Annotated in this window: 52 protein-coding genes and 2 pseudogenes (1 of these 54 running past the window's edge); 23 read left to right on the top strand and 31 right to left on the bottom strand. The window is 60.4% G+C overall.

From position 1 onward, the window contains the following. The 4 genes in view from Q7W83_RS23070 to Q7W83_RS23055 are tightly spaced (at most 9 nt apart) and all read right to left on the bottom strand, a layout consistent with a single transcriptional unit that may run on beyond the window. A protein-coding gene (locus Q7W83_RS23070) for a heavy metal sensor histidine kinase (protein WP_150633447.1) crosses the window boundary here: on the bottom strand, window positions 1-897 show its 5' portion. Its footprint begins 468 nt before the window's first position; 897 of the gene's 1,365 nt are visible here — the first part of the coding sequence; it begins with the start codon at window positions 895-897; its stop codon lies off the left edge, out of view. Next, window positions 887-1,564, bottom strand: a complete 678-nt coding sequence (locus Q7W83_RS23065; protein WP_007916978.1) for a heavy metal response regulator transcription factor — start codon at window positions 1,562-1,564, stop codon at window positions 887-889. Before Q7W83_RS23065 ends, Q7W83_RS23070 begins: the two co-directional genes overlap by 11 nt. Before the next feature lie 9 nt (window positions 1,565-1,573). Then, window positions 1,574-4,675, bottom strand: coding sequence for a multidrug efflux RND transporter permease subunit (locus Q7W83_RS23060; protein ID WP_150639644.1), 3,102 nt, complete (start codon window positions 4,673-4,675; stop codon window positions 1,574-1,576). After that, a complete protein-coding gene (locus Q7W83_RS23055) occupies window positions 4,672-5,832 on the bottom strand; it encodes an efflux RND transporter periplasmic adaptor subunit (protein WP_473657154.1) in 1,161 nt (386 codons plus the stop codon). The genes Q7W83_RS23060 and Q7W83_RS23055 overlap by 4 nt, the downstream gene beginning before the upstream one ends. A 235-nt stretch (window positions 5,833-6,067) precedes the next feature. Here Q7W83_RS23055 and Q7W83_RS23050 point away from each other — a divergent pair, with 235 nt between their 5' ends. The 3 genes and pseudogenes from Q7W83_RS23050 to Q7W83_RS23040 all read left to right on the top strand — a co-directional run bounded on the left by Q7W83_RS23050 (window position 6,068) and on the right by Q7W83_RS23040 (window position 8,061). Further along, window positions 6,068-6,325 carry a hypothetical protein gene (locus Q7W83_RS23050; protein WP_150633444.1) on the top strand — a complete coding sequence of 86 codons (258 nt, stop codon included), beginning with the start codon at window positions 6,068-6,070 and terminating at the stop codon, window positions 6,323-6,325. Window positions 6,326-6,477: 152 nt separating this feature from the next. Continuing rightward, window positions 6,478-6,759, top strand: a pseudogene (locus Q7W83_RS23045) (PAS domain-containing protein); the annotation flags it as partial. A 258-nt stretch (window positions 6,760-7,017) separates the two neighbouring features. After that, window positions 7,018-8,061 (top strand): methyl-accepting chemotaxis protein, encoded by a 1,044-nt coding sequence (locus Q7W83_RS23040; protein WP_412071064.1) that lies wholly within the window; start codon window positions 7,018-7,020, stop codon window positions 8,059-8,061. On the opposite strand, the gene Q7W83_RS23035 is transcribed toward Q7W83_RS23040, so the two are convergent. The 5 genes from Q7W83_RS23035 to norR form a co-directional block, all read right to left on the bottom strand. Beyond that, entirely contained in the window at window positions 8,058-8,807 is a 750-nt protein-coding gene (locus Q7W83_RS23035) for a YkgJ family cysteine cluster protein (RefSeq protein ID WP_150639646.1), read from the bottom strand. The two genes, Q7W83_RS23040 and Q7W83_RS23035, sit on opposite strands and share 4 nt — an antisense overlap. A gap of 83 nt (window positions 8,808-8,890) precedes the next feature. Further along, the gene (locus Q7W83_RS23030; RefSeq protein WP_150639647.1) at window positions 8,891-9,217 is read right to left on the bottom strand and encodes a hypothetical protein; all 327 of its coding nucleotides are present in this window, start codon (window positions 9,215-9,217) and stop codon (window positions 8,891-8,893) included. Window positions 9,218-9,385: 168 nt separating this feature from the next. Then, on the bottom strand, window positions 9,386-9,844 hold the full coding sequence (locus Q7W83_RS23025; protein WP_150633470.1) for a GNAT family N-acetyltransferase: 459 nt from the start codon (window positions 9,842-9,844) through the stop codon (window positions 9,386-9,388). Window positions 9,845-9,870: 26 nt separating this feature from the next. After that, window positions 9,871-10,773 (bottom strand): chemotaxis protein CheV, encoded by a 903-nt coding sequence (locus Q7W83_RS23020; protein WP_150633440.1) that lies wholly within the window; start codon window positions 10,771-10,773, stop codon window positions 9,871-9,873. 198 nt (window positions 10,774-10,971) lie between these two features. After that, the gene (gene norR, locus Q7W83_RS23015) at window positions 10,972-12,522 is read right to left on the bottom strand and encodes a nitric oxide reductase transcriptional regulator NorR (protein WP_150633439.1); all 1,551 of its coding nucleotides are present in this window, start codon (window positions 12,520-12,522) and stop codon (window positions 10,972-10,974) included. Window positions 12,523-12,678: 156 nt separating this feature from the next. Between norR and hmpA the strand changes: the two genes are divergently transcribed. Then, the gene (gene hmpA / locus Q7W83_RS23010) at window positions 12,679-13,860 is read left to right on the top strand and encodes an NO-inducible flavohemoprotein (protein WP_150639648.1); all 1,182 of its coding nucleotides are present in this window, start codon (window positions 12,679-12,681) and stop codon (window positions 13,858-13,860) included. Between the two features lie 74 nt (window positions 13,861-13,934). On the opposite strand, the gene Q7W83_RS23005 is transcribed toward hmpA, so the two are convergent. The 5 genes from Q7W83_RS23005 to Q7W83_RS22985 form a co-directional block, all read right to left on the bottom strand. Next, window positions 13,935-14,561 carry a helix-turn-helix transcriptional regulator gene (locus tag Q7W83_RS23005; protein ID WP_150633437.1) on the bottom strand — a complete coding sequence of 209 codons (627 nt, stop codon included), beginning with the start codon at window positions 14,559-14,561 and terminating at the stop codon, window positions 13,935-13,937. Between the two features lie 90 nt (window positions 14,562-14,651). Beyond that, the gene (locus Q7W83_RS23000) at window positions 14,652-15,779 is read right to left on the bottom strand and encodes an NAD(P)/FAD-dependent oxidoreductase (protein ID WP_150633436.1); all 1,128 of its coding nucleotides are present in this window, start codon (window positions 15,777-15,779) and stop codon (window positions 14,652-14,654) included. A gap of 147 nt (window positions 15,780-15,926) precedes the next feature. Further along, window positions 15,927-16,874, bottom strand: a complete 948-nt coding sequence (locus tag Q7W83_RS22995) for an ornithine cyclodeaminase family protein (protein WP_150633435.1) — start codon at window positions 16,872-16,874, stop codon at window positions 15,927-15,929. A gap of 127 nt (window positions 16,875-17,001) precedes the next feature. After that, window positions 17,002-18,489, bottom strand: coding sequence for an ATP-dependent RNA helicase RhlB (gene rhlB / locus Q7W83_RS22990; protein WP_150633434.1), 1,488 nt, complete (start codon window positions 18,487-18,489; stop codon window positions 17,002-17,004). 97 nt (window positions 18,490-18,586) lie between these two features. Then, window positions 18,587-19,243, bottom strand: coding sequence for an alpha/beta hydrolase (locus tag Q7W83_RS22985; protein ID WP_150633433.1), 657 nt, complete (start codon window positions 19,241-19,243; stop codon window positions 18,587-18,589). Between the two features lie 467 nt (window positions 19,244-19,710). On the opposite strand from Q7W83_RS22985, the gene Q7W83_RS22980 reads away from it, so the two are divergent. The 6 genes from Q7W83_RS22980 (at window position 19,711) to Q7W83_RS22955 (ending at window position 25,973) form a co-directional block, all read left to right on the top strand. Beyond that, on the top strand, window positions 19,711-20,742 hold the full coding sequence (locus Q7W83_RS22980) for an amino acid ABC transporter substrate-binding protein (protein ID WP_017340659.1): 1,032 nt from the start codon (window positions 19,711-19,713) through the stop codon (window positions 20,740-20,742). A gap of 65 nt (window positions 20,743-20,807) precedes the next feature. Further along, on the top strand, window positions 20,808-21,989 hold the full coding sequence (locus tag Q7W83_RS22975) for an amino acid ABC transporter permease (RefSeq protein WP_458377059.1): 1,182 nt from the start codon (window positions 20,808-20,810) through the stop codon (window positions 21,987-21,989). Between the two features lie 10 nt (window positions 21,990-21,999). After that, window positions 22,000-23,097 carry an amino acid ABC transporter permease gene (locus Q7W83_RS22970; protein ID WP_473657147.1) on the top strand — a complete coding sequence of 366 codons (1,098 nt, stop codon included), beginning with the start codon at window positions 22,000-22,002 and terminating at the stop codon, window positions 23,095-23,097. A 10-nt stretch (window positions 23,098-23,107) separates the two neighbouring features. Continuing rightward, window positions 23,108-23,872: an amino acid ABC transporter ATP-binding protein gene (locus Q7W83_RS22965; protein ID WP_150639652.1), complete on the top strand. Its 765-nt coding sequence runs from the start codon at window positions 23,108-23,110 to the stop codon at window positions 23,870-23,872. A 144-nt stretch (window positions 23,873-24,016) separates the two neighbouring features. Next, complete coding sequence (locus tag Q7W83_RS22960; RefSeq protein ID WP_150633430.1) at window positions 24,017-24,676, top strand: FadR/GntR family transcriptional regulator; 660 nt, start codon at window positions 24,017-24,019, stop codon at window positions 24,674-24,676. After that, a complete protein-coding gene (locus Q7W83_RS22955; RefSeq protein WP_150633429.1) occupies window positions 24,666-25,973 on the top strand; it encodes a CynX/NimT family MFS transporter in 1,308 nt (435 codons plus the stop codon). Before Q7W83_RS22960 ends, Q7W83_RS22955 begins: the two co-directional genes overlap by 11 nt. On the opposite strand, the gene Q7W83_RS22950 is transcribed toward Q7W83_RS22955, so the two are convergent. The 10 genes from Q7W83_RS22950 to Q7W83_RS22905 form a co-directional block, all read right to left on the bottom strand. Then, window positions 25,974-26,624: a DUF1120 domain-containing protein gene (locus Q7W83_RS22950; protein ID WP_150633428.1), complete on the bottom strand. Its 651-nt coding sequence runs from the start codon at window positions 26,622-26,624 to the stop codon at window positions 25,974-25,976. Window positions 26,625-26,732: 108 nt separating this feature from the next. Continuing rightward, entirely contained in the window at window positions 26,733-27,353 is a 621-nt protein-coding gene (locus Q7W83_RS22945) for a DUF1120 domain-containing protein (protein WP_473657145.1), read from the bottom strand. Window positions 27,354-27,432: 79 nt separating this feature from the next. Beyond that, window positions 27,433-28,050, bottom strand: coding sequence for a DUF1120 domain-containing protein (locus tag Q7W83_RS22940; RefSeq protein ID WP_473657143.1), 618 nt, complete (start codon window positions 28,048-28,050; stop codon window positions 27,433-27,435). Between the two features lie 79 nt (window positions 28,051-28,129). Beyond that, the gene (locus Q7W83_RS22935; RefSeq protein ID WP_473657140.1) at window positions 28,130-28,753 is read right to left on the bottom strand and encodes a DUF1120 domain-containing protein; all 624 of its coding nucleotides are present in this window, start codon (window positions 28,751-28,753) and stop codon (window positions 28,130-28,132) included. An 82-nt stretch (window positions 28,754-28,835) separates the two neighbouring features. Then, on the bottom strand, window positions 28,836-29,978 hold the full coding sequence (locus tag Q7W83_RS22930; protein WP_473657138.1) for a DUF1120 domain-containing protein: 1,143 nt from the start codon (window positions 29,976-29,978) through the stop codon (window positions 28,836-28,838). A 10-nt stretch (window positions 29,979-29,988) separates the two neighbouring features. After that, on the bottom strand, window positions 29,989-32,457 hold the full coding sequence (locus Q7W83_RS22925) for a fimbria/pilus outer membrane usher protein (protein ID WP_473657136.1): 2,469 nt from the start codon (window positions 32,455-32,457) through the stop codon (window positions 29,989-29,991). Window positions 32,458-32,574: 117 nt separating this feature from the next. Next, window positions 32,575-33,291, bottom strand: a complete 717-nt coding sequence (locus Q7W83_RS22920) for a fimbria/pilus chaperone family protein (protein WP_150639660.1) — start codon at window positions 33,289-33,291, stop codon at window positions 32,575-32,577. 51 nt (window positions 33,292-33,342) lie between these two features. Then, window positions 33,343-33,963, bottom strand: a complete 621-nt coding sequence (locus tag Q7W83_RS22915; RefSeq protein WP_150639661.1) for a DUF1120 domain-containing protein — start codon at window positions 33,961-33,963, stop codon at window positions 33,343-33,345. 66 nt (window positions 33,964-34,029) lie between these two features. Further along, window positions 34,030-34,659, bottom strand: a complete 630-nt coding sequence (locus tag Q7W83_RS22910; protein ID WP_458377064.1) for a DUF1120 domain-containing protein — start codon at window positions 34,657-34,659, stop codon at window positions 34,030-34,032. Between the two features lie 328 nt (window positions 34,660-34,987). After that, on the bottom strand, window positions 34,988-35,626 hold the full coding sequence (locus Q7W83_RS22905; RefSeq protein ID WP_150639663.1) for a DUF1120 domain-containing protein: 639 nt from the start codon (window positions 35,624-35,626) through the stop codon (window positions 34,988-34,990). Window positions 35,627-35,977: 351 nt separating this feature from the next. On the opposite strand from Q7W83_RS22905, the pseudogene Q7W83_RS22900 reads away from it, so the two are divergent. From Q7W83_RS22900 to Q7W83_RS22885, 4 genes and pseudogenes are all read left to right on the top strand, one after another. Next, window positions 35,978-36,612, top strand: a pseudogene (locus Q7W83_RS22900) (response regulator). Between the two features lie 114 nt (window positions 36,613-36,726). Further along, entirely contained in the window at window positions 36,727-37,197 is a 471-nt protein-coding gene (locus Q7W83_RS22895) for a nuclear transport factor 2 family protein (RefSeq protein ID WP_473657132.1), read from the top strand. Window positions 37,198-37,237: 40 nt separating this feature from the next. Then, the gene (locus Q7W83_RS22890) at window positions 37,238-37,567 is read left to right on the top strand and encodes a GIY-YIG nuclease family protein (protein ID WP_473657130.1); all 330 of its coding nucleotides are present in this window, start codon (window positions 37,238-37,240) and stop codon (window positions 37,565-37,567) included. Window positions 37,568-37,655: 88 nt separating this feature from the next. Then, entirely contained in the window at window positions 37,656-38,591 is a 936-nt protein-coding gene (locus tag Q7W83_RS22885; protein ID WP_150639667.1) for a glutathione S-transferase family protein, read from the top strand. A gap of 78 nt (window positions 38,592-38,669) precedes the next feature. On the opposite strand, the gene Q7W83_RS22880 is transcribed toward Q7W83_RS22885, so the two are convergent. Both Q7W83_RS22880 and yejK read right to left on the bottom strand, forming a co-directional pair. Then, a complete protein-coding gene (locus Q7W83_RS22880; protein WP_150639668.1) occupies window positions 38,670-39,020 on the bottom strand; it encodes a glutaredoxin family protein in 351 nt (116 codons plus the stop codon). Then, a complete protein-coding gene (yejK, locus tag Q7W83_RS22875) occupies window positions 39,020-40,024 on the bottom strand; it encodes a nucleoid-associated protein YejK (protein ID WP_473657127.1) in 1,005 nt (334 codons plus the stop codon). Before yejK ends, Q7W83_RS22880 begins: the two co-directional genes overlap by 1 nt. Before the next feature lie 406 nt (window positions 40,025-40,430). Here yejK and Q7W83_RS22870 point away from each other — a divergent pair, with 406 nt between their 5' ends. Next, window positions 40,431-40,712: an HU family DNA-binding protein gene (locus Q7W83_RS22870; RefSeq protein WP_007905514.1), complete on the top strand. Its 282-nt coding sequence runs from the start codon at window positions 40,431-40,433 to the stop codon at window positions 40,710-40,712. A gap of 213 nt (window positions 40,713-40,925) precedes the next feature. Here Q7W83_RS22870 and rlmF read toward each other — a convergent pair whose 3' ends face one another. The 5 genes from rlmF to Q7W83_RS22845 all read right to left on the bottom strand — a co-directional run bounded on the left by rlmF (window position 40,926) and on the right by Q7W83_RS22845 (window position 47,662). Then, window positions 40,926-41,948, bottom strand: a complete 1,023-nt coding sequence (gene rlmF / locus Q7W83_RS22865; RefSeq protein WP_150631256.1) for a 23S rRNA (adenine(1618)-N(6))-methyltransferase RlmF — start codon at window positions 41,946-41,948, stop codon at window positions 40,926-40,928. A 269-nt stretch (window positions 41,949-42,217) separates the two neighbouring features. Next, window positions 42,218-45,064 (bottom strand): valine--tRNA ligase, encoded by a 2,847-nt coding sequence (locus Q7W83_RS22860; protein ID WP_150631255.1) that lies wholly within the window; start codon window positions 45,062-45,064, stop codon window positions 42,218-42,220. Window positions 45,065-45,287: 223 nt separating this feature from the next. After that, a complete protein-coding gene (locus Q7W83_RS22855) occupies window positions 45,288-45,674 on the bottom strand; it encodes a DNA polymerase III subunit chi (RefSeq protein WP_150631254.1) in 387 nt (128 codons plus the stop codon). A gap of 8 nt (window positions 45,675-45,682) precedes the next feature. After that, the gene (locus tag Q7W83_RS22850; RefSeq protein WP_150631253.1) at window positions 45,683-46,111 is read right to left on the bottom strand and encodes a DNA polymerase III subunit chi; all 429 of its coding nucleotides are present in this window, start codon (window positions 46,109-46,111) and stop codon (window positions 45,683-45,685) included. A 60-nt stretch (window positions 46,112-46,171) separates the two neighbouring features. After that, window positions 46,172-47,662 carry a leucyl aminopeptidase gene (locus tag Q7W83_RS22845; RefSeq protein WP_150631252.1) on the bottom strand — a complete coding sequence of 497 codons (1,491 nt, stop codon included), beginning with the start codon at window positions 47,660-47,662 and terminating at the stop codon, window positions 46,172-46,174. A gap of 311 nt (window positions 47,663-47,973) precedes the next feature. Between Q7W83_RS22845 and lptF the strand changes: the two genes are divergently transcribed. From lptF to pdxJ, 8 genes are all read left to right on the top strand, one after another. Then, window positions 47,974-49,092, top strand: a complete 1,119-nt coding sequence (lptF, locus tag Q7W83_RS22840; RefSeq protein WP_150631251.1) for an LPS export ABC transporter permease LptF — start codon at window positions 47,974-47,976, stop codon at window positions 49,090-49,092. Next, window positions 49,085-50,146: an LPS export ABC transporter permease LptG gene (gene lptG / locus Q7W83_RS22835; RefSeq protein WP_473657119.1), complete on the top strand. Its 1,062-nt coding sequence runs from the start codon at window positions 49,085-49,087 to the stop codon at window positions 50,144-50,146. The genes lptF and lptG overlap by 8 nt, the downstream gene beginning before the upstream one ends. Window positions 50,147-50,318: 172 nt before the next feature. Next, a complete protein-coding gene (gene lepA / locus Q7W83_RS22830; protein ID WP_150631249.1) occupies window positions 50,319-52,118 on the top strand; it encodes a translation elongation factor 4 in 1,800 nt (599 codons plus the stop codon). A 5-nt stretch (window positions 52,119-52,123) separates the two neighbouring features. Then, window positions 52,124-52,978, top strand: a complete 855-nt coding sequence (lepB, locus tag Q7W83_RS22825; protein WP_150631248.1) for a signal peptidase I — start codon at window positions 52,124-52,126, stop codon at window positions 52,976-52,978. 184 nt (window positions 52,979-53,162) lie between these two features. Next, window positions 53,163-53,852, top strand: a complete 690-nt coding sequence (gene rnc, locus Q7W83_RS22820; RefSeq protein ID WP_010463056.1) for a ribonuclease III — start codon at window positions 53,163-53,165, stop codon at window positions 53,850-53,852. Continuing rightward, window positions 53,845-54,747, top strand: coding sequence for a GTPase Era (gene era, locus Q7W83_RS22815; protein WP_150631247.1), 903 nt, complete (start codon window positions 53,845-53,847; stop codon window positions 54,745-54,747). The genes rnc and era overlap by 8 nt, the downstream gene beginning before the upstream one ends. 162 nt (window positions 54,748-54,909) lie before the next feature. Next, window positions 54,910-55,593 (top strand): DNA repair protein RecO, encoded by a 684-nt coding sequence (recO, locus tag Q7W83_RS22810; protein WP_150631246.1) that lies wholly within the window; start codon window positions 54,910-54,912, stop codon window positions 55,591-55,593. A 49-nt stretch (window positions 55,594-55,642) separates the two neighbouring features. Beyond that, window positions 55,643-56,386, top strand: a complete 744-nt coding sequence (gene pdxJ / locus Q7W83_RS22805; protein ID WP_150631245.1) for a pyridoxine 5'-phosphate synthase — start codon at window positions 55,643-55,645, stop codon at window positions 56,384-56,386. Window positions 56,387-56,539 lie beyond the last annotated feature (153 nt).

Here is a 56,539-nt window from a genome sequence, read left to right as displayed (position 1 = left end):
CGCGCTGGCGAGGAACAGCATGTCATTGATGATCGAACGCAGTCGCTCAAGCTCCTCAAGGTTCGATTGCAGCACCTCGAAATAGTGTTCCGCCGAGCGTCCACGCGTCAGCGCAACCTGGGTCTGACCAATCAGATTGGTCAACGGTGAGCGCAGTTCGTGAGCAACGTCGGCATTGAACGACTCAAGCCGCGAGTAAGCCTGTTCGACCCGTTCCAGCGTGGAGTTGAACGAGTTGACGAACTGATTGAGCTCCGGCGGCAACGACGATAAACGCAAGCGCCCGGAACGCAACGGCGGCGCTAGTCGTTGGGCCTCCTGGGACAACTTGATCAACGGCTTGAGGCCGATCCGTGCCACCCAATAACCGAGGGCCGAGGCCAGCAGCACGCCGACAATCGCCAGGCTGATCAGGGCAATCAGCAGATGGTGTTGTGTTTGAAAAAACGTCTCGGTGTCGATGCCGATCATGAAGCGCAGCGGCGGGCGTTGATCCTTGGCCGGGAACTGGCTGACCAGCACTTTCATTGGATAAGGCTGGTCCGGCAGCTGCAAGTCACGCATGCCCAGGGGGCCTTCGGCGAAGGCGCGGATCTGCGGCGTCGGGTTGCCATATTCGTAGTGCGGATCGGTGCTGATGATCCAGAAACTGATGCGTTTGTCTTCTTCGCCGAGCAGCTTGAGCTTGTTGTTGATCTTCACCCAATGCTCGGGCGTGCCGTAACGACCGACGGTGGATTCGAGCACGCTGTAACGCGCGTCCAGCTCGGCTTCGGGCAGCAGACCCAGGCCTTTGTCGACCTGTTGATACAGCGCCCAGCCAATCAACAGGAACACCAGTAGCGCCACCAGCGTGAACATTCCACTGAGGCGCAGGGCAATCGAATTACTGGACACCACGGCTCTCCAGCACATAACCCATGCCACGGATCGTGTGCAGCAGTTTCTCGTCGAACGGCCCGTCGAGTTTGGCGCGCAGGCGTTTGATCGCGACTTCGACGACGTTGGCGTCGCTGTCGAAATTGATGTCCCAGACCATTTCCGCAATCGCCGTTTTCGACAGGATTTCACCTTGCCGGCGGGCCAGTACGCTGAGCAGCGAGAACTCCTTGGCGGTCAGGTCCAGGCGCGTGCCGGCGCGGGTCGCCTTGCGGCTGATCAAATCTATCCACAAGTCGGCGATGCTCACTTGCACCGGTTCATGGCCGCCGCTGCGCCGAGTCAGGGCTTGCAGACGCGCCACCAGTTCGAGAAAGGAAAACGGTTTGCCGAGGTAATCGTCGGCGCCGTCGCGCAGGCCTTTGATCCGGTCTTCGACACGTTCGCGGGCGGTGAGCATGATCACCGGGGTTTGCTTGCGCGCACGCAAGGCGCGCAGTACGCCGAAGCCATCGAGGCCCGGCAACATCACGTCGAGGACGATCACCGCGTAATCGCTTTCCAGCGCCAGGTGCAGGCCTTCGACGCCGTCCCGCGCCAGGTCCACGGTGTAACCCTGTTCCGTCAGGCCGCGGTGCAGATAGTCCGCGGTTTTTTCTTCGTCTTCGATAATCAGAACGCGCATGGCCCCGCCTCAGTCTGTGGTCGCCAGCGCCGTCAAGGGTGCTGGTTCTGGCCGATGGAAAAGCCGCTCCAGCCACAAGTATATGACCGGAGTGGTAAACAGCGTCAGCGCCTGGCTCACCAGCAAGCCGCCGACCACCGCTATACCCAATGGCTGGCGCAGTTCGGCGCCGGTGCCGTAGCCGAGCATCAGCGGCAGCGCACCGAGCAGGGCGGCGAGGGTGGTCATGATGATCGGGCGGAACCGCGTGATGCAGGCCTGGAAAATCGCTTCTTCCGGTGGCAAGCCTCGGTTGCGTTGGGCGTCGAGCGCGAAGTCGATCATCAGGATGCCGTTCTTCTTCACGATGCCGATCAGCAGCACCAGCCCGATCAGCGCCATGATCGAAAAGTCCTGGCCGAAGATCCACAGCATGATCACCGCCCCGAGTCCCGCCGAAGGCAGGGTGGAGATGATGGTCAACGGGTGCACAAAGCTCTCGTAGAGCACGCCAAGGATGATGTACACCGCCACCAGTGCCGCCAGAATCAGCCACGGCTGGCTGGCCAGCGAACTCTGAAACGCCTGGGCCGCGCCCTGGAAATTGCCGCTCATGGCCGCCGGCATGCCGATCTCGGCCTTGGCCTGGTTGAGCATGATCACCGCATCGCCCAACGCGACGCCGGGCGCCAGGTTGAACGACAGGTTGGCGGCCGGGAACATGCCGTCGTGGGCGATCGACAACGGACCCACCGTCGGCGCATCGAATTTCGCCAGCGCCGATAACGGCACCATTTCCCCACTGAGCGGCGAGCGCAGGTAGAAGTAGTTGAGGCTTTCGGCCTTGCCGCGTTGCTTGGTGTCCAGCTCCAGGATCACGTTGTACTGGTTGACCTGGGTCTGGAATTCGTTGATCTGCCGCTGACCGAACGCGTCGTACAGCGCTTCATCGACATCGCTGGCGGTCAGGCCGAAACGTGCGGCAGCGCTGCGGTCGATGCTGATGTGGGTGATGCTGCCACCCAGTTGCAGGTCATTGGAAATGTCGCGGAACGCCGGGTTGGCGCGCAGTTTTTCCGTCAGGCGCTGGGTCCAGGTGCTGAGGGTCGCGCCGTCGTTGCTCTTGAGCACGTATTGATACTGCGCGCGACTCGGGCCGGAACTGAGATTGATGTCCTGGCCTGCGCGCAGATACAGCACGATGCCCGGGACCTTCATCAGTTGTGGACGGATCCGGTCGATGAACTGGCTGGCCGAGACGTCGCGCTCGCTGCGTTTTTTCAGGGAGATCCAGAAGCGGCCGTTGGCGATGGTCTGGTTACTGCCGGAGACACCGACGGAGTGGGAAAACGCCGCGACGGCCGGATCTGCCGCGACGATTTCCGCCATCGCCAGGTGCTTTTTCACCATGTCGCCGTAGGAAATATCGGCGGCGGCTTCGGTGGTGCCGAGGACAAAACCGGTGTCCTGCACCGGGAAGAAGCCTTTGGGAATGAAGATGTAACCGGCGATGGCCAGCGCCAGAGACAAGCCGAATACCCCGATCATCAATTTCTGATGGGCGAGGGCGCGGCGCAGGCCTTTTTCGTACCATGCCAGCAAGCGTTCGCCGAACGTGGGTTTGCTGTGGGCGTGATGCACCGGTGCTCGCATGAACAGCGCCGCAAGCGTCGGCGCCAAGGTCAGCGACACCACCACGGAAATCATGATGGTAGACGTGGCCGTCAGGGCGAACTCCTTGAACAGCCGCCCGACCACGCCACCCATGAACAGCAGCGGAATGAACGCCGCCACCAGCGAAAAACTGATCGAGACCACGGTAAAACCAATCTCGCCCGCGCCTTTGATCGCCGCCTCGCGCATGCCGTCACCGGCCTCCAGGTGCCTGTGAATGTTCTCCACCACGACAATCGCATCGTCGACCACAAACCCCACGGCCACCACGATCGCCACCAGTGTCAGGTTGTTCAGGCTGAAACCCATGATGTACATCAGGGCAAAACTGGCGACCAGCGAAACACCCAGCACCGCCGACACAATCAGCGTCGCCGACCACTGACGAAGAAACAGCGCCATCACCGCCACCACCAGCATGATCGCGATCAGCAGGGTGATTTCCACTTCATGCAACGAGGCGCGGATGGTCTGGGTCCGGTCCACCAGCACTTTGACCTCCACCGATGCCGGCAGCATCGCTTCGAGGCCGGGCAGCGCCGCTTGAATGCGATCCACGGTCTCGACAATGTTGGCGCCCGGTTGCCGGGAAATCACCAGGTTCACCCCGGGCTTGTCTCCGGCCCAGGCTTGCACATAGGCATCTTCCGAACCGTAGACGACCTTGGCGACATCCTTCAGGTGAACGGGCGCACCGTCCTTGTAGGAAACGATGAGCTGGCTGTATTCCTCGGGATGAAACAACTGATCGTTGGTCGATAGCGTCGAGATACTTGATTCGCCGTACAGCGCGCCTTTGGCCAGGTTGAGGCTGGTTTGCTGGATCGCCAGACGAATATCCGCCAGCGTCAGGCCGATGGCCGCGAGTTTGTCGGCCGAGGCTTGAACGCGAATCGCCGGTCGTTGCTGACCGGTGATGTTGATTTGGCCTACGCCGTCGATCTGGCTGATCTGACGGGACAGCAACGTTTCCACCAGATCGCTGAGTTCGGGGCCGGACATCAGGGTCGAATTGATGCTGAGAATCAGCACCGGGCTATCGGCCGGGTTGACCTTGCGCCAGGTCGGCAGGTTCGGCATGTCCTTGGGCAGTTTGCCGGCAGCGGTGTTGATCGCGGCCTGCACTTCCTGAGCGGCGGTGTCGATGCTTTTGTCGAGGGTGAATTGCAGGGTCAGGTTGGTCGAGCCGAGGGCGCTGCTCGAGGTCATCTGAGTCACGCCGGGGATGGCGCTGAATTGCACTTCAAGCGGCGTGGCCACCGAGGAGGCCATGGTTTCCGGGCTGGCGCCGGGCAGTTGCGCGGCCACCTGAATGGTCGGAAATTCAGCGGCCGGCAGCGGCGCGATGGGCAGCCGTGGGAACGCAATGACGCCGAGCAGTACCAGGGCGAACGTCAGCAGGATTGTCGCCACCGGATGATCGATGCACCACGCGGAAACCGAGCCGTGGCCCTTCATGGTTTCGCCTCCGTTTGCACCACTTGCGGTGGTTCGGTCAGTACCTGCACGGTCGAGCCGGGCTTGAGCCGCGATTGGCCGTCGCTGACCAGCACGTCGCCGGGGTTCACGCCTTTGATGATGTCCTGGCCGCTGCCTTGGTAAACCATTTGTACGGTGACGGTTTCGACCTTGTCGCCCTTGACCCGGTACACGAAATGTTGATCGAGACCGCGCTGTACGACGGTGGGCGGGACCACCAGCGCATCTTTATCCAAAGCTGTCTGAATTTTTACCGTTACCAGAAGGCCCGGCCAAAGTTTCTGCCCGGCATTATTGAATTCAGCCTTGGCGCGGATGGTCCCGGTGTTGGCGTTGATCTGGTTGTCGATCAGGGTCAGGTGACCCTCGCCCAGCAGGTTGCCGGTTTCGCCGTCGGTGTCGGCACCGATGTAGGCCTTCACTTGAGCGTGCTCCGGGTCGTTGATCAGGCCTTGCAAGGTCGGCAGCATTTGCTGCGGCAGGGAAAACTCCACGGCGATCGGGTCGATCTGGGTCACCGTGAACAAGCCTTGGGTGTCGGTCATGCGCAGGAAGTTGCCTTCGTCCACCGTGCGAATCCCGACGCGACCGGTGACCGGGGAGCGAATCTGTGTGTAGGAAAGCTGCACCTGAGCGGCGTCAATCGAAGCCTGATTGCCTTGAGCCGTGGCTTTCAGTTGGTTGACCAGCGCTTGTTGCTGGTCGTAAGTCTGCTTGGACACGCCGTCGTCGACGCTCAGCAGTTTGTAACGCTTGAGGTTGACCAACGCCACTTGCAACTGCGCCTGGCTTTCGCCCAGTTGCGCGCGGGTCTGGTCGAGGTTGGCGCGGATCGAACGGTCGTCGATGGTGGCCAGCAGGTCACCCTTGTTCACCAACTGACCTTCCTTGACCAGAATCCTGGTGAGGATGCCGTCGACCTGCGGACGGACCACCACGCTGTGCAGTGACAGTACCGAGCCGATGCCGCTGACATAACGCGGAACGTCTTTTTCGCTGACGTTGACCACTCGAACCGGGATCGCCGTGGGTGCGGCGAGTTTGGCCGTGGCGGGTTCGGTGGCGTACCACACGCCCAGCGCTGCCAGGACAATCAGAAAGGCGGCGAGCAGGGCGGTTTTTTTCTGAATTCGCATGCGAGTGGGACGCCGGGGCTGGGTGGACGGAGTTTGGTCAGGGTTATACCTCCCTTTATAAACCTGTTCGCCGGTCAGGAAGGTGACTGCTAACTGACGGCGCTGTCAGTTTGGCGTCAGGCCTGTCACCACAAAACCCGACGGACTCGCGTGCTGCAATCGCCGACACAGGTATACTGCCGTCTTTCGCGGCTCGCTGACCGGGCCCGACACTTTTGCATCACCCGGAGCTTTCATGACTTCCCCGACACAACCGCCGGTTGCCGACGCTTTGAGCGACGACCAGGCAGACCTGCCAGACAGCGTCGACTCCAGCGCAGACAGCGAAACCAAAGCCGCGATCCCGGCGTTCAAGTTCCCGTTCAAACCGGGTGAACTGGCCGCGGCAAAGTCTGCCAGCCAGCCCTGGTACAAGAATGGCGCCAAGAACGGCCACACCAAGACTCCCGGCGCAGCGCCGCCCGGCACCCGTCGTTCGATGGGCAAACGCTGAGTCCCATCCTGCCACCCTCGGCCATCGGCTGCGGTTTTCAACCGCGGTGATGGCTAAGTGCTCATATCCTGAGCCAGATCAACGTTTGTGGAATCAGTGCGCTTAGAGTCAGCAGCCCTGCCGACTCTTTCCATCCAACGAGCGCGCTTTCCATGAAGATCAACCTCCCGGTGACCGGCCGTAATGTCGACGTTGCGGCTGATGCGAACATCCTCTCGACCACTGATCTGACCAGCGCGATTACCTACGCCAACGACGATTTCATCAACATCTGCGGTTACAGCCGTGAGGAGTTACTGGGCTCGCCGCACAACTTGCTGCGTCATCCGGACATGCCGGCGGCGGCTTTCGCGCACATGTGGCAGACCCTCAAAAGCGGCCGTTCGTGGATGGGACTGGTCAAAAATCGCTGCAAGAATGGCGATCATTATTGGGTCAGCGCGTATGCCACGCCGGTGACGCAGAACGGTAAAACCGTGGAGTATCAGTCGGTCCGGACCAAGCCCTCGGCACGGCAGATCGAAGCCGCGGATAAAGCCTACACACAGCTTCGCAGTGATCGCACATCGCTGTGGCAGCGGTGGCCCGTGCTCGGTCCGGGTTTCAAGATGATGGCACTGTTCAGCGCAACATTGGCCTGTGTGGTGGGCATCGAAGCGTGGTTGAACCCTTCGTCAGCGGTTTTCGGCGCACTGGCGTTTGTCGTGGGCAGTGGTTTGGCGGCGCTCGGAACAGCATTGATGTTGCGCCCGCTGAAGGCGTTGACCGAGCGCGCCCGGCAGATTGCCGATAATCCGTTGAGTCAGGTTGTCTACACCGGTCGTCGCGATCAGTTCGGCCAGATCGAGTTTGCCTTGCAGATGCTCGAAGCGCAGGTCGGCGCGGTGGTGGGACGCATCGGCGATGCATCGCAGCGCCTGGCCGGGCATGCGGCGGAACTGGTCGAGCACCTGCAAGGCAGCCACAACAGTACGCTGGCCCAACAGGCTGAAACCGATCAGGTGGCGGCGGCGATTAATCAGATGTCTGCCAGCGTGGCCGAGGTTGCCGGCCATGCGCAGCAGGCGTCTCAGGCGGCCGACCTGGCCGGCAGCGAAACCCGTGAAGGTCATCGGTTGGTGAGTGAGAGTCGCCATGCGGTGCTGCGTCTGGCCGAGGAACTGGCCAGCGCCACTGAGGTGATTCATCAACTGGAGGGGCACAGCAGCGAGATTACTGGCGTGCTGGACGTGATTCGCAGCATCGCCGAACAAACCAATCTGCTGGCCCTTAACGCGGCCATTGAAGCGGCGCGTGCCGGGGATGCCGGGCGCGGTTTTGCGGTGGTGGCCGATGAAGTCCGTGGCCTGGCCCAGCGCACTCAGCAGTCGACCAACGAGATTCAGCGCATGATCAGCACCCTGCAAAACAGCACGCGCGACGCGGTGGTGGTGATGCAACAAAGCAGTGAACAGGTGGACAACAGCGTCGAGCAGGCCCGACGTGCCGCCGACGCGCTGGAAGCGATCAGTCGGCGGGTCAATCAGATCACGCAAATGAGCCTGCAAATCGCTTCGGCGGTGGAAGAGCAGAGCACGGTCAGCGAAGACATCAACCGCAATATCATCGGCATCCGCTCAGCCTGCGAGGTCACGGTCAGTGAAGGGCAGCAAAGCCAGGCGAATTCCACCGATGTGGCGGGGCTGGCGGGGGACTTGCGGTTGTTGGCGCAAGAGTTCTGGCGAACACGTCGCTAAGCCGCCCGCAGCGAAATGAACGCATAGTTGAGCGGCGCCTCGGTGGCCACTTGCGCACCGGCCGCCAGCACTTGCCCGGCGATATCGTCACCCGAAACGTGGAACTGCCAGGCACTGCCCGGTCCAGGCAGCTGTTGTTGCGTCACCTGATCGATGGCCGTGGCGAACGCGCTCATGTCCGGCAGGTAGGCGGTGAATCCATCGCCCTTCAGGGCTGTGACGCGAATCCCCAGTGACGCACAAATCGCATCTTTGCTGCGGATATCATCGCGATCCGCCTGACGGGAGCGCTGGATAAGTCCTGCGAGCTGCTGATCGACCAGTTCACCGCCAATGATCAGGTCGGGGCCTTTTTCCCAGGATTCGGGCGGGCATTCCTTGATCGCCGGATTGAGGGGAATGTGCGGATTGATTTCCATCGGATAGATGCGACAAACCAGCGGCCGGCGTTCGTAGATGCGGCAGAGGTTGTCTTCGTCAAGATTACGGCAGGGGCCGACGTTGTAAGCCGCAAACGTGATGGCCACGTGCGCCTCGCAGGTGCCGCTTTGAACCGCTACCGAACGCCGTTCGGCATGTTCGCGTTGCTGCACCGGCAGGCCGAGGCCATTGCCGAGGAAACCTTCCACCAGCACGATCACCTGACCGCCGTCGGCCGCCCACATCCGCGCTTCCGCCAGGGTCAGGGGGACGTGATGGTCATTGCAGCATTTGCCACAACCTACGCAGGAAAACGGTGTATTCATCGAAGGATCAGTCGCCTATCAGGGCCGGATATGGCGACAGAATGCCACCGCGAAGGTCTGCTCTGAAGCAAGTTATGCGCCATTCATTTGGATTTGGCCGGTGTGCGGATGGAGTCCCATTCGGTCACGTAGGCGGTTTTGCTTTTTTTGTTGTAGAGGCACAGCTCGGTGCCTTGCTGGCCTTTCATGTGTTTTTGCGGGTAGCGGCCTTGCAGCAGAATGGCTGTGTATTCGACCCGGTCATCGAACTGCGCGGCTTTGCCTACGGGGAAGGCGTCCGTCAGGCCGCTGGCCTTGGTGCAACTGGCGAGCACGGCTTTGTCGAAGGCGGCCCAGGCGTCAGGGCTGGAGGCTTGGGCTTGAGAAGCGAGGGCGGTGAGGCAGAGGAAGGTGAGGGTGGTGGCTTTCATTGATCAGGCATCCTTGGGCGTATGTGGGCCGAGTATGCCTGATGGTAGGAGGTGGAATGTGTCGACCTCTTCGCGGGCAAGCCCGCTCCCACCGGTTGTGTGTCGTATTCGTCTTTTGCGAACGACACACATCCTGTGGGAGCGTGGCTTGCCCGCGATGGCGGTGTATCAGGCTGGAACCGGCTCGCGGCGGACCACCGTCATCCCGCAACTTTCATACAACCGCTGTGCCCGAAGGTTGTCTTCCAATACCTTCAAATCCACAAAACCTTCGCGACGCTGCTGAAACACTTTGAATGCATTCAACAACAACGCCCGGCCCAAACCCCGACCCTGAGCTCGCGGGTGCACCACCAGATTCTTGATGTAGGCGCTGGTCCAGCACTGGCACACGCCAACGATACCGTCGGCATCCTGCGCGATGAAGCACAGGGAGGGATCGTATTCAGGGTCGGTCTCGAACCGCTGTTGCCAGACATCCAGCGTCGGCACGCGACCGCCCCCCTCCAGATACCCCAGTTCCATCAAACGATGAACGGCTTCTGCCCATTCTTGCCGGTATTCGTGCAGGACAATTCCCGGAGGCCAAGTGATAGCGGGCACAACCTCCGCCAGGTTGCGCCGCATCAGCAAGCAGAATGCTTCGTCCACACTCAGTGACCTTGTTCGGCGACCGCTTTGGCCGCTTCGATCAGGCACTTGGTCAGCTCCGGTGAAGAGAACTTGGTCAGTACCGCGTTGGCGCCGGCCAGACGCGCTTTTTCGCTGTTCATCGCGCTGTCCAGCGAGGTGTGCAGCAGCACGTACAGGTGCGAAAAATCCGGGGTTTCGCGCAGGGTGCGGGTGAAGGCGTAGCCGTCCATCTCCGACATTTCGATGTCCGAAACAATCAGGTTGATCTGCTGGGCGGTGCCTTGCAGGTCCAGCAGGCAATCAATGGCTTCCTTGGCGCTGCGTGCGGTATGGCATTGCAGGCCGAGGTTGCGCAGGGTGTGCACCGATTGCTGCAGGGCCACCTGGCTGTCGTCGACCACCAGGATGCGCGCGTTACCGAGTACTTCGGCGTCTTCCATGCTCAGTTCGGTCGGGGCCGTTTCGATCTGCGCCGGGGCGATCCCGTGGATGACCTTTTCGATGTCCAGCACCTGCACCAGCGTGCCGTCCACCGAGGTCACGCCGGTGATGTAGGAACGCACACCGCCGGAGCCGAAGGGCGGCGGACGGATGTCGGTGGTCAGGCAATGGACGATCTTGCTCACGGCCTGAACGTGCAGGCCCTGTTTGGAGCGGCTGACGTCGGTGACGATCAGGCAGCCACCGTTCGGGTCTTCCAGCGGCCGCTCGCCGATCGCTCGGCTGAGGTCGATCACCGACAACGACGCGCCGCGCAGGGTGGCGATGCCTTTGACGTGAGGGTGCGACTCCGGCAGCTTGGTCAGCGGCGGGCAGGGGATGATTTCACTGACTTTGAGCAGGTTGATCGCCATCAGCTTGCCGCTGCGCAAGGTAAACAGCAGAAGCGAAAGTGAGTCTGCGCGGGCTTTGGTGGAGGACATAAAAACCTTCTGTGGAAAAAGGTGATGGGCGAATGAAAAGTCGCCAAAAGCTATCGATGCCGGGTTATCGACTTGATGGGGGCAGGCTTTAGAAAATCGGTTGAATGGTAGGACGATATCGCGAGCAGGCTCGCTCCCACATTTGATCTGTGCCGTTCACAAATCCACTGCGGGAACGAGGCTGCTCGCGATGGGTCATCACTTCAAACCCAATCGCTTGGCCATCCGCCCGAGATTCGCCCGATCCAAGCCTAGCTCACGCGCCGCGCTCGCCCAATTATCGTGGTGCCGTTCCAGGCAAGCGCTGATCAATTGCCGTTGGTAATGTTCAGTCGCCTCACGCAAATCCCCCGACACCAACGCCAGCGGAGCCGCGACCGGTTGTTCGGCCGCCGCTTCAACACGGCCATTGGGCAAATCCAGGTCCGCCGCACTCAGGCTGAGAATCTTCGGCCGTTCCTTGCAGTTACCCAGCGCTTTCAGCGCGCTCCGGCCAATCAAGTGCTCCAGTTCCCGAACATTGCCCGGCCAGTCATACGCCAGCAACGCCGTTTGAGCGTCACTGTTGAGGCGCAGGCTGTTGAGGCCCATGCGCGAACGGTTCTGCTCAAGGAAGAAACCGCTGAGCAGCAGCACATCCCGCCCGCGATCCCGCAGGGCCGGCACCAATAGCGGGTAAACGCTCAAGCGATGGTAGAAATCGGCGCGATAGCGGCCGCTGCGCACTTCCTCGGCCAGATCACGGTTGGTCGCGGCGATGAGTCGCACGTCGACCTGATGCTCCTTGTCCGAGCCCAGCCGCTGCAATTGACCGCTTTGCAAAACCCGTAGCAATTTGGCCTGCACCGTCAGCGACAGTTCGCCGACTTCATCGAGAAACAGTGTGCCGCCATTGGCCAGTTCGAATTTGCCGCGACGATCGCTGGTCGCCCCGGTAAAGGCGCCGCGCACATGGCCGAACAATTCGCTTTCCACCAGCGTGTCCGGCAGCGCGGCGCAGTTGAGGCTGATGATCGGCTTGTCGGCCCGGGGCGAGGCGGCGTGAATCGCCTGGGCCACCAGTTCTTTGCCGACCCCGGTTTCACCGGTAATCAGCACGGTCAGGTCGCTGCCGCCGACCAGGCTGACTTCCTCCACCAAACGTTTGTGCGCCTTGCTCTGGCCGATCATCTCGCGGTTCTGCTGGCCGCTGGCCTGTCGGTACACCTCGGCGCGCTGATGTTCGTCTTCGACACGATTGGCCAGCCGCTCGATGCGCTCGGCGGCATTGACCGTGGCGGCGGCGAGGCTGGCGAAGGCCTGCAGGGCGTCCAGTTCGATCGGTTCGAAACGTTCCGGGTCGAGGGCGTCCAGGGTCAGCAAACCCCACGGGCGCTCGTCGATAAACAGCGGGCAGCCCATGCAATCGTGGACTTCCAGGTGTTCATGGAGGCCATCGACCAAGCCGTCGTAAGGGTCGGGCAGGTCGCTGTCGGCGGCAAAACGGGTCGGCCCGGGGCTGCTCAGCAGCGCTTCGAAACGCGGGTGTTCGCTGACCTTGAAGCGTCGGCCGAGGGTGTCGGTGCTCAACCCGTCGACGGCCAGCGGCACCAGCCAGTCGCCATCGAGGCGCAACAGTGCGGCGGCATCGCAGGGGAGCAGGGCGCGCATGGCTTCGAGCAGGCGCCGATAGCGCTCGCCCTCGGGGAGTTCGCGGGACAGGTCCGAGACCAGGGGAAGCAATGTGGTGAGCAAGGATTTTGCAGTCATAGTGACTCCATGTAGTCGAGATGACTATAAGTCAGGCCGTGTCGTTATGACTATGATGTTTTTAACATGTTGATTTATAACGATTAAATAGCTGGCACGGAAACTGATAAGGAGAGAGCAATCAATTAGAAAACCAAGTAGCTCAGGAGTCACCTTATGCTCAGCGTTCAAGACCGTGCAATCGTCAAATCCACTGTACCGTTGCTGGAAAGCGGCGGCGAAGCATTGATCACGCATTTCTACCGCATGATGCTCTCCGAATACCCGGAAGTCCGCCCGCTGTTCAACCAGGCTCACCAGGCCAGCGGTGATCAACCCCGCGCCCTGGCAAACGGCGTGTTGATGTACGCGCGCCATATCGATCAGCTCGACCAGTTGGGCGACCTGGTGGCCAAGATCATCAACAAACACGTGGCCCTGCAAATCCTTCCGGAACACTATCCGATTGTTGGCACCTGCCTGTTGCGGGCGATTTCCGAAGTGCTGGGTGACGAGATCGCCACGCCGGAAGTGATGAGCGCCTGGGGCGCCGCTTACGGTCAACTGGCCGAGATCCTGATCGGCGCCGAAACCAGCATCTACGACCAAAAAGAACAGGCGCCGGGCGGCTGGCGCGGAGCGCGGGAATTCATCGTCGCGGCTAAGGTCGAGGAAAGCGCGGAAATCACCTCGTTCTACTTCGAGCCGGCGGACAAAGGTCCGATCCTCGCCGCAGAGCCTGGCCAGTACATCGGCATGAAACTGATCCTCGATGGCGAAGAAATTCGTCGTAACTATTCGCTGTCAGCCTTGGCGAACAAAGGCCAGTACCGCATCAGCGTCAAGCGTGAAGACGGTGGCCGCGCCTCGAACCATCTGCACGATCAACTGCATGTAGGTTCCAGCATTCAGCTGTTCCCGCCGTCGGGCGAATTCACCCTGACCGACAGCGACAAACCGTTGGTGCTGATCAGCGGCGGCGTAGGCATCACCCCGACCCTGGCCATGCTCGAGGCGGCGCTGGAAACCCAGCGGCCGGTGCATTTTATCCACTGCGCACGCAATGGCAGTGTTCACGCTTTCCGCGACTGGATCGATGGATTGGCCGAACGTCACCCGCAACTCAAGCGCTTCTATTGCTACGACGAAGATGACGGCGTCAGCCCGGCAGCGCACAAGGTCGGGTTGTTGAGTCAGGAACAACTGGGCGAGTGGTTGCCGCAACAGCGCGATCTGGATGCGTACTTCCTCGGGCCTAAAGGTTTCATGGCGGCGGTGAAGCGTCACCTCAAAGCCTTGGGTGTACCGGAGAAGCAAAGCCGCTACGAGTTCTTCGGCCCGGCTTCAGCGCTTGAATAATCGCTGATCGCAGACGCCCGGCTTGCCGGCGATGGCGTACTCAAATTCGCCATCGCCGGCAAAACACGGGGCTTTCAGCCCTTCAATTCCTTCAAATGCTTGTATACCGTCGCCCGTCCCATGTTCAGCACGTTGGCCACATAGTTGGAGGCGCTTTTGCCTTTGAAGGCGCCTTCGGCGTGCAAGGCCAGCACCAGTTCGCGTTTGTGGTCGCGGGTCAGCAGGTTCAGGCTCAGCTGGCGTTCGCGCAGCCAGCCGTGGAGGAAGGTGTTGATCCGCTCCTGCCAGTCATCGCGGAACAGTGAGTCCGGTTGCGGGATCAATTTGTTCGGCGACAGGAACAAGTCCAGCGCGGCCTTGGCATTTTCGAACAGTGAAATGTTCAGGTTGATGCACAGCACCGCCAGCGGATGACCGTCGCTGTCGCGCAGCACGCTGCTCAGGCTGCGAATCTTCTGACCATCCCAATTCAACTTTTCGTACGGGCCGATGTTCCGTTCGCTGATGTCATCGCTGAGCATGTCTTCCAGCGCGGCATCGTCACCGACTTCCCGCTTCGACAGGTTATTGGCGATGTAATCGATCTTTTGCGTGCGCAGATCGTGCAGCACCACCTCGGCGTGGGGAAAGAACAACGTGGCGATGGCATCGGCAATCGCGCGGAAGTTGTCCAGGGCCGGGTCTTTAACAGGTGCGTTCATACAATGGAGCTCCAGGCAGCGTCAGCGCCCTGCAAAAAGGGCGCTGGAAGTTTGCCGTAATCGTGTCGACACGTCACCTGAGCACGTGGATCAGCCCAGGCGAGCGGGGGAGAGCATCCCGGCATCCAGGCCGAAGCGCGTGAGTTGCTCGGGCAGTGCTTCACCGCGTACCAGCGCGGCGCTGGCCTGGCCCATGGCGGGCGAGGTCTGGATGCCGTAGCCGCCTTGCGCCGCAACCCAGAACAGCCCTGGCACCTGCAGATCGAAGCCGGACAGCAAATCGCCGTCAGCCACGAAGCTGCGCAGGCCGGCCCAGGTGCGGGTCGGACGGCGGATGGTCAGGGTGGTGGCTTCTTCGATCTGATAGATACCCATGGCGATGTCGAGTTCTTCGGGTTGCACGTCGTGCGGTTCAACCGGGTCGGCGTTGGCCGGTGAGCCGAGGAACATGCCGGCGTCGGGCTTCATGTAGAACGATTCATCGAGGCTGACCAGCATCGGCCAATGGTGGATGTCCACGCCTTCCGGTCCGGCGAAGATGAACGCCGCACGGCGCTTGGGTTGCAGACCCAGCGGCCTGGCGCCGGCCAGTTCGCCGATCTTGTCTGCCCAGGCGCCGGCGGCGTTGATGATGACCGGGGCGCTGAAGGTCTGGCTGTTGGTCTGGACCTGCCACATGCCTTCGCCGTCGCGGGTCAGGCTCAGGACTTCCGTGTCGGTATGCACTTCACTTTTATTGCGTCGGATACCGCGCAGGTAACCCTGATGCAAGGCGTCGGTGTCGATGTCGCTGGCGGTCGGATCGTAGATCGCGCCATGAACTTTTTCCCGGCGCAGGATCGGCAGGCGCAGGCAGGCTTCATCGGCGCTGAGCAGTTGCATTTCCGGCACCGTGGCTTTGGCGCTCAGGTATTGATTGTTGAGTTCGTCCGGGTCGCCGGTGAAGTCCACGGTCATTTCGCCGCGCGGGGTCAGCAGCGGGTGTTCGCAGAAACCGGCGGGCGGGGCGTCGAAGAAATCGCGGCTGGCCTGGGTCAGTGCCCGGACTTGCGGTGTTCCATACGCAGCGGTGAACAGCGCAGCCGAGCGTCCGGTGGAGTGATAGGCCGGATGGGATTCGCGTTCGAGTACGATCACTCGGGCGTGCTGCGACAGCCAGAAACCGGTGGAAGCGCCGGCGATCCCGCCGCCGATGATGATGAAGTCTGCCTGGCTCATGAACGTCTCCTGTCGAGCGTAAATGCCAAAATTGCGGAAGTCCCCTGTGGGAGCGAGCTTGCTCGCGATAGCGTTGGGTCAGTCGACATCAATGTTGAATGTTCAACCGTAATCGCGAGCAGGCTCGCTCCCACAGGGAGTTAAATATCAGGGGTGCAGGCGGTAGATGGCGTTAGCCACCGCGATGTCTTCCAGGCCCAGGCCGATCGAGCGGAAGAATACGTGGCGGTCGTAATCGGGGCGCTGGACCTTTTCGCTGATCAAATCCGGCAAGTCGCCGACGATCGCGTTCCTGTCCCAACCATGCTGTTCGCCGGCAATCAGCATTTCGCCCGCCGAGCCTGGCGTGGTCAGACGATAATCGCAGAAGACGTGCATGTCGTTGAGGCTCTGCGGCGGCACTTCGTGGGCGCGCGGTGCGTTGGTACTGATGGAGGTTATCAACGCTGGTTTGCTCAGGGTTGCCGGATTCATCACTGGCCCTGCTGACGACGTGCACAGCATGATCACATCGGCTTCCTGAAGGGCTGCTTCACAACTGTCGACCAGGGTCAGGCGTGGGTCGAGACCTTTGAGCTGAGCCAGTGCGTCTGGACTCAGATCGTTCAGGCCTTGTGAGTAGAGGCTGATGCTTTGCCAGTCCCGCAGGTTCTTCACGTAATGCAGGTGCGCCTGGGCCACTTTGCCGCTGCCGATGATCGCCAGGCGTCGGGCTTCAAGCGGCGCGAGGGCGTCCACCGCAACGGCGGTCGCTGCTGCGGTGCGCGCAACGGTCAGTTCACCGGCATCGCACAGCAGCAGCGGCTGGCCGGTCTGCATCGACATCAGCAAGGTCCACGCAGTCACTAGCGGGCCTTGTTCGCGCACGATGTAGGGCGACGTCTTCACCCCGTAAACTCCGTCTTCGGCCAGCACACCCAGGTAGTTGATGAAGTCGCCTGCCCCCTTGGGGAATTCCACCAGTTGCTGCGCCGGCTGCACAGCCTGCCCGGCGGCCAGGTCGCGGAACAGCTTGCGCAGGATCTGCGGAACGTCGACCTGTGCCAGCAGTTCGCGGGCCTGGGGTTGGGTGATTACATAAGGCGTGCTGGACATGGTCGGCTCCGGGAGCTGGAAGTAAACTAATTTGTCTATTATGGACTTTTAGTTATCGCGAGCAATATCCCGGGCGAAAAAAAAGCGCAGTCCGTTGCCGGCTGCGCCTCTTTCGGTAAGGCCCGAGTTACGGACGCTTGCGCTCAACCGCCCGCAACAGATGCGTCGGTGGCGTTTCACAGCTGATCTTGCGACCCAGCAGCGCCTCGATGGACGGTAGCTGGTAGGAGTCGTCTTCCCCGGCAAAACTGATCGACACACCGTCGGCGCCGGCACGACCGGTACGACCGATACGGTGCACGTAGTCATCCGGCACTTCCGGCAGGGTGAAGTTGATCACGTGGCTGATGCCGTCGATGTGAATGCCGCGACCGGCGACATCGGTGGCCACCAGCACGCGGATCTTGCCTTCGCGAAAGCCCTCAAGCGTCTTGATGCGCTTGTGTTGCGGCACATCGCCGGACAATTGCGCGGCGTTGACGCCATCGCGTACCAGGCGTTCTTCGATGCGCCGCACTTCATCCTTGCGGTTGGCGAAGACCATCACCCGCTCCCAACCGTTGTCGTTGACCAGGTTGTAGAGCAGTTTGTACTTGTCGGCGCCGGCCACCGCGTAGATGTGCTGCTCGACGTTTTCGCTGGCCACGTTCTGCGACTCGATCTCGACGATCGACGGGTCGGTGGTCCATTGCTTGGCGAGGTTCATCACGTCTTCGGTGAAGGTCGCGGAGAACAGCAGCGTCTGACGCTCGTTCTTCGGCGGCGTCTGGCGAATGATTTGACGCACTTGCGGGATGAAGCCCATGTCGAGCATGCGGTCGGCTTCGTCCAGGACCATGACTTCGACCATGTCCAGGTGCACGTCGCCGCGCTGGTTGAAGTCGAGCAAGCGGCCCGGGGTTGCGACGAGGATGTCGCAATGACGCGCTTCGAGGTGCTTGAGCTGCTTGTCGAAGTCCATGCCGCCGACAAACGTCATGACGTTGAGGCCGGTGTACTTGGTCAGGTCGGCGGCGTCTTTAGCGATCTGCACCACCAACTCACGGGTCGGCGCGATGATCAGCGCCCGTGGCTCGCCCATGTAGCGCTCTTTCGGCGGCGGGGTTTGCAGCAATTGGGTGATGATCGAAATCAGGAACGCGGCGGTTTTGCCGGTACCGGTCTGGGCGCGCCCGATGGCGTCTTTGCCGGCGAGGGTGAAGCCCAGCACCTGAGCCTGGATCGGCGTGCAATACGGGAAGCCGAGGTCCTGGATGGCGTGCATCAGTTCCGGGGCGAGTTTGAAATCGTGGAATCGGGTTTTGCCTTCCTGGGGTTCGACGACGAAGTCTTCGAGTTTCCAGGGAATGACCGGCGCCTTTGGCTTGGGTTCGCGACGCGGTTTTGCCGGTTTCGGCGCTTCGCTGCGCGGTTGTTCTGGGGCCGCCTCTTCAACAGGCGGGAGGGCCGGTGCCGCGACAGGCTCTTGTTTCGGTGCCGCTACGGGGGCGGTCCGGCCAGACTGATTACCGTCGGTGCGGTGGCTGGGGGCGTGAGACGGAGCGCTGGAGACTGGCGCGAGCTGCTCAGTCTCGCTTTTACCGAACATTTTCTTGAGTGCTTTGAGCACGGTCATCTCATCAATTGATTAAGGAATATACGGCGGCCAGTGTAATGCAAGAATCGGGCGCGGCGTAGGGGGATGGATCAATGGGCTGTTTTTCGCCGGACCGTTAACGCAAGCGTTCAGCGAGCCAGACGTCGATGTCGCGAATTTCCTCGGGTAACACTTCGTGACCCATTGGGTATTCCTGCCATGTCACGGTGACACCATGCTGCTTTAAATACTCATAAGCGGTGCGACCCATCGAGTTCTGCACCACGTCATCGTACTGGCCGTGCAGGGACAGCACCGGAATACGCTGTTGGCTCGCGGAGAGTTGCAGTTGATCGTTGAAGGTCGGTGCATAAGTCGAGAGGGCAAGTACGCCGCCCAATGCTCCTTGCCATTTCACAAACGCGGTGTGGAATACCACGGCGCCGCCCTGGGAAAAACCTGCCAGGAAAATCCGCGAGGCGTCTATTCCGCCCGCGCGCTGCTCTTCGATCAAATCAATCACCCTTTGCGCCGACTCTTCCAGCTGCTCGCGGCTGATCGCCCGCGCCGGGCTCATGGCCAGAATGTCGTACCAGCTCGGCATCTCGTAACCACCATTAATGGTCACCGCACGGGTCGGAGCCTGAGGCAGGACGAAGCGGGTGGTCAGCAGGCTTTCCTGCAGCGCTTCGGCCACGGGCAGGAAGTCGTAACGGTCGGCGCCCAGGCCGTGCAGCCAGATAACGCAGGCATCTGCGGGCTTGACGGGTTGAAGAATCAAGGGCTCGGTCATGGCTGCTCCAATTGTGTGCGTGCGCTCTCATTGAGTGCGTGATGTGAGTGCGTATCGGGTTGATCAGTTACGAAGATGTCGCAAGGCTACAAGTTTTGCTATTGACCTGTCCCTTAAGTGCTTTGGCTAGCGGTCTGGTACGGGCTTTGCTATAGGAAAGCCTGTACGAAAATCCCACGCCTGTCGGTAACACTATCAGGCCATTGTTCGTGGTGGGATAGCAAAAAATCCGGTGATGGATGTTCGCCAGTGGCCGCTACGGGCTTCGCGAACGTGAAAGGGCTACAGCCCGTTCGGCCGATTGGTGAGAAGTGAGTGATCCATGATTTGGATTTTCTCCTACTAGACTCATAGCGCAGGTCCTACGTCGGTTGACCCTAAAAAAAGCCAACACGGGTCGACTACGCCTCATAAGGGTGCGACTGGACTCAAGCTCCGACACAACAAGAGCAAAACTGGAGGTTTGAATGAAGATGTTGAAATCCACCCTGGCCATCGTGACTGCAGCCGCAGTACTCGGTGTCAGCGGGTTCGCTCAGGCGGGTGCAACCCTGGATGCAGTGCAGAAGAAAGGTTTCGTACAGTGCGGCGTCAGTGATGGCCTGCCTGGTTTTTCGGTTCCGGATTCCACTGGCAAGATCGTTGGTATCGATGCTGACTACTGCCGTGCTGTCGCCGCTGCCGTCTTTGGCGACGCGACCAAGGTCAAGTTCAGTCAGTTGAACGCCAAGGAGCGCTTCACCGCGCTGCAGTCCGGCGAAATCGACATCCTGTCGCGCAACACCACCATGACCAGCTCCCGTGACTCGGGCATGGGTCTGAAATTCCCAGGCTTCATCACTTACTACGACGGCATCGGCTTCCTGGTTAACAACAAACTCGGCGTCAAGAGCGCCAAGGAACTGGACGGCGCGACCATCTGCATCCAGGCCGGCACCACCACCGAGCTGAACGTTTCCGACTACTTCCGTGGCAACGGTCTGAAATACACCCCGATCACTTTCGACACCTCCGATGAAAGCGCCAAGTCGCTGGAATCGGGTCGTTGCGACGTACTGACTTCCGACAAGTCCCAACTGTTTGCCCAGCGCAGCAAGCTGGCTTCGCCGAAGGACTACGTGGTTCTGCCGGAAACCATTTCCAAGGAACCGCTGGGCCCGGTCGTGCGTAACGGCGATGACGAGTGGCTGGCTATCGTGCGCTGGGTTGGCTACGCCATGCTCAACGCTGAAGAAGCAGGCGTGACCTCGAAAAACGTTGAAGCCGAAGCCAAGGGCACCAAGAACCCGGACGTTGCACGTCTGCTGGGTACCGACGGTGAATACGGCAAAGACCTGAAAGTGAAGAAAGACTGGGTCGTCCAGATCGTCAAGCAAGTGGGTAACTATGGCGAAGTGTTCGAGAAGAACCTCGGCAAGAGCACTCCTCTGGAAATTGACCGCGGGCTGAACGCTCTGTGGAACAACGGCGGCATTCAATACGCACCACCAGTGCGCTGATGGTTCTATCACCCGGTGGGCCAACCGCCGGGTGATGTTCTGTTCCATTACATCCGGGGCACTTCATGCAAAATTCAATCGGCGCACCAAAGCAGAGGCTCAGCCTCAGCGATCCCAAAGTGCGTGCGTGGCTATTTCAGATCATCACCATTGTGGCGGTGGTCTCGATGGGCTGGTATCTGTTCGACAACACGCAGACCAACCTTGAACACCGGGGCATCACCTCCGGTTTCAGCTTTCTGGAGCGCAGTGCCGGTTTCGGCATCGCTCAAACCCTGATCGACTATACCGAATCGGACAGCTATGCCCGGGTGTTTGTCATCGGCCTGCTCAACACGCTGCTGGTGACTTTCATCGGCGTGATCCTGGCGACGATCCTCGGGTTCATCGTCGGCGTGTCACGGCTGTCGAAGAACTGGATCATCGCCAAGCTGGCGACTGTTTATGTGGAAGTCTTCCGCAACATTCCGCCGCTGCTGCAAATCCTGTTCTGGTACTTCGCGGTGTTCCTGACCATGCCAGGGCCACGCAACAGCCATAACTTCGGCGACACCTTCTTCGTCAGCAGCCGCGGCCTGAACATGCCGGCCGCTTTGGCGGCGGACGGTTTCTGGCCGTTTGTGGTCAGCGTCGTCGTGGCCATCGTCGCCATCGTGCTGATGTGCCGCTGGGCCAACAAGCGTTTCGAAGCCACCGGCGTTCCGTTCCACAAGTTCTGGACCGGCCTGGCGTTGTTCCTGGTGATCCCGGCGCTGTGTGCGCTGATCTTCGGTGCGCCCGTGCACTGGGAAATGCCCAAGCTGCAAGGTTTCAACTTCGTCGGTGGCTGGGTGCTGATCCCGGAACTGCTGGCGCTGACCCTGGCCCTGACCGTGTACACCGCGGCGTTCATCGCCGAGATCGTGCGTTCGGGCATCAAGTCGGTCAGCCACGGCCAGACCGAAGCGGCACACTCGCTGGGCCTGCGCAACGGTCCGACCCTGCGCAAGGTGATCATCCCGCAAGCCCTGCGCGTGATCATTCCACCGCTGACCAGCCAATACCTGAACCTGGCGAAAAACTCCTCGCTGGCGGCCGGTATCGGTTATCCGGAAATGGTCTCGTTGTTTGCCGGTACGGTGCTGAACCAGACCGGGCAGGCGATCGAAGTCATTGCCATCACCATGAGCGTGTACCTGGCGATCAGTATCAGCATTTCCCTGCTGATGAACTGGTACAACAAGCGCATTGCGCTGATCGAGCGGTAAGGAAAAGCGCATGAGTACTCATACTTTCAAACCTGACATGCCGCCACCAAGCAAAGTCTTCGGGCCGATGGCGTGGATGCGCGCGAACATGTTCTCCAGCTGGCTCAACACCCTGCTGACCCTGTTCGCGTTCTACCTGATTTACCTGGTGGTTCCACCGATTCTGGAATGGGCGATCATCGACGCCAACTGGGTCGGCACTACCCGCGCCGACTGCACCAAGGAAGGCGCCTGCTGGGTGTTCATCCAGCAGCGATTCGGCCAGTTCATGTACGGCTACTACCCGGCGGACCTGCGCTGGCGCGTAGACCTGACCGTGTGGCTGGCGGTGATCGGCGTGGCGCCGTTGTTCATCTCGCGCTTCCCGCGTAAAGCGGTGTACGGGCTGAGCTTCCTGGTGTTGTACCCGATCATTGCCTGGTGCCTGTTGCATGGCGGCGTGTTCGGCCTGACCCAAGTGGCGACCAGCCAGTGGGGTGGCCTGATGCTGACTCTGGTGATCGCCACCGTCGGTATTGCCGGTGCGTTGCCGCTGGGTATCGTCCTGGCCCTGGGCCGTCGTTCGAACATGCCGGCGATTCGTGTGGTCTGCGTGACCTTCATCGAATTCTGGCGCGGCGTGCCGTTGATCACGGTGCTGTTCATGTCCTCGGTGATGCTGCCGTTGTTCCTGCCTGAAGGCATGAACTTCGACAAACTGCTGCGGGCGCTGATCGGCGTGATCCTGTTCCAGTCGGCCTACGTCGCCGAAGTGGTGCGGGGCGGTCTGCAAGCGATTCCAAAAGGTCAGTACGAAGCGGCTGCGGCGATGGGCCTCGGTTACTGGCGCAGCATGGGCCTGGTGATTCTGCCGCAAGCCCTGAAGATGGTGATCCCGGGCATCGTCAACACCTTCATTGCGCTGTTCAAGGACACGAGCCTGGTGATCATCATCGGCCTGTTCGACTTGCTCAACAGCGTCAAACAAGCCGCCGCCGACCCGAAATGGTTGGGCATGGCCACTGAAGGCTATGTGTTTGCGGCCCTGGTGTTCTGGATTTTCTGTTTTGGTATGTCGCGCTATTCCATGCATCTGGAACGCAAGCTCGACACTGGCCACAAGCGTTAGGAGTTCTGTAATGAGCGAAGCAATCAAAAAGCCTGTGAGCCCTGAAGGCATTATTCAGATGCAGGGCGTGAACAAGTGGTACGGCCAGTTCCACGTGTTGAAAGACATCAACCTGAACGTTAAACAGGGCGAGCGTATCGTCCTGTGCGGCCCGTCGGGTTCCGGCAAATCCACCACGATCCGTTGCCTCAACCGTCTGGAAGAACACCAGCAGGGCCGGATCGTGGTCGATGGCGTGGAACTGACCAACGACCTCAAGCAGATCGAAACGGTCCGCCGCGAAGTCGGCATGGTGTTCCAGCACTTCAACCTGTTCCCGCACCTGACCATCCTGCAGAACTGCACCCTGGCACCGATGTGGGTACGCAAGATGCCCAAGCGCAAGGCCGAAGAAATTGCCATGCATTACCTGGAACGCGTCCGCATTCCGGAGCAGGCGCATAAATTCCCGGGGCAATTGTCCGGCGGTCAGCAGCAGCGTGTGGCGATTGCCCGTGCCCTGTGCATGAAACCGAAAATCATGCTGTTCGACGAACCGACTTCAGCGCTCGACCCGGAGATGGTGAAGGAAGTTCTCGACACCATGATCGGCCTGGCCGAAGACGGCATGACCATGCTCTGCGTGACCCACGAAATGGGCTTCGCCCGCACCGTGGCCAACCGCGTGATCTTCATGGACAAGGGCGAGATCGTCGAACAGGCTGCGCCGAACGACTTCTTCGATAACCCGCAGAACGACCGCACCAAACTGTTCCTGAGCCAGATCCTGCATTGATCGAAGCCAGGCAATGAAAAAAACCCGGACGCTGTTCCGGGTTTTTTTTTCGCCCGCCGAAACCCACCACCGTTTGCCCTGCCGGACTAAGCTGACTAACATGTCCGAAAATTCATCCTATGATTGGATGAAAGGGCGAATCCTATGTCAGAAATGTCTCCATTAGTTAAGCGATCCCTGGTCGATCAGGCTTTGGACCAGTTGCGCTTGCGCATCACCGAAGGCGTCTGGACCGTCGGCCAACGCCTGCCCACCGAGCCGGAGCTGTCGGCAGAACTGGGCATCAGCCGCAACACCGTGCGCGAAGCCATGCGCGTGTTGGCGTTTTCCGGTTTGATCGAAATACGCCAAGGTGACGGCAGTTACCTGCGGGCGGTGATCGATCCGCTGGACACCCTGAAAGCGCTGTCGCGCTGCTCCCTCGAACAGGCGCGGGAAACACGGCACATCCTTGAAGTCGAGGCCATCGGCCTTGCCGCGATCCGCAGGACCGACGAAGACCTCATCGAATTACGCCAGGCACTCAACATCAGCGGCGATCACTACCACGGCGATCTCGACAGCTACATCGCCTGCGATCTGGTGTTCCACCGTCGCCTGGTAGACGCCGCGCACAACCCCACCCTCAGCGAGCTGTATCGCTACTTCTCCAGCGTCGTCGGCGCACAACTGCGCCAGACCTTGAGCATCACGCCTCGTCGCCAGGCAGTGTTCGACCTGCATGTCGACCTGCTCGATGCCGTCGAACAACGCGACCCGGAACGCGCCAAAGCCTTGTCGAGGCAGTTGATCAATGAACCTTGAAACCGAGAACGCCATGTCCAGCCGCAACAGCCACATCAACGAAGCCAAACGCACGGCGGAGCTTGAAGAGCTGCTGATCGACGCCGAGGCCGATGACGAAGCGGTCCAGCAAAGTCACCCGATCCTGCGCCGCCCGTGGTTATTGTTACTGGGCCTGATTCTGGTGGCGCTGAACCTGCGTCCGGCGCTGTCGAGCATGGCGCCGATGCTCAGCGAGGTCTCGAAAAGCCTCGGCCTGTCGGCGGCGCAGGCCGGTTTGCTGACGACCTTGCCGGTGCTGTGCCTCGGCCTGTTTGCGCCGTTGGCGCCAATTCTGGCGCGACGTTTCGGCGCGGAACGCGTGGTGTTGGGCATTCTGCTGACGTTGGCCGGGGGGATCATTCTGCGCAGTTCGTTCGGTGAAATCGGCCTGTTTGCCGGCAGCGTGTTGGCCGGCGCGAGTATCGGCGTGATCGGCGTTCTGTTGCCTGGCATCGTCAAACGCGACTTCGCCAAGCACGCCGGGACCATGACCGGCGTCTACACCATGGCGTTGTGTCTGGGCGCGGCCATGGCAGCAGGCGCGACCGTGCCATTGAGCGAGCACTTCGACAAAAGCTGGGCGCTGGGCCTCGGCTTCTGGGTGATTCCTGCGCTGGCAGCGGCGATTTTCTGGTTGCCGCAAGTCGGGCAGAAACACGGCGCGCACAACGTGGCCTACCGGGTGCGCGGTTTGTTGCGTGACCCGTTGGCGTGGCAAGTGACCTTGTACATGGGCCTGCAATCCTCCCTGGCCTACATTGTGTTCGGCTGGTTGCCATCGATCCTGATCGGTCGCGGCCTGACGCCGACCCAGGCCGGCCTGGTGCTGTCGGGTTCGGTGCTCATTCAACTCGCCAGTTCATTGGCCGCTCCATGGCTGGCCACGCGCGGCAAGGATCAGCGCCTGGCAATCGTGATCGTCATGGCGCTGACCCTCGGCGGTCTGTTCGGTTGCCTCTACGCGCCGATCGAAGGCCTGTGGGGCTGGGCGATTCTGCTCGGTCTGGGGCAGGGCGGTACGTTCAGCCTGGCGTTGACCCTGATCGTGTTGCGCTCGCGGGACTCGCACGTGGCGGCCAACCTGTCGAGCATGGCCCAGGGTTTCGGTTACACCCTGGCGTCCATGGGACCGTTCGCGGTGGGCATCGTGCACGACTGGACCGGCGGCTGGAACGCCATAGGCTGGATCTTCGGCGTGATTGGCCTCGGCGCCATCCTTGCCGGCCTCGGTGCCGGGCGTTCGTTGTACGTGCAGGTGGTCAGCGAAAAGGTCTGACTACAGGTAAACAACGTCCAGGGTCGCCGAGCCGTCGAGCTGCACCTCGGTGCTCAGGTCCAGTTCGGAGGTGGGCGCGATGATGGTTTCGACGATCACTCGACTTGTGAGGTTTTGAATGGCAATCGGGCCGACACTGCTGCCGGCCACGTCGGTAAACCCCAGGTAGCTTTTGGCACCGATCGGAATGGGACGACTGTTCGATGAACTCCAGGCCACGCCGCCGGTGGTGGAGTCGGTTCGATAAACCTGCGTCAGGTCGTCCACCACGGTGCTGGCCGGATCGAAGTTCAGCGAATACAAGCCGATTTTATTTTGGCTGTGATCGTGGTTAAGACCGTAGTAAATCTCGCTGTTGACGATGGCCGAGCCGTCGCGGTTGTCGCGCATCAACAGGGCAAAACGCGCGGGCGCATTGCACTGAATGTTGAGGTCGAGCGTCTGGTCGCGCAGTCGCGTGCGTTTGTCGACGCTGAGGTCCTGCCGGGAGATTTTTCCGTAGTCGACGAGGCCGTTGTTGGACAGTATCGGGGTGCAGGCGAGGGGGGTGATGGTGCCTTTGACGCTCAGGTCAACGGTGGACGCCGCCCAAGTGTGTTGGGTGGCGCTGATGACCAGGGTTGTCGCAAGTACGGCAAAGTAGTGCTTCATTTGTGAATGTCCATTTCGTGGAATTTGTTCAGCCTGTGTCAGGCCCCGGTTGGCGTTGAACCGGTCTTTTTTACCGAAACCGGCATTCGACCGGCTCAGTGCGTTGACTCAGGGGAGGTACTTGATTTCAAGCGTCATGGAGCCATCGATGGGCACTTCGTCGTTCAGGGTCAGGCTGTCGGCGCGAGCAATGTAGGTATTGATCCACAGCAGCATCGCGAGATCCTTTACTGCAATGGGTGTGGTGTTGCCGATAATGCTTGTTGCCAGAAGCTCATTCGAATTGATGGTGGTGGCGCGGGTCCAGCTTTCTCCGCCATCCGTCGATTGAATGGCGGCCGCATTCAGACCGTCAGCTTGCAGGTTGGCGATATATGGCCAGAAGTAGCCAAGCTTTTCATTCGCGGGGGTCAGTCCCACGCCAAAAAAAAGAGGGGAAGCTATGTTCGTATCGGGTCTATTGTCGATGGACTTCACGGCGAACAGGACCGGTGCATCGCAGTTCACGTTGAACGCCATGTAGTGGTTGCCTACTTCCGTGTTTGCGATTGGATTGAGGTTCTTTACAGGGACTTTGCCGATGTCGATGTTGCCGCCGTCGGCCAGTGTCGGCGTGCAGGCGTTCGGGGTGATGAGGCCTGTGACCGTCAGGTCTGTCGACGAGGCGAAGGCGAGTGGCGACGTCAGGGCGATGATCGCCATCGTCAGCGCGTGTGGAATCTTTTTCATGGGACAGGTTTCGCTGTGTGGGGTGAGCGGAATCAGTCCTTGCCCGAAGCAGGACCTCGGGCAAGGTCGGGCTACGGGTTTATGGGTAGACGATGGAAATGGTGGCCGAGCCGTCGAGAGCGACTTCGTTGGTCAGGTCCAGTGAGTCGGCGCGGGCAATTTGAGTCGATACCCTAAGGTCTGTCTGCAGATCCTTGATGGCAATCGGCGTGGTCGGGCCCCCTACAGCGCCGAATGCCGAAAGCCGGTTGGGCTCCACAGAAGTGCTAGCGGACCAGGTATTTCCATTGGTAGCGGACGACAACGGTTGTACGGCAACACCATCTGCAATTGGAGTCCTGATGCGTACAACGTAACCGCCAAGCTTCTGGTCACCATTGATAAAGCCCAGACCGAAATTGCTGTCACCACCAATCGTGCCGGACCTGTTATCGGTCGGTAACAGCCTGAACGGGATCGCTGCGTCACAGTTCACGGTGAGCTGCAATGTCTCCCAAGGCAGTGTCGTGGCTTTGTCCTGATTCAAGTCTTTGGCAGAAATCTTGCCATAATCGACAATCCCGCCACCGGAAAGCGACGGCGTACACGACGACGGCGTGATAACGCCTGTGACTGTCAGGTCTGTCGACGAGGCGAAGGTGAGTGGTGAAGTCAGGACGATGATCGCCATCGTCAGCGCGTGTGGAATCTTTTTCATGGGACAGGTTTCGCTGTGTGGGGTGAGCGGAATCAGTCCTTGCCCGAAGCAGGACCTCGGGCAAGGTCGGGCTACGGGTTTATGGGTAGACGATGGAAATGGTGGCCGAGCCGTCGAGAGCGACTTCGTTGGTCAGGTCCAGTGAGTCGGCGCGGGCAATTTGAGTCGATACCCTAAGGTCTGTCTGCAGATCCTTGATGGCAATCGGCGTGGTCGGGCCCCCTACAGCGCCGAATGCCGAAAGCCGGTTGGGCTCCACAGAAGTGCTAGCGGACCAGGTATTTCCATTGGTAGCGGACGACAACGGTTGTACGGCAACACCATCTGCAATTGGAGTCCTGATGCGTACAACGTAACCGCCAAGCTTCTGGTCACCATTGATAAAGCCCAGACCGAAATTGCTGTCACCACCAATCGTGCCGGACCTGTTATCGGTCGGTAACAGCCTGAACGGGATCGCTGCGTCACAGTTCACGGTGAGCTGCAATGTCTCCCAAGGCAGTGTCGTGGTTTTGTCCTGATTCAAGTCTTTGGCAGAAATCTTGCCATAATCGATAATCCCGCCACCGGAAAGCGACGGCGTACACGACGACGGCGTGATAATGCCAGTCACCGTCAAATCAGTGCTCGAAGCCGCCAGTGCATAAGGTGCAACGCCAATCAGCGCAGTGGCGGAGAGTGCTGCAAAGTACTTTTTAATCATTGTTTACTCACTTCTCAGGTTGTGCCCTGTCTGCCCCGAGACGCTCAAGTGCGCCCCGGATCCAGCAGGATCGGGTTGGGTGTTACAGGTAAATAATCTCGATCGTTCCCGCGCCATCGAGATTGATGGCGCTGCTCAGGTCCAGGCTGTTGGTGGGGGCGATGACGGCGTCGACGGTCACCGTGGTGCTGAGGTTCTGGATCAGCACCGGGCCGGCGCCGCTGCCGGCGTTGTCGGTAAACGCCAGGTAGCGGCTTTTGCCGATGGCGACCGGGCTGGCGCTGCCGGTGCTCCAGGCCATGCCGGCGGTGTTGGAGTCGGTTCGATAGAGGCGGGCGAAGCCGTCGGCATTGGCGGTGGCCGGGTCCACGCGCAGTGAAAAACGGCCAATCCTGTTGCCGCGGCTGTCCTTGCCCAGGCCGTAGTCGATCTCGCTGTCGAGCGTCGCCGAACCCGAGCGGTTGTCATGCATGACCAAGGCGAAGGACGCCGGCGCGTCGCAGCCGACCATCAACGTCAACGACCTGGGCGGCAGACGTGTGTCCTTGTCTGCATGCAGGTCCTTTCTCGACAGGGTGCCGAAGTCGACCACGCCGCCGTTGGACAGCACCGGCTCGCAGGCCGCCGGAGCGAAGCGGGCGCGCAGGGTCGCCTCGCGGGTGCGTCCGGCGCCAACGGCATCGAACGCCCCGAAGGCTTCCCAGGTCACCGCGTCACGCACTTGCATGCCTTGCTCTTGAACCCAGGCCGTCAGCTCAAGCTGCGCCGAGAAACTGCGCCCCTGTACCGGCACGCCGGCCTGCACCGGGACGACCCCGTGCTTCGGTCGCCAGATCAGGTTCGAGGCCGTTTCGGCGGGCGGCTGACCGACCCCGGCAATCAACCCGATCTCGACCGATTGGCCATCGAGCACGGCATCCCGAATACGCATCCGATAGCTGCCGCGTTCGGCGAAGTGAAAGCGTTCGGCGGTTGCGGCCATCGCCCGGTAGAACAGGCTCATGTCGATGGGCTGCGCACAGTTCAAGGTCAGGCTGAGCTGGCGCTCACCGAGGTTGCGCTCCGGTGCGGCATCGGGCCGTATCGCTCGGTTCATCAGCCCGTAATCGAGCACCGGCTGGCTCAGGTTGAACTGGCAGTCGTCCGTGGATGCCGAGGCCAGTGGCGTGAAACCGCTCAGTACCAGGGGCGCGAAGGTCAGCAGCAGATAGCGCGACAGGTTCATAAAGTCATCCTCAGAGGGCTCGGCACTTGGCGGGGGCGGTTTCGTAGTACGCATTGGCGTCTGCGTCGGTGGGCAGTTCGAAGCGCAGTTCGCAGCGCTCCAGCCCCGGCGCGCTGATCCACAACGCGCGGCGGTCGAGGACGTTGGGCAAAAACACCAGGCCGCCGTCCTGCACCAGGGTCACGAACTCGCCATCCTCGGTGTTCACGGAGGCACCGCGCGGCAGGGGCGCGCCGTTGGCGGTGGTGGCCTTGAGCAAGGCGCGACGGGTCAGCGTGATGCCGAATTCAACGTTGTCGACGGCGCCACGACCGGCCGAAATCACCGCCAGCCCGTTGTGAATGTCGGCGTTGCGCGGCAGGGTTTTGGTGTCGACTTCCACCGGGCTGTTGCCGTAAGCCGTCACTTGCGGGATCACCGCCTGACCTTGCCAGTCGGTCCACACCGGACCGCTGGGCGTCGACACTTTGATCGAACCCATGTCGCCCACCGAAAGCAGCGCAAAGGTGTCGCTCACCGGGTACGGCGACAGCGTCACGCCGCCACCGTGCAACACTGCGCCGCCACGAGCGCTGGCCTGATAGCTGGAGCGCTCGGCATCGGCGCGGGTGTAATTGAGATCGAGCTGGGTGTAGCGCGGCAACAGTGAAACGCCGGCGGTGGACTGCACCTGTTTGTCACGGGTGTCGTGTTCGACGCCAACCCGGTAACCCAGTTGATCGTTGACCCGTTCACTCAAGCCCACGCCGCTGCGGTACTCGCCGGCGGAACTGCGCACCCAGGTGCGCGCCCGGCGGTTCTCGCCCAGCGGAATGCTGAGGTTCAGGTAGACGCTGTCATCGTTGCGGTTCGAACCGCTGACCTGCCATTCGGCGGTCGCCGAGACGGATACGCCCGCGATGCTGGTGCCCCAGGACGCGAGGGCGCGGCTGCTGCTTTGGCCGTCGAACGAGCTGGACCGGCTGACGCCGCTGCTGAAAGCGCCGAGCCATGGATGCGACCACGACAGGGCCGCGTTTTGCTGATCGCGGTAACGGGATTGGCTGTTGTCGGAGGTGTTGGCGAATACCGCATCTTCCAGCTCCCGGTAGCCCTGGGTTCGGTAAGAACTGCCGGCATTGAGCGCCCACTGCTCGTTCAACCGATGTGAGACGCTCAGGTCTGCCTGAAGCCCCTGACTGGCTTGCTTGCCGCTGGCGTCCGCGCCGGTCAGCGTGGCTTGCACCTGGGTCACGGGCGAGGGCAACAGGCCGACGCTGCCACCCGCCGCGCGATAGTCGGCGGCGCCGGTCAGGCCGGCGCTGAGCAACACTTGCGGGGTGAGCGCACCGCTCCAGCCGCCGCTGATGACCCAGGGATCGCCCCCCTGCGCGTCACCGACACTGCGCACCTGACCGACGCCCAGCGAATAACCGGGCGCGGGCAGGCCGATCCCCAACATTGCGGCCGGCACGGTAAAACTGCGCTCGCTGCCATCGTCCTCTTTGATCGTGACTTCCACGTCGGAGCGCGTGTTGAGCCGCCGCACGTTGGTGAGTGCGAACGGCCCGGCCGGCACCACCGTGGAATGGATCAGCGAACCGTTCTGGCGGACCTCGACCTGGGCCTGACTGTTGGCGATCCCTTCAATGACCGCGCTTTGCCCTTCGACTTGCAGCGCCTGCTCGTTCAGCACTTGCACGCCGGTGATCTGCGCACCGGCGAGCACCGGGTTGTAGAGGTTGATCTGACCCGCCTGCAGCACCGCTTCCTGGCTGGCGAAAGTACGCTGGGCGTAGGCCGCAATGTGCGTGGTGCGGGAAATGTCGTCCTGCCAGGTCTGCACCTGACGGCTGCGCACGATCCAGTCACCGGCATTGAAGCCCAGTTCGGTGTTGGCCGAGGCGTAGCGGCTGGTGCTGTCGCCGGAACGGCTGTGCAAACCGGTGACGTCGTAGTTGATCAAACCGGCAATGCCGCCGGTTTGATAGCCGGAGAAATCCCGGGCCGTGGGGCGTATCGCGTCGGTGGGCACGATCAACGACAGGGCCAGGTTCGCCGGGTCCGGTTCGATGACGGTCTGCGGTGCGCTGCCCAGAAAATCGTGGCACGGGCCAGCGTCCAGCGTCAGCGCAGGCACCGTAAGGTTCGCCGCATCGAGCAGCGCGCGATCGAAGCACAACGCCCCTTCGCGATTGAACGTGACGTCGACCCGGCCATGGCGCTGGCCGTTGACGGTGAGCGTGACCGGATGGCGGCCGGCGGTGAACTGTGGCGCCTGCATCAGCAACGTTGCCAGCGCCGGATCGATGCCGCGCTGCAGCAACGTGTCTTTGTCGAACGACGCCGGCAACGACGCCTCACCGTGGGCGTCGAGCATCATCAGCGCGTTGCTCAGCAGCAACGCCACCGTGGTTCGTCGCTGCCATGGATGAGGGCGAGCGCCGGCCCGAATAACGGGCACGGCTTCGCCATCACGGTAAATTGATACTGTGGTCATCGGGTTCACTTGGGTTATTGCGGCGTGCGTCTACCGGCACGCCTGTGGCAACGGCCAAGCGACCGTCGCCTTGAAACATGGGCGCTCATCGTTCCTTGATGACGCCGTCATAGGGATTCAGGACTGGATGGGCGCCTCGTAATGCGGCACTGCAAAGCCGTAGACCGTCGCCGGTTGAAAACGCACCTGCGTGGCGGCGCCTTCGGGCACCTTGATGCTGATGTGCTCACCGGGCAGCACGTAGGTTTTCGGCAACATCGCGTTGCCCGCCGCCGGCAACAATTGCACTTCCTGGCCCAGACGGACCACGTAAGGCGTGTCGTTGCGCACGGTCAGTTGACCGTCCTTCAGCGACCATTTCAGGTCGGTCCACGGCGTGCGATTGGGCGCCAGGCCTTTGGGGTGCAGGATCACCGGCAAATTCTGCCGCACGGTTACGCCGACTCGTGCCTGTCCGGCTTCGGCGGGGGTTTTGCCCTGGGGTATGCCTTCGAAGATCACCCGCTTCAAACGCTGGGTCAGCAAGGGTTTTTCCGATTGCAGAATGAACCGCACCAATTGGGTCTTGCCCGCTTCGACGCGTGCCAGCGGTGGCGTCACGAACACCAGCGATTCGCTGTCTTCTGCAATGTCTTCGAGGGTGACGTGCATCAACGCCAGGTTGGCATCGGTGTTGGTTACGGACACGGACGCTTCGCCGTCAGCCTCGTTGACGATGACCACCGAAGTGTTCGGCACCATGCCGTCGGCCTGGGCGTGTGCGGTCAGCAGCAGCGCAAATGCGCCGAGGCCGGAATGGAACAGATGACGGGTGACTTTGGAAAACATCGTCATGACGAGTCTCATTGAATGTTCAAAAAAAATGGAACCGGCAACACCGGCCGATCAGTAGTTCAGTTGCACGGTGACGTGCCCGTCGATGGGGATTTCATCGGTCAGCGGCAGGTCGTTGGCGCCAACGATGGTGGTAAACGCCGTGAGCCGCGCACGCAAATCCTTGATGGCAATCGGTGTGCTCAGGTCGTTCAATGCCGCGAACGCGGTCTGGCCAGCGTGTCCCAGGTAGGAGGACACTCGCCAGGTGGCACCGTCGTTGAGGGAAATGATGGATCTCACCGCAGCCCCATCGGCCACCGTATCGAACAGGCCCAGTGCAACGCTGCCCAGGTTCTGGTCGTCGTTGATGGTGCCCAGCCCGTGACTATTGGGGTGGATGGCGGAAGTGCCTTCGCGGTTGTCGATCGTCGTCAGGGTAAACGGCGTGGCGCCACCGCAATTCACCTGCAGATACAGCGTGCTGTTTTCCAGGGCTGTGGGCTGGTCCGGTCTCAGGTTTTTCACCGTGACTTTACCGTGGTCGACGATGCCGCCGCCGGACAGGCTGGGTGTGCAGGCGCTGGGGGTGATCAGGCCGGTGACGCTCAGGTGGGTGCTGCTGGCGGCGAGGGCCACGGGGACGCAGGCGATCAGCAGTGGGGTCAATAGAGCGAGGGAGCATCTGTCCATGATGGGTCGTCCTTTGAGTGAGCGGGTAACGCTGTGTTCCGGGCGTTACCCGTTGATGGCGGAGGGTTACAGGTACTCGATCTGTAGGGTTGCAGAGCCGTCGAGTGCGACTTCGTCGGTCAGGGTCAGGCTGTTGGCGGGGGCGATGGAGGTGTTTAGCCACATGTCCACTGTGACGTTTTCAACGAACTCAGGTGTCCAGGTGCCACTGATCCGGTTGCCAAACGCGATCCAGTCGTTCGGTAGCTTCGCTTCGTCATCGGCAAGCCCTGTCCAGGTGGCGCCCTCGTTCCTTGAATACCCAACGCTCACCGGAACGTTTGCGACCGGGTTTTTGAAACCCAACTGGTAGTAGCCCAGTTTTTCAGTTCCATTGATCAGGCCCAACCCCATCTCGCTACCCAGACTTGCTGTGCCTGCCTGGTTGTCGAGAGTACTGATCGCAAACTGCGCTGATGCATCGCAGTTCACTGTGAGCTGAATGGTTTTGATGTCGAGTGGGGTGTGAGCAGTTTCACGCAGGTCTTTCGCGGAGATTTTTCCGTAATCAATGACACCACCGTTGGCGAGAGTCGGTTCACAGGCCACCGGAGTAATGATGCCCGTCACCGTCAGGTCAGTACTGGACGCCGCGAACGCCGACGATGCACCGGTCAGCAGCAAGGCAGCGGTCAAAAGGGATAAACGCTTGTTCATGTATGGCTCTTCGTTGATGAAAGACTGTTGGGAGTTGCCCTATACGGACAGGGCGCAATCTATCGGTCGAGGTCGCCAGGCGGAATGCAACTAATACGAAAAACGGCACCGCGGTGTATGAACGTATGTTGCGGGTTGTCCCGGGTGGTTTTTGTGGGATTTGATGTGGGGTGAATGGCCCTGCAGGCGTAGGGCATTTCTTTTGGTTTTGTAGGCGTAAGTTGCAGATCCGTTGCGCGTTGCGCGAGGAGGGAGGTCGTTATTGACAGGCGTACCGGGAGAGCGGGCAACGCGAGATGTCAGGCGTTGCCGGTCAGAGGATGGCGGGTTACAGGTACTCGATCTGCAGGGTTGCAGAGCCGTCGAGTGCGACTTCGTCGGTCAGGGTCAGAGTGTTGGCAGGGGCGATCAAGGCAGTGACCACAATATCCACCGTCACGGCGCGAAGGAAGTCAGGTGCATAACCACTACCGGTAGCGTTGCCAAACGCAACCCAATAGGTCCGTGGAATAAAATCTTCTTCTGGAAAAACCCGCCAGCTTTTTCCCTCGTCATGCGACGACAGTAGTTGCACTGCGAGATCAGCGACCGGCTTTTTGAAACCCAGGTAGTAATGCCCCAACTTTTCATTTCCGTTGATCAATCCCAGACCGAAGTTCTGCACGCCACCAATCAGGCTTGCTGTGTTCTTTCGATTGTCTGCGAGGCTGATCGCAAACTGCTCGGCTGCATCGCAGTTAACCGTCAGTTGAATGGTCTGTTCGCCGAGTGGCGTGTGGATGATCTGATTCAGATCTTTCGCGGATCTTTTCCCGTAATCGACGATACCGCCATTGGTCAGGCTCGGGGTGCAAGCGGCCGGTGTGATGATGCCCGTTACCGTCAGGTCAGTGCTCGACGCCGCGAATGCCGACGATGCGCCTGCCAGAAGTAAAGCTGCCGTCAGCAGCGATAGACGTTTGTTCATGTGTCGGGTCTTCCTTGATGAAGGACTGCTGGAATTGCCCTGTGCGGGCAGGGCGCAATCTATCGGCCGAGGGGTGCAGGCGGAATGCAACTAATACGAAAACGGCGAGCCTGGTGTATGTAAGCGTGTTGCGGGCTGCGATCGTCTTTCTGCGTCGCGATGTTTGTAGTCCTTCTGTGTGGCCGATGTAGCTTGTAAATGTAGGGCGGTTCTTTTTGTTTTATAGGAGAAAGAACAGGCCCCCGATTACATTGGGTGAGGTGGTTTTACGCTCGGGAAAGGGCGTTGTGGTAGGACCCGGACGGCGCTATTTTTCGCGCATTCCAGTCACCAAACAGGATAAATCCGACAATGCGCGTAATCATTGCTGACGACCATCCGGTCGTTCGTATCGGCATGCGAATGCTCGTCGATCTGAACCGGACATGTGTGGTGGTAGGGGAGGCGGAGGGTCCCGACAGTCTGTTGAGTCTGCTGTACACGACGCCTTGTGTGATCTGTTGATCACCGACTTCTGCATGCCGGGCAACCTGCAGGCCGACGGGCTGAAGATGCTGAGCCGGGTGCGACGCAGCTACCCGACGATGCCGATCATTCTGGTCACGATGTTTGCCAACGTCACCACGCTGCGGGCGGCGTTCGCACTCGGCGTGGTGGCGATCATCGACAAAAGCGCGTCGGCCAAGGAACTGCCCCTGGCGATCAAATCAGTGGGTGAAGGTCGCGGTTATATCAGCGAGTCGTTGCGCACTGCGCTGCTTCAGGCAGACGCGCGCGGTCAGTCGAGTTCCGCTGTGCTTTCCGCTAAAGAGCACGAAGTGGTCAGAATGCTCGCCAGTGGCATGACCGTCAGTGAAATCGCCGGCTACTTCAAACGCAGCGTTTCCACCATCAGCAAACAGAAAAGCATGGCCATGCAGCGGCTGGGCATTTCCACGGATGTGGACCTGTTTGCCTATGCCCGTGAGAGTGGCATGGTGCATTAGGCTTGGGCACACCAGAGGGTATTTGCGCCACGAATGCCGGTAGTGTTCTGGCCATTAGTTGACTATCGTGCAGGCAATTCTACGAAGCCCGTTTTCAAACCAGGGAGCCTATCCATGAGTGATGCCCACAACGCCTTGATTACCCGGTTCTACGAAGCCTTCCAGCGTCTGGATGCCGAGGCCATGAGTGCCTGCTACACCGACGACGTGGTGTTCAGTGATCCGGCATTTGGCCAATTGCGCGGGCGCGACGCGGGCGACATGTGGCGCATGCTCACCACCCGGGCCAAGGACTTTTCCCTGACCTTCGATAACGTGCGCAGCGATGAACGCAGCGGCGGCGCGCATTGGGTGGCGACGTACCTGTTCAGCCAGACCGGCAATACCGTGATCAACGACATTCAGGCCCGTTTTGTCTTTCGCGATGGCAAGATCTGCGAGCATCACGACAGTTTTGATCTGTGGACCTGGTCGCGTCAGGCTCTGGGGTTCAAGGGCCTGCTGCTGGGCTGGACGCCTTTGGTGAGAAACGCCGTTCGCGCTCAGGCCTTGAAGGGGCTGAAGGCATTTCAGGCCAGTCGCTGATAAGATCGCGGCTTGTTTCCTTTCAAGCCTTGATCGTCACGTGAACACGCCGAGCGAACCCGCCGCCAATGCCGCCAATGCCGCCGAACCGACGCTGCCGGTCAGCAAGCCCTGGTTCGTCTACCTCGTTCGCGCGGCCAACGGTTCGCTCTACTGCGGGATCAGCGACGATCCCGTCCGCCGCTTCGCCACTCATCAGAGCGGTAAAGGCGCGCGCTTCTTTCTCTCCAGTCCGGCTGTTGCGTTGGTCTATACCGAAGTCTGTCGCGATAAAAGCGAAGCGCTGCGCCAGGAACGGCTGATCAAAAAACTCAAGAAAAGCGCCAAGGAGTGTCTGGTGGCGACCTTTGCGGCCGGCTTATCAATCTGACTGATAAGTTCCCATCAGGCGGATGGGTGGGAGGCTCGCGCAATGCGCGCTAAGCTGCGGATTCCCTATCCGTGCGGCGGAGCCGAGCATGTCCGAGTTGATTCTTCATCATTACCCGACGTCCCCTTTTGCCGAAAAGGCCCGCCTGCTGCTGGGCTTCAAGGGGCTGTCCTGGCGCTCGGTAAAAATTTCGCCGGTGATGCCAAAGCCTGATCTGACGGCCCTGACTGGCGGCTATCGCAAGACCCCGGTGTTGCAGATAGGCGCTGATATTTATTGCGACACTTCGCTGATCGCCCGTCGACTGGAGCAGGAAAAAGCCTTGCCGGCGTTCTTCCCGGAAGGTCAGGAAATGATCACTGCAACCTTCGCCGCGTGGGCGGACTCGGTGGTGTTCCAGCATGCGGTCAGCCTGGTGTTTCAGCCGGAATCGATCGCTGTGCGCTTCGGCGCTATGCCGCCAGAAGCGATCAAGGCGTTCCTGGCCGATCGCGCCGGGTTGTTCAGTGGCGGCAGCGCTACCCGGTTGTCCGCCGAGCAAGCCCGGCATCAATGGCCGACGATCATGGGGCGCCTGGAGCAGCAGCTTCAGCGCGAGCAGGGCGACTTCCTGTTCGGCGAACCGTCGATTGCCGACTTTGCCCTGGCGCACTGCCTGTGGTTCCTCAAGGCTACGCCGGTGACTGCACCGTTGGTCGATGCCTATCCGGCGGTTTCTGCGTGGTTCGGGCGGGTGATGGGCTTCGGTCATGGCGCGTCCAGCGAGATGACGTCCGAAGAGGCGTTGGAAGTGGCGCGCAAGGCGACACCGGCCGCGTTGCCGGATGAGCAGTCCGACGAGCCTAACGGGTTTGAGTTGGGTCAGCAGGTGGTCATCGCGGCGACCGATTACGGTGTTGATCCGGTGGCCGGGGAGTTGCTGTTTGCCGGGCGGGAGGAATTGATTCTGCGCCGCGAAGACGAACGTGGCGGTGTGGTGCATGTGCACTTTCCGCGGTTTGGTTTCCGTATCGAAAAACAGTAAGCGCGGATTACTGGTCATGCACCGACCTGCAGGCGCTGGCAAGCCAGCGCGTGCAAAGGATTGTGTCGTGCTGGAGAGTTACTTCAGGGCCGCAAGAATGGCATCCGGGTCATACCCACGAATCAGCGTCCCGTTGACATCGATGATCGGAATCCCGCCGCCACCCAACGCCTCGTAGGCCTTGCGCGCCTCGGCGTCCTTCTCGATATCGAATGCTTTGTACGGAATGCCTTTCTGATCGAGAAAGCGCCGGGTCAGTTTGCAGTAACCACACCATTCAGTGGCGTAGAGCACGACGTTGGCCTTGGCCTGGGTCTGTTCGGACACCACCTGCGAAGGATTGAACACCCGCTCGATCTTGCCCCAGTTCTGATAAACCACGACCACCAGCAGGATCAGCAGGCATTTCTTCAGCACGCCGCCAAGCATCAGTTGCGTCGCTTGAGCTGGTCAGTCAGCTGAGTCGGCAGGCCTTTGATGATCAGCGTGCCGGCTTCTTCGTCGTACTCGATCTTCGAGCCCAGCAGGTGCGCTTCGAAGCTGATCGACAGCCCTTCGGCGCGACCGGTGAAGCGACGGAACTGGTTCAGGGTGCGTTTGTCCGCCGGAATCTCCGGCGACAGGCCGTAGTCCTTGTTGCGGATGTGATCGTAGAAGGCTTTCGGGCGTTCTTCGTCAATCAGCCCGGAGAGTTCTTCCAGGCCCATGGGCTCGCCCATTTTTGCCTGGCTGCTGGCGTAATCCACCAGGGTCTTGGTTTTTTCGCGGGCGGACTCTTCCGGCAGGTCTTCGCTTTCCACGAAATCGCTGAACGCCTTGAGCAGCGTGCGGGTTTCGCCGGGACCGTCGACCCCTTCCTGGCAGCCGATGAAGTCGCGGAAATACTCCGAAACCTTTTTGCCGTTCTTGCCTTTGATGAACGAAATGTACTGCTTGGACTGTTTGTTGTTCTGCCACTCCGAGACGTTGATCCGCGCCGCGAGGTGCAACTGGCCAAGGTCGAGGTGGCGGGACGGGGTCACGTCCAGCTCATCGGTCACTGCAACGCCTTCACTGTGGTGCAACAGGGCGATCGCCAGGTAATCGGTCATGCCCTGCTGGTAATGCGCAAACAGCACGTGGCCGCCCACCGAGAGGTTCGACTCTTCCATCAGCTTTTGCAGGTGCTCCACCGCCACACGACTGAACGCCGTGAAATCCTTGCCGCCGTCGAGGTATTCCTTCAGCCAGCCGCTGAACGGATGCGCCCCGGACTCGGCATGGAAGAAACCCCAGGCCTTGCCTTGTTTGGCGTTGTAGCTCTCGTTGAGGTCGGCAAGCATGTTCTCGATGGCGCTGGACTCGGCCAGTTCCGAGTCACGAGCGTGGAGAACTGCGGGTGTGCCATCGGGTTTTTTGTCGATCAGGTGGACGATGCAATGACGGATCGGCATGGGCTTCTCGGCTGTTTGAAGCGGCTGGTTGGAGAGAGCAGGGCAGGCTCCCGAAAAAGTGCCAAGTGTACCGCAACCACTGGTTTTGGCGCGGTGCGAAGGGCAATTCGCAGGCGTGCGGCAGCGCTTATGCAGTTTTTTGCCGTTTTAGAGCAATAAAGCTGACCAAATGGCTAGCTAGAGGCGGATATTTCCCCGTCTCTGTGCTAGTTTTGCCCGGTCTTGCGCGAAGTCACTGCGTTAAGCGTGCATTCAGCATTTGTCAGGTCGAACCAAACCCTGATTTCGGTATCTATAACCCCGATCCCGTGGTTATTGGCCGAGGGTGCCAGATCCAGAAGATCGGGCTCGATGGCTGACACTGCACTCTGCAATCCATATGAATTTGATAGGGAAGGAACACTACATGGCTCTTACTAAAGACCAACTGATCGCCGACATCGCTGAAGCTATCGACGCGCCAAAAACCACCGCGCGTAATGCTCTGGACCAACTGGGCCAAATCGTTGCCGATCAGCTGGAAAACGGCGGCGAAATCACTCTGCCAGGTATCGGCAAACTGAAAGTGACTGAGCGTCCTGCCCGTACCGGCCGTAACCCTTCGACTGGCGCTGCCATCGAAATCGCTGCCAAGAAAGTTATCAAGCTGGTTGTGGCCAAAGGCCTGACCGACGCTGTTAACAAGTAAGACGCAGTAAAAAAAAGCCGTGCTCCGGAGCGATCCGGGCACGGCTTTTTTGTGTCTGTGATTCAGCGATTGACCTGCAAACATCTAAACCCATGTGGGAGCGAGCCTGCTCGCGAAAGCGATCTGACAGTCAACATTGATGTGACTGATCAACCGCTTTCGCGAGCAGGCTCGCTCCCACATTGGATTTTCACAGGTCAGAAATGGCTTTACTCAGCTTTTACGCGCCCAACGCTCGCGCCACACCTGTTGCTCGGATTTGGTCTGGAAGGTCCAGGCGACGAAGCGGCTTTGCTTCTGGCCCTGGGACATTTCCACGACCTGGCTTTCCAGCACGCCGGCCTTTTTCAGCGCCGTCTGAATCGCCGGCAGGTTCGAGGCTTTCGAGACCAGGGTGCTGAACCACAGCACTTTGTGTTGAAAATGCGCGCTCTCGGCGATCAGTTGCGTCACAAAACGCGCTTCGCCGCCCTCGCACCACAGTTCGGCCGACTGACCACCAAAGTTCAGCACCGGCAATTTGCGTTTCGGGTCGGCGCGACCGAGTGCGCGCCATTTACGCTCGCTGCCCTTGGTCGCTTCGTCCATCGAAGCGTGGAACGGTGGATTGCACATGGTCAGGTCAAAGCGTTCGCCGGGTTCGAGCAAGCCCAGCAGAATGTGCTTGGGATTAGTCTGCTGGCGCAACTGAATGGCCTTGTTCAGACCGTTGGACTGGACGATGGCTTTGGCGGCGGCCACGGCGGTCGGGTCGATTTCCGAGCCGAGGAAGTGCCAGCGGTAGTCGCTGTAACCGATCAACGGATAGACGCAGTTGGCGCCCATGCCGATATCGAGCACCTTGACCGGCGCGCCGCGCGGGATCTCTCCGTCATTGACGCTGGCCAGCAGGTCGGCCAGGAAGTGCACATAGTCAGCACGCCCCGGCACCGGCGGGCACAGGTAATCGGCCGGAATGTCCCAATGCGCCACGCCATAAAACGACTTGAGCAGCGCCCGGTTGAACACGCGCACCGCGTCGGGGCTGGCGAAGTCGATGCTTTCCTTGCCGTACGGGTTGGTGATCACGAACTTCGCCAGTTCCGGCGTGCTCTTGATCAGCTCCGGGAAGTCGTAGCGACCCTGATGGCGATTGCGCGGGTGCAGGCTGGCCTTCGGACGTGGTTCCACGGCTTTGGCCGGGGTGGCGGAGTCAGGCTTCTTGCGCGCGGGGCGGGGAGTGCGGGGGGCGTTCATGGGCGTTGTCGATTCGGGTATGGCTAAAAGTGGTGGGCATTGTCCCACATCCGGGCCTTGTGAACGCAATTGTGACAAACACCGCGTCATCCCTCTGTAGGAGTGAGCCTGCTCGCGATGGGGCCATGACATTCAACATTGATGGTGGCTGAAAGTCCGCTATCGCGAGCAAGCTCGCTCCCACAGGGGATTTGCGCTGATGGGGAGAAAGCGTCGGGCACAAAAAAGGGAGGCCATTGTTGGCCTCCCTCTTTCATTGCGCGTTGCCGTTACAGGCTGGCAATCCGCGCATGCTGCTCGGCCAGTTTGCCCAAAGCCTGTTCGGCTTCAGCCAGTTTGGCGCGTTCTTTCTCGATGACTTCGGCCGGGGCCTTGTCGACGAAACCGGCGTTGGACAGTTTTCCACCGACGCGCTGGACTTCGCCCTGCAGACGCAGAATTTCCTTGTCCAGACGTGCCAGTTCGGCGTCCTTGTCGATCAGGCCGGCCATCGGCACCAGCACTTCCATCTCGCCTACCAGCGCGGTGGCGGACAGCGGTGCTTCTTCGCCGGCAGCCAGGACGGTGATCGATTCGAGGCGAGCCAGTTTCTTCAACAGGGCTTCGTTCTCGGTGAGACGACGCTGATCTTCAGCGCTGACGTTCTTCAGGAACAGGTTCAGCGGCTTGCCCGGCCCGATGTTCATCTCGGCGCGGATATTGCGCGTGCCGAGCATCAAGGTTTTCAGCCATTCGATGTCATCTTCGGCGCCCTGATCGATACGCGCTTCGTTGGCCACTGGCCAAGGCTGCAGCATGATTGTCTTGCCTTCGATACCGGCCAGCGGCGCGATGCGCTGCCAGATTTCTTCGGTGATGAACGGCATGAACGGATGCGCCAGGCGCAGCGCGACTTCCAGTACCCGAACCAGCGTGCGACGCGTACCGCGCTGACGCTCGACCGGTGCGTTCTCGTCCCACAGCACAGGCTTGGACAGTTCCAGGTACCAGTCGCAGTACTGGTTCCAGATGAACTCGTACAAGGCTTGTGCCGCCAGGTCGAAGCGGAACTGGTCGAGTTGGCGAGTCACTTCAGCTTCGGTGCGTTGCAGCTGCGAGATGATCCAGCGATCCGCCAGCGACAGCTCGTAGGCTTCGCCGTTCTGGCCACAGTCTTCGCCCTTGTCCAGCACGTAGCGCGCCGCGTTCCAGATCTTGTTGCAGAAGTTGCGATAGCCTTCGACGCGGCCCATGTCGAACTTGATGTCGCGACCAGTGGATGCCAGCGAGCAGAAGGTGAAACGCAGGGCATCGGTGCCGTAGCTGGCGATGCCGTCGGCGAACTCGTCGCGAGTCTGCTTCTCGATCTTCTTCGCCAGTTTCGGCTGCATCATGCCGGAGGTGCGTTTCTGCACCAGCGCTTCCAGCTCGATACCGTCGATGATGTCCAGCGGGTCAAGGACGTTGCCCTTGGACTTGGACATCTTCTGGCCCTGGCCATCTCGCACCAGACCGTGCACATAAACGGTCTTGAACGGAACCTGCGGCGTGCCGTCTTCGTTTTTCACCAAATGCATGGTGAGCATGATCATCCGGGCAACCCAGAAGAAAATGATGTCGAAGCCGGTGACCAGCACGTCGGTGGAGTGGAATTTCTTCAGGAACTCGGTCTGCTCAGGCCAGCCGAGCGTGGAGAACGTCCACAGGCCCGAACTGAACCAGGTGTCGAGAACGTCGTTGTCCTGTTGCAGCGCAACGTCCGGGCCGAGGTTGTTCTTGGCGCGCACTTCGGCTTCGTCGCGACCGACGTAGACCTTGCCCGACTCGTCGTACCAGGCCGGAATCCGGTGGCCCCACCACAACTGACGGCTGATGCACCAATCCTGGATGTCGCGCATCCACGAGAAGTACATGTTTTCGTACTGTTTTGGCACGAACTGGATACGGCCGTCTTCAACGGCGGCAATCGCTGGCTCGGCCAACGGCTTGGTGGACACGTACCATTGGTCGGTCAGCCACGGCTCGATGATGGTGCCGGAACGGTCGCCTTTCGGCACTTTCAGCGCGTGATCATTGACGCTGACCAGCAGGCCGGCCGCATCGAACGCGGCAACGATTTGCTTGCGCGCTTCGAAGCGGTCGAGGCCGACGTATTCGGCCGGGATCTTGCCGTCGATGCTTTCGTTCAGCGTGCCGTCGAGGTTGAACACCTGACAGGCCGGCAACACGGCGGCGTTCTTGTCGAAGATGTTCAGCAGCGGCAGGTTGTGGCGCTTGCCGACTTCGTAGTCGTTGAAATCGTGCGCCGGGGTGATTTTCACGCAACCGGTGCCGAATTCCGGATCGCAGTAATCGTCGGCGATGATCGGTATGCGGCGGCCGACCAGCGGCAGCTCGACAAATTTGCCGATCAAGGCTTTGTAGCGTTCGTCGTTCGGGTTAACGGCCACGGCGGCGTCGCCGAGCATGGTTTCCGGGCGAGTGGTCGCGACGATGAGGAAATCGTGGCCTTCAGCGGTCTTGACGCCGTCGGCCAGCGGGTACTTCAGGTTCCACAGGAAACCTTTCTCGTCGTGGTTTTCCACTTCGAGGTCGGAAATCGCCGTGTGCAACTTGGTGTCCCAGTTGACCAGACGCTTGCCGCGATAGATCAGGCCGTCTTCGTGCAGGCGCACGAACGCTTCTTTAACCGCTTCCGAGAGGCCGTCGTCCATGGTGAAGCGCTCACGGCCCCAGTCCACGGACGAGCCGAGACGGCGGATCTGACGGCTGATGTTGCCGCCGGACTGATCCTTCCATTCCCAGACTTTCTCAAGGAATTTCTCACGGCCCAGGTCATGACGATTCTGGCCCTGGGCTTCGAGTTGGCGTTCCACCAGCATTTGCGTGGCGATACCGGCGTGGTCGGTGCCCGGCTGCCACAGGGTGTTGCGACCCTGCATGCGGCGGAAACGGATCAGGGCGTCCATGATCGCGTTGTTGAAGCCGTGCCCCATGTGCAGGCTGCCGGTGACGTTCGGCGGGGGGATCATGATGGTGTAGGACTCGCCCGCGCCTTGCGGGGCGAAGTAATTCTCTGACTCCCAGGTGTTGTACCAGGAAGTTTCAATGGCGTGCGGCTGGTAGGTCTTATCCATGCGCGGCGGGACCCTATTGGCATTAATTCAGGAAAAGCCGACGAGTATAGCGGGGCATGGGGCGCAGGGCGAGCGGGGGCGGACAGTGCGCGCCCTCAAAAATGGTGCAAGTCCCCTGTGGGAGCGAGCCTGCTCGCGATGGCGGGGTATCAGTCACCCTTTAAGTCGACTGGCACACCGCTATCGCGAGCAGGCTCGCTCCCACAGAGAAACTGGTTTGGGTTCAGTCGTTGTACTGGCTCAACAACCGTTCCAGACGCGCACTGAGGCGGCGTTTGATTTCGGTTTCGATGTGCGGGGCGAAGTCGTCGATCACGTCTTGCATGATCAGTTGTGCGGCGGCGCGCAGTTCGCTGTCCAGGTGCAGCAGGTCGTCGGGACCTTTGGGGGCGGCGGCCGGTTGCGCGGCAGCGACGACGGGTGTCGGTTCGACGATTGGCTGGCTGGCGCTGACCGTGTCGAACAACATCGGAATCTGTTCCTGGTCACCGTCTTCGACCGTGTCGGTCAGCAGCGGTGGTTGCAGGTTGTCATCGCCGAGCAGTTGGCGGATCGACTCGAGGTCGTCCAGCAGGTGCGCGGACTTTTGCAGCGGTTTTGGAGTGTCCATCGGAATGCTCAGAGTCGCTGTAAACGGTGATCTTGCAGAGGATAGCCCTGTTCGCGGTAGAAACGGAAACTCTCCCGCGCAGCCGTGCGTATCGCCGGATCTTCCACCACCACTTCCGCCACGCGGGCGAATTTGTTGGCGAAGGCCGGGACTTTCAGGTCGAGGTTGACCAGCAAATCCTGATGTTGACCGCAGTCATCGCCAAGACCCAGCACGATCAAACCGTCCGGTTCGTTTTCGGCAGGGCCGTGGGGCACGAAGCTTTCGCCCTTGAAGGCCCACAGGCGCGCATCGAGATCGTCACGCTGGGCGGCATCGCTGCAATGCAGGTAGATGCGATGACCCATGCGCCAGGCTTTTTCGGTGAGCTTGCAGGCAAAATCCAGCCGTGCCGAAGGATCGGCGCTGGGCAGGATATAGAAGTCGACTTTGGTCATTGCGGTTCCTGAGCCTTGAGCGGCGTCATACGGAAATGACGCCGCCCGAGGTCATCGGTTTCAGGCTTTGGCGCGGTCCAACAGGTATTGGGTCAGCAATGGAACCGGACGGCCAGTGGCGCCCTTGTCCTTGCCGCCGCTGGTCCAGGCCGTGCCGGCGATGTCCAGGTGCGCCCAGTTCAGGTTCTTGGTGAAGCGCGACAGGAAGCAGGCAGCGGTGATGGTGCCGGCTTTCGGGCCACCAATGTTGGCGATGTCGGCGAACGGGCTGTCCAGCTGCTCTTGATACTCATCGAACAGCGGCAGTTGCCATGCACGGTCGTCGGCAGCCTTGCCGGCGCTCAGCAGTTGGCCGATCAGTTCGTCGTTGTTGCCCAGCAGGCCGGAGGTGTGTGCGCCCAATGCAACGACGCAAGCGCCGGTCAGGGTCGCGATGTCGATCACGGCTTGTGGCTTGAAACGCTCGGAGTAGGTCAGGGCGTCGCACAGCACCAGACGGCCTTCGGCGTCGGTGTTGAGGATTTCCACGGTCTGGCCGCTCATGGTCGTGACGATGTCGCCCGGACGCGAAGCGTTGCCGCTCGGCATGTTCTCGGCGCAGGCGAGGATGCAGACCAGGTTGATCGGCAGCTTCAGCTCGAGCACGGCACGCAGGGTGCCGAAGACGCTGGCGGCGCCGCCCATGTCGTACTTCATTTCATCCATGCCGGCGCCCGGCTTCAGGCTGATGCCGCCGGTGTCAAAGGTGATGCCTTTGCCGACCAGGGCGTACGGCTTCTCGGATTTCTTGCCGCCGTTGTATTGCATGACGATCAAGCGCGGCGGTTGGGCGCTGCCCTGGCCGACGGCGTAGAACGAGCCCATGCCCAGTTCCTTGATCTTCTTCTCATCAAGGACTTCGACTTTCAGGCTTTTGAATTCTTTACCGAGGTTTTTCGCTTGTTCGCCGAGGAACGTCGGGTGGCAGATGTTCGGCGGCAGGTTGCCCAGGTTGCGGGTAAACGCCATGCCGTTGGCGATCGCAGTGGCGTGGGCCACGGCGCGTTCGACTTCAGCCTGGGCTGCCTTGATGGTCACGAGGGTGACTTTTTTCAGGGCGCGAGGTTCGGTTTTCTGGCTCTTGAACTGATCGAAGGTGTATTCGCCGTCCACGAGGGTTTCGGCCAGCAGACGGGTTTTGCCGTAGCTGTCGCGACCCTTGACGATCACTTCGTCCAGCGCCAGCACGGCATCGCTGCCGCCCAGGCCTTTAAGGGTGTTGAGGACGCCGGCGATGATTTTGCGGAACGGGCGGTCACCCAGCTCTTCGTCCTTGCCCACGCCGACCAGCAACACGCGCTCGGCCTTGAGGTTCGGCAGGCTGTGAAGCAACAGGCTCTGGCCAACCTTGCCGGCCAGGTCGCCGCGCTTGAGTACAGCGCTGATGGCGCCGCCGCTCAGTTCGTCGAGTTGTTTGGCCACGGCACCGAGCTTGCGGCCTTCGCCGACAGCGACCACCAGCGTGGCGGTTTTCAACGTTTCCGGGTTAACGCTTTTTACAACCAGTTCCATGTCCGGGTCCCTGAATGATGGGTCAACGCGCGAGTGCTCGACGACAGACGTTCGAGCCTGCTTATTTATAGTGCGAAAGACGCAAGTCACGGCTTGCGACAAAGGCCGCAGTTTGAACCTCGCTAGCGGCGCCTGACAACCCTCGGTTGTACGATCTTCAACGCTTTGACCGCCTGCGCAACCATGCGCAGTGACAGGCGCACCCAATCACAGGATAATGCGCCAACTTTTTTCGGCGGCTCTGCCTTGCGGGCTGCCTGATACGTTTGCTTGTTTGGCCGCCTTAGCCTGACAACCCTGGAGTGTCTGGTTTGATCGTCTTCCGTTACCTATCCCGCGAAGTCCTGTTGACCTTGAGCGCCGTCAGTGCCGTGCTGCTGGTCATCATCATGAGCGGACGCTTCATCAAATACCTCGCCCAGGCGGCGGCTGGTCTTCTGGACCCGGGCTCGCTGTTCCTGATCATGGGTTTTCGTCTGCCAGGCTTTCTGCAGCTGATCCTGCCGCTGGGCCTGTTTCTCGGGATCCTGCTGGCCTACGGTCGCCTGTACCTTGAAAGCGAAATGACCGTGCTCTCTGCCACGGGCATGAGCCAGCAGCGCCTGTTCACCATGACCCTGTTTCCGGCCACCCTGGTGGCACTGGTGGTAGCGTGGTTGAGCCTGAGCCTGGCGCCGCAAGGAGCCAATCAGTTCCAGTTGCTGCTGAACAAGCAAGACGCGCTGACCGAGTTCGATACCCTCGAGCCGGGTCGCTTCCAGGCCCTGCGTGACGGCACCCGGGTGACCTACACCGAAACACTGTCGGATGACCGCATCAACCTTGGCGGGGTGTTCATTTCGCAAAAGAACATTTCGTCGGACAAGAAGGATCGCGGGATTTCCGTGTTGGTGGCCGAGAAGGGCCGTCAGGAAATCCGCCCTGACGGCAACCGCTACCTGATTCTCGACAACGGCTATCGCTACGACGGTAATCCGGGGCAGGCCGACTACCGTGCAATCAAGTACGAAGAGTACGGCGTGTTGCTGCCTAAGCCGGACGTCAGCGACGAAGTCACCGACCGTGATGCTATGCCCACCAGTTCGTTGCTCGGCAGTGATGACCTGCGTTCGCGCACCGAGCTGCAATGGCGCCTGTCGTTGCCCTTGCTGGTTTTCATCGTGACCTTGATGGCGGTGCCGCTGTCGCGGGTCAATCCGCGTCAGGGCCGTTTCCTCAAGCTGCTGCCGGCGATTCTTCTTTATATGGCTTACCTGAGCATCCTGATTGCCGCCCGCGGCGCCCTCGAAAAGGGCAAGATCCCGCCCGCGCTGGGCTTGTGGTGGGTTCACGCGATCTTCCTGTCCATCGGCCTTGGCTTGCTCTATTGGGAACCCTTGCAGTTGAAGCGGGCGAGTCGCCGCAGCGCGCTGGAGGTGGCCCGTGGTTAAGCTCGATCGCTACATCGGTAGCAGCGTCTTCATCGCGATCCTGGCGGTATTGGGGATTATTCTCGGCCTGGCGACGCTGTTTGCTTTCATCGACGAAATGAGTGACGTCAGCGATACCTACACCCTGCTCGATGTCCTGAGCTACGTCCTGCTGACCGCGCCGCGTCGGCTCTACGACATGTTGCCGATGGCGGCACTGATCGGCTGCCTGATCGGCCTCGGCAGTCTGGCCAGCCACAGTGAGCTGACGATCATGCGCGCAGCCGGCGTGTCGGTCGGTCGGATTGTCTGGGCCGTGATGAAGCCGATGCTGATCCTGATGGTCGTGGGTGTGTTGATCGGCGAGTACATCGCACCGGCGACCGAAAGCACCGCGCAGGCCAACCGCTCGCTGGCTCAAGGCAGTGGCGATGCGCAAAGCGCCAAGCATGGCCTGTGGCACCGTCAGGGCGAAGAATTTATCCACGTCAACTCGGTACAACCCAACGGCGTACTGTACGGCGTGACCCGTTATCGCTTCGACGATCAACGGCACATGCTGTCCTCGAGCTTCGCCAAGCGCGCGCAGTTCGACAAGGATCACTGGCAGTTGAGCGAAGTCACGACCACGCTGTTCCATGACAAGAGCACCGAAGTGGTCACGGCCCCGGTCGAGCGCTGGAACGTCGCACTGAGCCCGCAACTGCTGAGCACCGTGGTGATGTCGCCGGATTCGCTGTCGATCACCGGCCTGTGGGGTTACATCCACTATCTGGCGGATCAGGGGCTGAACAATGGCCGCTACTGGCTGGCGTTTTGGGTCAAAGTGTTGCAACCGCTGGTCACTGCCGCGCTGGTACTGATGGCGATTTCTTTCATCTTCGGTCCGTTGCGTTCGGTGACCCTCGGTCAGCGGGTGTTCACCGGCGTACTGGTGGGCTTTACCTTCCGCATCGTCCAGGATCTGCTGGGGCCTTCGAGCCTGGTGTTCGGCTTCTCGCCACTGTTTGCGGTGCTGGTGCCGGCGGGTGTGTGCGCCCTGGCCGGGGTCTGGTTGCTGCGCCGCGCCGGCTGATCACGGGTATTTCCCGTCCTCGCGGGTGACAAAAAAACGCCCCTGTCGCAAGACCGGGGCGTTTTTGTAGGTGCCGTCTGACCTGCGAACGTGACGCTTGCGCCGTGGATCAGGTACAATTCCCGGCTATTTTTCGGCGGGCTATGCCTGCAGCCTTTTTGAGTGTTGATCCGTGAGTGATTTGAGTCATATCCGCAATTTCTCCATCATCGCCCACATTGACCATGGCAAGTCGACGCTGGCCGATCGATTCATCCAGATGTGCGGCGGCCTTGCCGAGCGCGAAATGGAAGCCCAGGTGCTGGACTCCATGGACCTGGAACGTGAACGCGGGATCACCATCAAGGCCCACAGCGTCACCCTTTATTACACTGCGCGCGATGGCATCAAGTACCAGTTGAACTTCATTGACACCCCGGGCCACGTTGACTTCACCTATGAAGTCAGCCGGTCTCTGGCGGCCTGTGAAGGTGCGTTGCTGGTGGTCGATGCCGGCCAGGGCGTGGAAGCGCAATCGGTTGCCAACTGCTACACCGCCATCGAGCAGGGCCTGGAAGTCATGCCGGTCCTGAACAAGATCGACCTGCCTCAGGCCGATCCGGATCGTGTGAAAGAAGAAATCGAGAAAATCATCGGCATCGATGCCACCGATGCGGTCGAGTGCAGCGCCAAGACCGGCCTGGGCGTCGATGAAGTGCTCGAACGTCTGGTTCACACCATTCCTGCGCCAACCGGCAACTACGAAGATCCGCTGCAAGCGTTGATCATCGACTCCTGGTTCGACAACTACCTGGGCGTTGTGTCCCTGGTGCGCGTGCGCCACGGTCGCGTGAAGAAGGGCGACAAGATTCTCGTCAAATCCACCGGCAAGATCCACCTGGTGGACAGCGTCGGTGTATTCAACCCGAAACACACCCCTACGGCTGACCTCAAGGCTGGCGAAGTGGGCTTCATCATTGCCAGCATCAAGGACATTCACGGGGCGCCGGTCGGTGACACCCTGACCTTGAGCTCGACGCCAGACGTCGACGTGCTGCCAGGTTTCAAACGCATCCAGCCGCAGGTCTACGCCGGCCTGTTCCCGGTCAGCTCCGACGACTTCGAAGATTTCCGTGAAGCCCTGCAAAAGCTCACGCTCAACGATTCGTCGCTGCAGTACACCCCGGAAAGCTCCGACGCCCTGGGCTTCGGCTTCCGTTGCGGGTTCCTCGGCATGCTGCACATGGAAATCATCCAGGAGCGCCTGGAGCGCGAGTACGACCTGGACCTGATCACCACGGCACCGACAGTAATTTTCGAGCTGTTGCTGAAAACCGGTGAAACGATTTACGTCGATAACCCGTCCAAGCTTCCGGACGTGTCTACGATCGAAGACATGCGTGAGCCGATCGTGCGGGCCAATATTCTTGTGCCGCAAGAGCACCTGGGCAACGTCATTACCCTGTGCATCGAGAAGCGTGGCGTGCAACACGACATGCTGTTCCTCGGGTCCCAGGTCCAGGTGACCTACGATATTCCGATGAACGAAGTGGTCCTGGACTTCTTTGACCGTCTGAAATCCACCAGCCGTGGCTATGCTTCGCTGGATTACCATTTCGATCGTTACCAATCGGCTAGTCTGGTGAAGCTGGATGTGCTGATCAACGGTGACAAGGTCGACGCCCTGGCGCTGATCGTGCACCGTGACAATGCGAACTACAAAGGTCGCCAGTTGACCGAGAAGATGAAAGAACTGATTCCGCGCCAGATGTTCGACGTTGCGATCCAGGCCGCCATTGGCGGACAGATCATTGCGCGAACCTCCGTCAAGGCACTCAGAAAGAACGTATTGGCCAAATGCTACGGCGGTGACGTCAGCCGTAAGAAAAAACTGCTGGAAAAGCAAAAGGCCGGTAAGAAACGCATGAAGCAAGTCGGCAACGTGGAAATTCCACAAGAAGCCTTCCTTGCAGTGCTCAGGTTGGATAGTTAGGTCCTATGTCACTAAATTTCCCGCTGTTGCTGGTCATCGCCGTGTTCGTCTGCGGCCTGTTGGCGTTGCTCGATCTGGTTTTCCTGGCGCCGCGTCGGCGTGCGGCTATCGCTTCCTATCAGGGTAGCGTCAGCCAGCCTGACGGGTTGGTGGTCGAGAAGCTGAACAAAGAGCCGCTGCTGGTTGAGTACGGCAAGTCGTTCTTCCCGGTGTTGTTCATCGTACTGGTCCTGCGTTCGTTCCTGGTGGAGCCGTTCCAGATTCCTTCCGGCTCGATGAAACCGACGCTGGATGTTGGCGACTTCATTCTGGTGAGCAAGTTTTCTTACGGGATCCGCCTGCCGGTGATCGACAAGAAAGTCATCGACGTCGGTGATCCGCAGCGCGGCGATGTGATGGTGTTCCGTTACCCAAGTGATCCGAACGTCAACTACATCAAGCGTGTGGTCGGCCTGCCGGGTGACCAGGTTCGCTACACCGCCGACAAGCGCCTGTTCGTCAACGGTGAGTCGATTGCCGAGCAACTGGTCGGCTCCGAGCCGGGCACGCTGGGCAGCGCCGAGCTCTACAAGGAAAAACTCGGCGCTGCCGAGCACTTGATCCGCAAGGAAATGAGCCGTTATCGCGCATCGCCGGACCGTACCTGGACCGTGCCTGCCGGGCACTACTTCATGATGGGCGACAACCGCGACAACTCGAACGACAGTCGTTACTGGGATGATCCGAGCATTCCCAAGGATCTGCTGGGCATGGTTCCCGACAAGAATATCGTCGGCAAGGCCTTCGCAGTCTGGATGAGCTGGCCGGAACCCAAACTCAGTCACCTGCCGAATTTCTCGCGGGTTGGCCTGATCAAGTAATCACACACGGCGCTGTTGAACACAGCGCCGAATGCATTTCTGGAGTCGCCACAATCGGCGCCAGCGGCATGAAAACAATGATATTCAGGATGTAATTTTTGAACACAGCGTTAATTGTCCCAAGCCTGCGCCGCACCACGGCGATGGCGGTGGAATCCAGCCACGAACTCAGCGTGGGTAAACCGTGAGCGTCTCCTTAAGCCGTCTAGAGCGTCAGCTCGGCTACACCTTCAAAGATCAGGAACTGATGGTCCTGGCCCTGACTCACCGCAGTTTTGCCGGGCGCAACAACGAACGCCTGGAATTCCTCGGTGATGCCATCCTCAACTTCGTCGCTGGCGAGGCGCTGTTCGATCGCTTCCCGCTGGCCCGCGAAGGCCAGTTGTCGCGTTTGCGCGCACGCCTGGTGAAAGGTGAGACTCTGGCGGTACTGGCCCGCGGTTTCGATCTGGGCGAGTACTTGCGTCTGGGTTCCGGCGAGTTGAAAAGCGGCGGTTTCCGTCGCGAGTCGATTCTGGCCGATGCCCTGGAAGCGCTGATCGGTGCGATCTACCTGGACGCCGGCATGGACATGGCGCGTGAGCGCGTGCTGGCCTGGCTGGCCGGCGAGTTCGAAGGCCTGACACTGGTCGACACCAACAAAGATCCAAAAACCCGTCTGCAGGAATTCCTGCAATCGCGGGGTTGCGAGCTGCCGCGTTACGAAGTGGTGGATATCCAGGGTGAGCCGCATTGCCGGACGTTTTTCGTCGAATGTGAAATCACCTTACTGAATGAAAAAAGCCGAGGTCAGGGTGTGAGTCGTCGTATTGCCGAACAGGTAGCGGCCGCCGCAGCACTGATTGCCCTGGGTGTGGAGAATGGCAATGACTGATTCAATCGCAACACGCTGTGGCTATGTTGCCATCGTCGGCCGTCCCAACGTGGGCAAGTCCACGCTGCTGAACCACATCCTCGGCCAGAAGCTCGCGATCACTTCGCGCAAGCCGCAAACTACCCGCCACAACATGCTGGGCATCAAGACCGAGGGCGCCGTCCAGGCGATCTACGTCGACACCCCGGGTATGCACAAGGGCGGCGAAAAGGCCTTGAACCGTTACATGAACAAAACCGCTTCGGCGGCGTTGAAAGACGTCGACGTGGTGATCTTCGTGGTTGACCGCACCAAGTGGACCGACGAAGACCAGATGGTCCTCGAGCGCGTCCAGTACGTGACCGGCCCGCTGATCGTGGCGCTGAACAAGACCGACCGCATCGAAGACAAAGCCGAGCTGATGCCGCACCTGAGCTGGTTGCAGGAGCAGCTGCCGAACGCGCAGATCATGCCGATCTCGGCCCAGCACGGGCACAACCTTGAAGCGCTGGAGCGGGTGATTGCCGGTTACCTGCCGGAAAACGATCACTTCTTCCCGGAAGACCAGATCACCGACCGCAGCAGCCGCTTCCTCGCTGCTGAACTGGTGCGCGAGAAAATCATGCGCCAGATGGGCGCCGAGCTGCCGTACCAGATCACCGTGGAAATCGAAGAGTTCAAGCAGCAGGGGAAAACCCTGCACATTCATGCGTTGATCCTCGTCGAACGTGACGGCCAGAAGAAAATCATCATTGGTGACAAGGGCGAGCGCATCAAGCGCATCGGCACCGAGGCACGCAAGGACATGGAGCTGCTGTTCGACTCCAAGATCATGCTCAACCTCTGGGTGAAAGTGAAAGGCGGCTGGTCCGACGACGAACGCGCGCTGCGTTCGCTGGGTTACGGCGACCTGTAATACTGCATAAAGATCTACTGTGGGAGCGAGCCTGCTCGCGATGAGGGCCTGGTATTCAACATCAATGTTGACTGACAGACCGCTATCGCGAGCAGGCTCGCTCCCACATTGGTTTTGGGCTATTTGTAAAACTGCATTCCTTCATTGAGATCTGCGATTTCCATGTCCCAACCCATCGGCCAACCCGCCTACGTCCTCCACTCCCGCGCCTACCGTGAAACCAGCGCATTGGTGGACTTCCTCACGCCGCAAGGTCGGCTGCGGGCGGTGTTGCGCAGTGCGCGGGGCAAGGCCGGGACGCTGGCGCGGCCGTTCGTGCCGTTGGAGGTCGAGTTCCGGGGGCGAGGTGAGTTGAAGAATGTCGGGCGCATGGAAAGCGCCGGCATTTCCACCTGGCTCAACGGTGAGGCGCTGTTCAGCGGTCTTTACCTCAATGAGTTGCTGATTCGGCTGCTGCCGTCAGAAGATCCCCATCCGGCGGTCTTCGATCACTACGCCGCAACCTTGCTCGCGTTGGCCGAAGGCCGTCCGCTGGAACCGCTGCTGCGCTCCTTTGAATGGCGCCTGCTCGATGATCTCGGGTACGGCTTCGCGCTGTCCACCGACATCCATGGCGAACCCATCGCGCCGGACGGCCTCTACCGATTGCAAGTCGATGCGGGGCTGGAGCAGGTCTATCTGTTGCAACCCGGTCTGTTCAACGGCACTGAACTGCTGGCCATGGCGGACGCTGACTGGTCTGCCCCCGGCGCGCTGTCCGCGGCCAAGCGTCTGATGCGCCAGGCGCTGGCCGTTCATCTGGGCGGTCGTCCCCTCGTCAGTCGCGAGTTGTTTCGCAAGCCCTGATCACCCCGTATGCTGTGCACCGAACTTTCTCTTCTTCTGGAGCGCTTCCGTGACCACCAGCAATCGCATTCTTCTTGGCGTGAACATCGACCACGTTGCCACCCTGCGTCAGGCCCGGGGCACTCGCTATCCCGATCCGGTCAAGGCGGCACTGGACGCGGAAGAGGCGGGTGCTGACGGCATCACCGTGCACCTGCGTGAAGACCGCCGGCACATCCAGGAGCGCGATGTTCTGTTGCTCAAGGATGTGTTGCAAACCCGCATGAACTTCGAAATGGGCGTCACCGAAGAAATGATGGCGTTCGCCGAGCGCATCCGTCCGGCGCACATTTGCCTGGTCCCGGAAACCCGTCAGGAACTGACCACCGAAGGCGGTCTGGACGTGGCGGGGCAGGAAGCGCGAATCAAGGCGGCGGTGGAACGTCTGGCGAAGATCGGTTGCGAAGTGTCGCTGTTCATCGATGCAGACGAGCGGCAGATCGAAGCGTCCCGTCGTGTCGGTGCCCCGGCGATTGAATTACACACCGGCCGTTATGCCGATGCCGAGACGCCGACGGACGTGGCTGAAGAGCTCAAGCGCGTGGCCGATGGCGTGGCGTTTGGCCTGGCGCAAGGGCTGATCGTCAATGCCGGCCACGGTTTGCACTATCACAACGTAGAGGCGGTCGCGGCAATCAAGGGCATCAACGAATTGAACATCGGCCATGCGCTGGTGGCGCATGCGTTGTTTGTCGGGTTCAAGTCGGCGGTGTCTGAAATGAAGGCGTTGATTCTGGCCGCCGCAAAAGCCTAGGCCGAACACAAAAAAACTGTGGGAGCGAGCCTGCTCGCGATGGCGTCTTAACATTCAACGAAGGTGTTGATTGTAAGACCGCTATCGCGAGCAGGCTCGCTCCCACATTTGATTGGTGGTGCCTGTCAGAGCTGCGGGGTTTCCTGGCTCGGT

This window comes from Pseudomonas sp. 300 (genome assembly GCF_055803035.1).
The sequence above is the reverse complement of the archived record's forward strand: the minus strand, read 5'-3'. Positions and strand labels throughout refer to the sequence as shown.

What these genes read in the sequence shown, in the direction of transcription:
- Q7W83_RS23065 (WP_007916978.1), bottom strand. Translation starts at nt 1,564, where the DNA reads ATGCGCGTTCTGATTATCGAAGACGAAGAAAAAACCGCGGACTATCTG.
- Q7W83_RS23060 (WP_150639644.1), bottom strand. Translation starts at nt 4,675, where the DNA reads ATGAAGGGCCACGGCTCGGTTTCCGCGTGGTGCATCGATCATCCGGTG.
- Q7W83_RS23055 (WP_473657154.1), bottom strand. Translation starts at nt 5,832, where the DNA reads ATGCGAATTCAGAAAAAAACCGCCCTGCTCGCCGCCTTTCTGATTGTC.
- Q7W83_RS23050 (WP_150633444.1), top strand. Translation starts at nt 6,068, where the DNA reads ATGACTTCCCCGACACAACCGCCGGTTGCCGACGCTTTGAGCGACGAC.
- Q7W83_RS23035 (WP_150639646.1), bottom strand. Translation starts at nt 8,807, where the DNA reads ATGAATACACCGTTTTCCTGCGTAGGTTGTGGCAAATGCTGCAATGAC.
- Q7W83_RS23030 (WP_150639647.1), bottom strand. Translation starts at nt 9,217, where the DNA reads ATGAAAGCCACCACCCTCACCTTCCTCTGCCTCACCGCCCTCGCTTCT.
- Q7W83_RS23025 (WP_150633470.1), bottom strand. Translation starts at nt 9,844, where the DNA reads ATGCGGCGCAACCTGGCGGAGGTTGTGCCCGCTATCACTTGGCCTCCG.
- Q7W83_RS23020 (WP_150633440.1), bottom strand. Translation starts at nt 10,773, where the DNA reads ATGTCCTCCACCAAAGCCCGCGCAGACTCACTTTCGCTTCTGCTGTTT.
- norR (WP_150633439.1), bottom strand. Translation starts at nt 12,522, where the DNA reads ATGACTGCAAAATCCTTGCTCACCACATTGCTTCCCCTGGTCTCGGAC.
- hmpA (WP_150639648.1), top strand. Translation starts at nt 12,679, where the DNA reads ATGCTCAGCGTTCAAGACCGTGCAATCGTCAAATCCACTGTACCGTTG.
- Q7W83_RS23005 (WP_150633437.1), bottom strand. Translation starts at nt 14,561, where the DNA reads ATGAACGCACCTGTTAAAGACCCGGCCCTGGACAACTTCCGCGCGATT.
- Q7W83_RS23000 (WP_150633436.1), bottom strand. Translation starts at nt 15,779, where the DNA reads ATGAGCCAGGCAGACTTCATCATCATCGGCGGCGGGATCGCCGGCGCT.
- Q7W83_RS22995 (WP_150633435.1), bottom strand. Translation starts at nt 16,874, where the DNA reads ATGTCCAGCACGCCTTATGTAATCACCCAACCCCAGGCCCGCGAACTG.
- rhlB (WP_150633434.1), bottom strand. Translation starts at nt 18,489, where the DNA reads ATGACCGTGCTCAAAGCACTCAAGAAAATGTTCGGTAAAAGCGAGACT.
- Q7W83_RS22985 (WP_150633433.1), bottom strand. Translation starts at nt 19,243, where the DNA reads ATGACCGAGCCCTTGATTCTTCAACCCGTCAAGCCCGCAGATGCCTGC.
- Q7W83_RS22980 (WP_017340659.1), top strand. Translation starts at nt 19,711, where the DNA reads ATGAAGATGTTGAAATCCACCCTGGCCATCGTGACTGCAGCCGCAGTA.
- Q7W83_RS22975 (WP_458377059.1), top strand. Translation starts at nt 20,808, where the DNA reads ATGCAAAATTCAATCGGCGCACCAAAGCAGAGGCTCAGCCTCAGCGAT.
- Q7W83_RS22970 (WP_473657147.1), top strand. Translation starts at nt 22,000, where the DNA reads ATGAGTACTCATACTTTCAAACCTGACATGCCGCCACCAAGCAAAGTC.
- Q7W83_RS22965 (WP_150639652.1), top strand. Translation starts at nt 23,108, where the DNA reads ATGAGCGAAGCAATCAAAAAGCCTGTGAGCCCTGAAGGCATTATTCAG.
- Q7W83_RS22960 (WP_150633430.1), top strand. Translation starts at nt 24,017, where the DNA reads ATGTCAGAAATGTCTCCATTAGTTAAGCGATCCCTGGTCGATCAGGCT.
- Q7W83_RS22955 (WP_150633429.1), top strand. Translation starts at nt 24,666, where the DNA reads ATGAACCTTGAAACCGAGAACGCCATGTCCAGCCGCAACAGCCACATC.
- Q7W83_RS22950 (WP_150633428.1), bottom strand. Translation starts at nt 26,624, where the DNA reads ATGAAGCACTACTTTGCCGTACTTGCGACAACCCTGGTCATCAGCGCC.
- Q7W83_RS22945 (WP_473657145.1), bottom strand. Translation starts at nt 27,353, where the DNA reads ATGAAAAAGATTCCACACGCGCTGACGATGGCGATCATCGCCCTGACG.
- Q7W83_RS22940 (WP_473657143.1), bottom strand. Translation starts at nt 28,050, where the DNA reads ATGAAAAAGATTCCACACGCGCTGACGATGGCGATCATCGTCCTGACT.
- Q7W83_RS22935 (WP_473657140.1), bottom strand. Translation starts at nt 28,753, where the DNA reads ATGATTAAAAAGTACTTTGCAGCACTCTCCGCCACTGCGCTGATTGGC.
- Q7W83_RS22930 (WP_473657138.1), bottom strand. Translation starts at nt 29,978, where the DNA reads ATGAACCTGTCGCGCTATCTGCTGCTGACCTTCGCGCCCCTGGTACTG.
- Q7W83_RS22925 (WP_473657136.1), bottom strand. Translation starts at nt 32,457, where the DNA reads ATGACCACAGTATCAATTTACCGTGATGGCGAAGCCGTGCCCGTTATT.
- Q7W83_RS22920 (WP_150639660.1), bottom strand. Translation starts at nt 33,291, where the DNA reads ATGACGATGTTTTCCAAAGTCACCCGTCATCTGTTCCATTCCGGCCTC.
- Q7W83_RS22915 (WP_150639661.1), bottom strand. Translation starts at nt 33,963, where the DNA reads ATGGACAGATGCTCCCTCGCTCTATTGACCCCACTGCTGATCGCCTGC.
- Q7W83_RS22910 (WP_458377064.1), bottom strand. Translation starts at nt 34,659, where the DNA reads ATGAACAAGCGTTTATCCCTTTTGACCGCTGCCTTGCTGCTGACCGGT.
- Q7W83_RS22905 (WP_150639663.1), bottom strand. Translation starts at nt 35,626, where the DNA reads ATGAACAAACGTCTATCGCTGCTGACGGCAGCTTTACTTCTGGCAGGC.
- Q7W83_RS22895 (WP_473657132.1), top strand. Translation starts at nt 36,727, where the DNA reads ATGAGTGATGCCCACAACGCCTTGATTACCCGGTTCTACGAAGCCTTC.
- Q7W83_RS22885 (WP_150639667.1), top strand. Translation starts at nt 37,656, where the DNA reads ATGTCCGAGTTGATTCTTCATCATTACCCGACGTCCCCTTTTGCCGAA.
- Q7W83_RS22880 (WP_150639668.1), bottom strand. Translation starts at nt 39,020, where the DNA reads ATGCTTGGCGGCGTGCTGAAGAAATGCCTGCTGATCCTGCTGGTGGTC.
- yejK (WP_473657127.1), bottom strand. Translation starts at nt 40,024, where the DNA reads ATGCCGATCCGTCATTGCATCGTCCACCTGATCGACAAAAAACCCGAT.
- Q7W83_RS22870 (WP_007905514.1), top strand. Translation starts at nt 40,431, where the DNA reads ATGGCTCTTACTAAAGACCAACTGATCGCCGACATCGCTGAAGCTATC.
- rlmF (WP_150631256.1), bottom strand. Translation starts at nt 41,948, where the DNA reads ATGAACGCCCCCCGCACTCCCCGCCCCGCGCGCAAGAAGCCTGACTCC.
- Q7W83_RS22860 (WP_150631255.1), bottom strand. Translation starts at nt 45,064, where the DNA reads ATGGATAAGACCTACCAGCCGCACGCCATTGAAACTTCCTGGTACAAC.
- Q7W83_RS22855 (WP_150631254.1), bottom strand. Translation starts at nt 45,674, where the DNA reads ATGGACACTCCAAAACCGCTGCAAAAGTCCGCGCACCTGCTGGACGAC.
- Q7W83_RS22850 (WP_150631253.1), bottom strand. Translation starts at nt 46,111, where the DNA reads ATGACCAAAGTCGACTTCTATATCCTGCCCAGCGCCGATCCTTCGGCA.
- Q7W83_RS22845 (WP_150631252.1), bottom strand. Translation starts at nt 47,662, where the DNA reads ATGGAACTGGTTGTAAAAAGCGTTAACCCGGAAACGTTGAAAACCGCC.
- lepB (WP_150631248.1), top strand. Translation starts at nt 52,124, where the DNA reads ATGTCACTAAATTTCCCGCTGTTGCTGGTCATCGCCGTGTTCGTCTGC.
- era (WP_150631247.1), top strand. Translation starts at nt 53,845, where the DNA reads ATGACTGATTCAATCGCAACACGCTGTGGCTATGTTGCCATCGTCGGC.
- recO (WP_150631246.1), top strand. Translation starts at nt 54,910, where the DNA reads ATGTCCCAACCCATCGGCCAACCCGCCTACGTCCTCCACTCCCGCGCC.